The organism is Spirochaetota bacterium (assembly GCA_026415295.1).
Taxonomy (GTDB): domain Bacteria; phylum Spirochaetota; class JAAYUW01; order JAAYUW01; family JAOAHJ01; genus JAOAHJ01.
The window spans coordinates 1-57,671 of sequence record JAOAHJ010000002.1; the positions used below are offsets into that span (position 1 = coordinate 1).

The 57,671-nt window shown below is 22.4% G+C and carries 53 protein-coding genes and 1 tRNA gene (1 of these 54 running past the window's edge); 31 read left to right on the forward strand and 23 right to left on the reverse strand.

The annotated features are described in order from the left end of the window. A partial coding sequence (locus tag N3A58_00060; GenBank protein MCX8057793.1) for a cob(I)yrinic acid a,c-diamide adenosyltransferase occupies positions 1-422 on the reverse strand: 422 nt, incomplete at its 3' end. A gap of 235 nt (positions 423-657) precedes the next feature. Here N3A58_00060 and N3A58_00065 point away from each other — a divergent pair. The 4 genes from N3A58_00065 to N3A58_00080 all read left to right on the forward strand — a co-directional run bounded on the left by N3A58_00065 (position 658) and on the right by N3A58_00080 (position 5,401). Further along, positions 658-1,095 carry an NfeD family protein gene (locus N3A58_00065; GenBank protein ID MCX8057794.1) on the forward strand — a complete coding sequence of 146 codons (438 nt, stop codon included), beginning with the start codon at positions 658-660 and terminating at the stop codon, positions 1,093-1,095. 28 nt (positions 1,096-1,123) lie between these two features. Continuing rightward, positions 1,124-2,122: an SPFH/Band 7/PHB domain protein gene (locus N3A58_00070; protein MCX8057795.1), complete on the forward strand. Its 999-nt coding sequence runs from the start codon at positions 1,124-1,126 to the stop codon at positions 2,120-2,122. 81 nt (positions 2,123-2,203) lie between these two features. After that, positions 2,204-3,520 (forward strand): glucose-6-phosphate isomerase, encoded by a 1,317-nt coding sequence (locus N3A58_00075; protein ID MCX8057796.1) that lies wholly within the window; start codon positions 2,204-2,206, stop codon positions 3,518-3,520. 207 nt (positions 3,521-3,727) lie between these two features. Next, positions 3,728-5,401 (forward strand): 5'-nucleotidase C-terminal domain-containing protein, encoded by a 1,674-nt coding sequence (locus N3A58_00080; GenBank protein ID MCX8057797.1) that lies wholly within the window; start codon positions 3,728-3,730, stop codon positions 5,399-5,401. A 232-nt stretch (positions 5,402-5,633) separates the two neighbouring features. On the opposite strand, the gene map is transcribed toward N3A58_00080, so the two are convergent. From map to N3A58_00095, 3 genes are all read right to left on the reverse strand, one after another. Beyond that, on the reverse strand, positions 5,634-6,380 hold the full coding sequence (gene map / locus N3A58_00085; GenBank protein MCX8057798.1) for a type I methionyl aminopeptidase: 747 nt from the start codon (positions 6,378-6,380) through the stop codon (positions 5,634-5,636). A gap of 9 nt (positions 6,381-6,389) precedes the next feature. Further along, complete coding sequence (locus N3A58_00090) at positions 6,390-6,848, reverse strand: polymer-forming cytoskeletal protein (protein MCX8057799.1); 459 nt, start codon at positions 6,846-6,848, stop codon at positions 6,390-6,392. Between the two features lie 95 nt (positions 6,849-6,943). After that, positions 6,944-9,055 carry a hypothetical protein gene (locus tag N3A58_00095; GenBank protein ID MCX8057800.1) on the reverse strand — a complete coding sequence of 704 codons (2,112 nt, stop codon included), beginning with the start codon at positions 9,053-9,055 and terminating at the stop codon, positions 6,944-6,946. 135 nt (positions 9,056-9,190) lie between these two features. Between N3A58_00095 and N3A58_00100 the strand changes: the two genes are divergently transcribed. Further along, on the forward strand, positions 9,191-9,679 hold the full coding sequence (locus tag N3A58_00100) for a hypothetical protein (GenBank protein ID MCX8057801.1): 489 nt from the start codon (positions 9,191-9,193) through the stop codon (positions 9,677-9,679). 32 nt (positions 9,680-9,711) lie between these two features. Here N3A58_00100 and N3A58_00105 read toward each other — a convergent pair whose 3' ends face one another. The 5 genes from N3A58_00105 to add form a co-directional block, all read right to left on the reverse strand. Then, positions 9,712-11,022, reverse strand: a complete 1,311-nt coding sequence (locus N3A58_00105; GenBank protein MCX8057802.1) for an ROK family protein — start codon at positions 11,020-11,022, stop codon at positions 9,712-9,714. 14 nt (positions 11,023-11,036) lie between these two features. Continuing rightward, the gene (locus N3A58_00110) at positions 11,037-11,810 is read right to left on the reverse strand and encodes a hypothetical protein (GenBank protein ID MCX8057803.1); all 774 of its coding nucleotides are present in this window, start codon (positions 11,808-11,810) and stop codon (positions 11,037-11,039) included. Between the two features lie 16 nt (positions 11,811-11,826). Next, positions 11,827-14,214 (reverse strand): DEAD/DEAH box helicase, encoded by a 2,388-nt coding sequence (locus N3A58_00115; GenBank protein MCX8057804.1) that lies wholly within the window; start codon positions 14,212-14,214, stop codon positions 11,827-11,829. Beyond that, positions 14,168-15,811 carry a FapA family protein gene (locus tag N3A58_00120; protein MCX8057805.1) on the reverse strand — a complete coding sequence of 548 codons (1,644 nt, stop codon included), beginning with the start codon at positions 15,809-15,811 and terminating at the stop codon, positions 14,168-14,170. The genes N3A58_00115 and N3A58_00120 overlap by 47 nt, the downstream gene beginning before the upstream one ends. A gap of 102 nt (positions 15,812-15,913) precedes the next feature. Continuing rightward, positions 15,914-17,008 carry an adenosine deaminase gene (gene add / locus N3A58_00125; protein MCX8057806.1) on the reverse strand — a complete coding sequence of 365 codons (1,095 nt, stop codon included), beginning with the start codon at positions 17,006-17,008 and terminating at the stop codon, positions 15,914-15,916. A gap of 150 nt (positions 17,009-17,158) precedes the next feature. Between add and serS the strand changes: the two genes are divergently transcribed. From serS to N3A58_00185, 12 genes are all read left to right on the forward strand, one after another. Beyond that, positions 17,159-18,433, forward strand: coding sequence for a serine--tRNA ligase (gene serS, locus N3A58_00130; GenBank protein MCX8057807.1), 1,275 nt, complete (start codon positions 17,159-17,161; stop codon positions 18,431-18,433). A 28-nt stretch (positions 18,434-18,461) separates the two neighbouring features. After that, positions 18,462-19,034 (forward strand): helix-hairpin-helix domain-containing protein, encoded by a 573-nt coding sequence (locus N3A58_00135; protein ID MCX8057808.1) that lies wholly within the window; start codon positions 18,462-18,464, stop codon positions 19,032-19,034. A 19-nt stretch (positions 19,035-19,053) separates the two neighbouring features. Further along, the gene (locus N3A58_00140) at positions 19,054-19,998 is read left to right on the forward strand and encodes a hypothetical protein (GenBank protein MCX8057809.1); all 945 of its coding nucleotides are present in this window, start codon (positions 19,054-19,056) and stop codon (positions 19,996-19,998) included. A gap of 127 nt (positions 19,999-20,125) precedes the next feature. Then, entirely contained in the window at positions 20,126-20,878 is a 753-nt protein-coding gene (locus N3A58_00145; protein ID MCX8057810.1) for a transporter substrate-binding domain-containing protein, read from the forward strand. A 156-nt stretch (positions 20,879-21,034) separates the two neighbouring features. Continuing rightward, positions 21,035-21,742 carry an amino acid ABC transporter permease gene (locus N3A58_00150; GenBank protein ID MCX8057811.1) on the forward strand — a complete coding sequence of 236 codons (708 nt, stop codon included), beginning with the start codon at positions 21,035-21,037 and terminating at the stop codon, positions 21,740-21,742. Positions 21,743-21,820: 78 nt separating this feature from the next. Beyond that, positions 21,821-22,564, forward strand: coding sequence for an amino acid ABC transporter ATP-binding protein (locus N3A58_00155; GenBank protein MCX8057812.1), 744 nt, complete (start codon positions 21,821-21,823; stop codon positions 22,562-22,564). Further along, a complete protein-coding gene (locus N3A58_00160) occupies positions 22,561-23,235 on the forward strand; it encodes an amino acid ABC transporter permease (GenBank protein ID MCX8057813.1) in 675 nt (224 codons plus the stop codon). Before N3A58_00155 ends, N3A58_00160 begins: the two co-directional genes overlap by 4 nt. Before the next feature lie 73 nt (positions 23,236-23,308). Beyond that, complete coding sequence (locus tag N3A58_00165) at positions 23,309-23,800, forward strand: thioredoxin fold domain-containing protein (protein MCX8057814.1); 492 nt, start codon at positions 23,309-23,311, stop codon at positions 23,798-23,800. Between the two features lie 135 nt (positions 23,801-23,935). Continuing rightward, entirely contained in the window at positions 23,936-24,658 is a 723-nt protein-coding gene (locus tag N3A58_00170) for a cytochrome c biogenesis protein CcdA (GenBank protein ID MCX8057815.1), read from the forward strand. A 231-nt stretch (positions 24,659-24,889) separates the two neighbouring features. After that, positions 24,890-24,971, forward strand: a tRNA-Leu gene (locus N3A58_00175). A 64-nt stretch (positions 24,972-25,035) separates the two neighbouring features. Next, positions 25,036-26,181: an AI-2E family transporter gene (locus tag N3A58_00180; GenBank protein ID MCX8057816.1), complete on the forward strand. Its 1,146-nt coding sequence runs from the start codon at positions 25,036-25,038 to the stop codon at positions 26,179-26,181. A 337-nt stretch (positions 26,182-26,518) separates the two neighbouring features. After that, positions 26,519-26,953, forward strand: a complete 435-nt coding sequence (locus tag N3A58_00185; GenBank protein MCX8057817.1) for an Hsp20/alpha crystallin family protein — start codon at positions 26,519-26,521, stop codon at positions 26,951-26,953. Between the two features lie 53 nt (positions 26,954-27,006). Here N3A58_00185 and pepT read toward each other — a convergent pair whose 3' ends face one another. Next, positions 27,007-28,248, reverse strand: a complete 1,242-nt coding sequence (pepT, locus tag N3A58_00190; protein ID MCX8057818.1) for a peptidase T — start codon at positions 28,246-28,248, stop codon at positions 27,007-27,009. A 147-nt stretch (positions 28,249-28,395) separates the two neighbouring features. Here pepT and dtd point away from each other — a divergent pair, with 147 nt between their 5' ends. From dtd to N3A58_00250, 12 genes are all read left to right on the forward strand, one after another. Continuing rightward, positions 28,396-28,851, forward strand: coding sequence for a D-aminoacyl-tRNA deacylase (gene dtd / locus N3A58_00195; protein MCX8057819.1), 456 nt, complete (start codon positions 28,396-28,398; stop codon positions 28,849-28,851). A gap of 42 nt (positions 28,852-28,893) precedes the next feature. Beyond that, complete coding sequence (def, locus tag N3A58_00200; GenBank protein ID MCX8057820.1) at positions 28,894-29,418, forward strand: peptide deformylase; 525 nt, start codon at positions 28,894-28,896, stop codon at positions 29,416-29,418. Positions 29,419-29,446: 28 nt separating this feature from the next. Then, entirely contained in the window at positions 29,447-30,418 is a 972-nt protein-coding gene (locus N3A58_00205; protein MCX8057821.1) for a methionyl-tRNA formyltransferase, read from the forward strand. 181 nt (positions 30,419-30,599) lie between these two features. Further along, positions 30,600-31,448 carry a PASTA domain-containing protein gene (locus N3A58_00210; protein ID MCX8057822.1) on the forward strand — a complete coding sequence of 283 codons (849 nt, stop codon included), beginning with the start codon at positions 30,600-30,602 and terminating at the stop codon, positions 31,446-31,448. Continuing rightward, positions 31,426-32,082, forward strand: coding sequence for a ribulose-phosphate 3-epimerase (gene rpe / locus N3A58_00215; GenBank protein MCX8057823.1), 657 nt, complete (start codon positions 31,426-31,428; stop codon positions 32,080-32,082). Before N3A58_00210 ends, rpe begins: the two co-directional genes overlap by 23 nt. A 36-nt stretch (positions 32,083-32,118) precedes the next feature. Next, the gene (locus N3A58_00220; protein MCX8057824.1) at positions 32,119-33,489 is read left to right on the forward strand and encodes an aminoacetone oxidase family FAD-binding enzyme; all 1,371 of its coding nucleotides are present in this window, start codon (positions 32,119-32,121) and stop codon (positions 33,487-33,489) included. A 97-nt stretch (positions 33,490-33,586) separates the two neighbouring features. Continuing rightward, the gene (locus tag N3A58_00225; protein ID MCX8057825.1) at positions 33,587-34,033 is read left to right on the forward strand and encodes a PTS sugar transporter subunit IIA; all 447 of its coding nucleotides are present in this window, start codon (positions 33,587-33,589) and stop codon (positions 34,031-34,033) included. A gap of 71 nt (positions 34,034-34,104) precedes the next feature. Further along, positions 34,105-34,416, forward strand: a complete 312-nt coding sequence (locus tag N3A58_00230) for a hypothetical protein (GenBank protein ID MCX8057826.1) — start codon at positions 34,105-34,107, stop codon at positions 34,414-34,416. 47 nt (positions 34,417-34,463) lie between these two features. Further along, a complete protein-coding gene (locus N3A58_00235; GenBank protein ID MCX8057827.1) occupies positions 34,464-35,501 on the forward strand; it encodes a CapA family protein in 1,038 nt (345 codons plus the stop codon). Continuing rightward, on the forward strand, positions 35,482-36,147 hold the full coding sequence (upp, locus tag N3A58_00240) for a uracil phosphoribosyltransferase (GenBank protein ID MCX8057828.1): 666 nt from the start codon (positions 35,482-35,484) through the stop codon (positions 36,145-36,147). The genes N3A58_00235 and upp overlap by 20 nt, the downstream gene beginning before the upstream one ends. A 68-nt stretch (positions 36,148-36,215) precedes the next feature. Further along, the gene (locus N3A58_00245; GenBank protein MCX8057829.1) at positions 36,216-37,790 is read left to right on the forward strand and encodes a M20/M25/M40 family metallo-hydrolase; all 1,575 of its coding nucleotides are present in this window, start codon (positions 36,216-36,218) and stop codon (positions 37,788-37,790) included. Between the two features lie 24 nt (positions 37,791-37,814). Continuing rightward, the gene (locus N3A58_00250; protein MCX8057830.1) at positions 37,815-38,576 is read left to right on the forward strand and encodes a hypothetical protein; all 762 of its coding nucleotides are present in this window, start codon (positions 37,815-37,817) and stop codon (positions 38,574-38,576) included. On the opposite strand, the gene N3A58_00255 is transcribed toward N3A58_00250, so the two are convergent. The 10 genes from N3A58_00255 to mraZ all read right to left on the reverse strand — a co-directional run bounded on the left by N3A58_00255 (position 38,559) and on the right by mraZ (position 49,868). Beyond that, on the reverse strand, positions 38,559-40,025 hold the full coding sequence (locus tag N3A58_00255) for a hypothetical protein (GenBank protein ID MCX8057831.1): 1,467 nt from the start codon (positions 40,023-40,025) through the stop codon (positions 38,559-38,561). The genes N3A58_00250 and N3A58_00255 overlap by 18 nt on opposite strands. 91 nt (positions 40,026-40,116) lie before the next feature. Further along, positions 40,117-41,271 carry a cell division protein FtsZ gene (gene ftsZ / locus N3A58_00260; GenBank protein MCX8057832.1) on the reverse strand — a complete coding sequence of 385 codons (1,155 nt, stop codon included), beginning with the start codon at positions 41,269-41,271 and terminating at the stop codon, positions 40,117-40,119. Between the two features lie 158 nt (positions 41,272-41,429). Beyond that, the gene (gene ftsA, locus N3A58_00265; GenBank protein MCX8057833.1) at positions 41,430-42,659 is read right to left on the reverse strand and encodes a cell division protein FtsA; all 1,230 of its coding nucleotides are present in this window, start codon (positions 42,657-42,659) and stop codon (positions 41,430-41,432) included. Continuing rightward, positions 42,656-43,450: a hypothetical protein gene (locus N3A58_00270; protein MCX8057834.1), complete on the reverse strand. Its 795-nt coding sequence runs from the start codon at positions 43,448-43,450 to the stop codon at positions 42,656-42,658. Before N3A58_00270 ends, ftsA begins: the two co-directional genes overlap by 4 nt. Continuing rightward, positions 43,440-44,564 (reverse strand): FtsW/RodA/SpoVE family cell cycle protein, encoded by a 1,125-nt coding sequence (locus N3A58_00275; protein MCX8057835.1) that lies wholly within the window; start codon positions 44,562-44,564, stop codon positions 43,440-43,442. Before N3A58_00275 ends, N3A58_00270 begins: the two co-directional genes overlap by 11 nt. 15 nt (positions 44,565-44,579) lie before the next feature. Next, entirely contained in the window at positions 44,580-46,151 is a 1,572-nt protein-coding gene (locus N3A58_00280) for a UDP-N-acetylmuramoyl-tripeptide--D-alanyl-D-alanine ligase (GenBank protein MCX8057836.1), read from the reverse strand. A 28-nt stretch (positions 46,152-46,179) separates the two neighbouring features. Beyond that, on the reverse strand, positions 46,180-48,057 hold the full coding sequence (gene murE / locus N3A58_00285; GenBank protein MCX8057837.1) for a UDP-N-acetylmuramyl-tripeptide synthetase: 1,878 nt from the start codon (positions 48,055-48,057) through the stop codon (positions 46,180-46,182). Between the two features lie 38 nt (positions 48,058-48,095). Further along, complete coding sequence (locus N3A58_00290) at positions 48,096-48,350, reverse strand: hypothetical protein (protein ID MCX8057838.1); 255 nt, start codon at positions 48,348-48,350, stop codon at positions 48,096-48,098. Then, entirely contained in the window at positions 48,337-49,260 is a 924-nt protein-coding gene (gene rsmH, locus N3A58_00295) for a 16S rRNA (cytosine(1402)-N(4))-methyltransferase RsmH (GenBank protein MCX8057839.1), read from the reverse strand. The genes N3A58_00290 and rsmH overlap by 14 nt, the downstream gene beginning before the upstream one ends. A 131-nt stretch (positions 49,261-49,391) precedes the next feature. Next, a complete protein-coding gene (gene mraZ / locus N3A58_00300) occupies positions 49,392-49,868 on the reverse strand; it encodes a division/cell wall cluster transcriptional repressor MraZ (GenBank protein MCX8057840.1) in 477 nt (158 codons plus the stop codon). Between the two features lie 251 nt (positions 49,869-50,119). Between mraZ and N3A58_00305 the strand changes: the two genes are divergently transcribed. Together N3A58_00305 and N3A58_00310 are read left to right on the forward strand one after the other, a co-directional pair. Then, on the forward strand, positions 50,120-51,022 hold the full coding sequence (locus tag N3A58_00305) for an undecaprenyl-diphosphate phosphatase (GenBank protein ID MCX8057841.1): 903 nt from the start codon (positions 50,120-50,122) through the stop codon (positions 51,020-51,022). Between the two features lie 820 nt (positions 51,023-51,842). Beyond that, positions 51,843-52,859, forward strand: coding sequence for an MBL fold metallo-hydrolase (locus tag N3A58_00310; protein ID MCX8057842.1), 1,017 nt, complete (start codon positions 51,843-51,845; stop codon positions 52,857-52,859). Positions 52,860-52,950: 91 nt separating this feature from the next. Here the strand turns inward: N3A58_00310 and N3A58_00315 are convergent, their stop codons facing one another. The 3 genes from N3A58_00315 to N3A58_00325 all read right to left on the reverse strand — a co-directional run. After that, positions 52,951-53,814 (reverse strand): methyltransferase domain-containing protein, encoded by an 864-nt coding sequence (locus tag N3A58_00315; GenBank protein ID MCX8057843.1) that lies wholly within the window; start codon positions 53,812-53,814, stop codon positions 52,951-52,953. Positions 53,815-53,889: 75 nt separating this feature from the next. After that, positions 53,890-55,836 (reverse strand): tetratricopeptide repeat protein, encoded by a 1,947-nt coding sequence (locus tag N3A58_00320; protein MCX8057844.1) that lies wholly within the window; start codon positions 55,834-55,836, stop codon positions 53,890-53,892. 42 nt (positions 55,837-55,878) lie between these two features. Then, positions 55,879-57,671, reverse strand: partial view of a hypothetical protein gene (locus tag N3A58_00325; GenBank protein ID MCX8057845.1) — the 3' portion only. 238 nt of this gene lie beyond the right edge of the window; 1,793 of the gene's 2,031 nt are visible here — the last part of the coding sequence; its start codon lies beyond the right edge, outside the window; the stop codon is at positions 55,879-55,881.

Below are 57,671 nucleotides of genomic sequence, written 5' to 3' on the forward strand. Positions count from 1 at the left end.
ACTTTTTCTTCTTTACTTAGTTTAACAATTAATCTTTCTGCTCTTCTAGCAATAGTTCTACAAATATCAAGCTTTGCAGATCCAACAGTACTACCTGGTATTACAAAGCCTTTTAGACCAATTTCATTTTCATATTTATGAACATAATTTGTTAATCTTAAAACATCATCATCTCTTATTGGTTTGATAAATTCCTTTGATAATGAAGCAAGTTCCCCTGCAACTTTAAAAAGATCATTTTGAATTTCTTCTAAGATATTTCTAATCTCTTCCAATGTAATATAATGTTTTGCATCCCCTATAAAAGAATTTAATTCATCAATTGTACCATATGATTCAACTCTAATACAATCTTTAGATACCCTTTCCCCAGACCATAAAGAAGTTTCTCCTTTATCTCCTTTTCCTGTTGAAATACTCATAAAAACTCCTATTTTTATAATTTTTAATAAAAAATATATTTGTTTAAAATATAAATAAAATTTTTTTAAAAAAAATAAACTTTTTATTTACTAAATTAACTCCTTTTTTAATTATTTTATTGAAAAATTATAATTGTTTGTTAAAATTAAATTAGATTAAAACTTTATTAATATAAATCTATCATCAAATAATTTCAATAAATTTTCACAATTAAAAAATTTAGGAGTTTGATCTATGGAATTATGGATAATATGGTTGATAATTGCTATAGCATTAATAATTTTTGAGATTTTTACCCCTGGTTTTCTAATTTCAATTTTTTCTATAGGATCCATTGCATCTATGATTTCAGCTTTTTTTATAAAAAATATTTATGTTCAAATTTTAATATTTGCTATTATGAATTTACTTGCCTTTATATTTTTAAGGCCTTTATTTTTAAAAATTGTTTATAAAGAAACAAATCAAAATAAAACAAATACTGATCTTCTTATTGGTAAAAAAGGTAAAGTAATAGAAAAAGTAGACAATATTTCAGGAACTGGGAGGATTAAAATTCAAGGAATAGATTGGAAAGCAATCTCAATAGAAGACAATATTACTTTTGAAATCGATGAAATAGCAGAAGTTGTTAAAGTAGAAGGAGCAAAAGTAATTATTAAAAAAGTATAGTCAAAAAATAACATATTAAGGAGGAAAAATGGGAGTTTTGTCAGGATTTGTAATATTTGTTATAATATTTTTGCTTTTTGTACTTATTATAATAGGTAAATCAATTAGAATTGTTCCTCAAGCTAAAACAATGGTTGTAGAAAGACTTGGAAAATTTCATAGAGTGCTTAATTCAGGATTAAATTTTATTTTTCCAATTATTGATAAACCAAGAGAAATAGAATGGAACTATGTAAAAAAATTACCAAATGGTCAAGTAACAGTAAAAAAGGAACTTATAACACTTATTGACTTAAGAGAAAATGTTTATGATTTTCCAAGACAAAATGTTATTACAAAAGACAATGTTGTTATAGAAATTGATGCAATTATCTATTATCAAATAACAGATCCAAAAAGTGCAGTTTATGAAATTGCTAATTTACCTGATGCAATTGAAAAGCTTGCTAAAACAACCTTAAGAAGCATTATAGGAGAAATGGACTTAGATCAAACTTTATCTTCAAGAGAAGAAATAAATAATAAATTAAGAAGAATACTTGATGAAGCAACTGACAAATGGGGAGTTAAAGTTAATAGAGTTGAAATACAGGATATTAACCCCCCTAAAGATATTAAAGATGCAATGGAAAAACAGATGAGAGCAGAAAGAGACAGAAGAGCTGCTATTTTAACAGCAGAAGGAGAAAAACAGGCAAGAATATTAGAATCTGAAGGTGTTAAGCAAGCATTTATTAATAAAGCAGAAGGTGAAAAACAAGCAAAAATTCTTTCAGCAGAAGGTGAAGCTCAAGCAAAAATAAGAATTGCTGAAGCTGAAGCTTTAGCTATTACAAAAGTTACAGAAGCTATTAAATCTACAAAAGCAGATCCAGCACAATATTTAATAGCCTTAAAATACATAGAAGCTTTAAAAGACATAAGCTCTGGCAAAGAAAATAAAGTTGTATTTTTACCTTTTGAAGCTACTTCTATTTTAAGCTCTATAGGTACAATTAAAGAACTTTTTGAAAGTTATAAAAAATAATTTTAAAAAATTATTTTATTAGAATTAATCATATAAAAATTAATCATAAAAAACTGATAATATTGTTAAGGGGTCAAAAAGATGTTTAAGTTAAATTTTAATTTTCATAAAAAATTTTTAAATAATGAAAGTTTAACAAACTCTCTTGAAAAAGCAAAAGAGTCTCTTGCTAAGCTATTAGAAAAAAATGGGCCTGGAAATGATTTTCTTGGATGGCTTGATTATGATAGATATATTGACCAGTTTCAAATAGAAGATATCAAAATTACTGCTGAAAAGCTTATTAAAATTTCTGATTATATAATTGTTTCTGGTATTGGTGGATCTTATCTTGGGGCAAAAGCAGTAATTGAGATGTTAAATGGAAATGGAAAGATTATTTTCACAGGTTTTGATCTATCACCTTATGATCTTGAAAGAACTTTAAATAAATTAGATAACAAAGATATTAGTCTAATTGTAATATCAAAGTCTGGTACTACCACTGAAACTTCAATATCCTTTAGAATTATTAAAGATATTATCATTAAAAAGTATGGAGAATCTTCAATTAAAGATAGAATCGTTTGTATAACTGATAAAAACAAAGGAGCTTTGGTTAAGTTTGTTGATAAATATGGATGCAAAAAATATATTATTCCCGATGATATTGGGGGAAGATTTTCAGTTTTTACTCCTGTTGGTTTACTTCCGATAGCATGTGCAGGCCATGATATAGAAATTATAAGAAAAACACTAAAAAATGTAATCCCTTCTTTAAAAAAAATTGACAAAGAAAACCCATCTATTCTTTATGCAACTTATAGAAATTTTCAATATAAATATAATAACAAAAAGGTGGAATATCTTATTGCTTATGATGATTGTTTTAGATATTTTATTGAATGGTGGAAGCAATTATTTGGTGAGTCAGAAGGTAAAGATGGAGTTGGAATAATGCCTTCTTCAGCTATTTTTACAACAGATCTTCACTCTATTGGTCAATATTTACAACAAGGAGAAAGACTTTTACAAGAAACTATTATTAAAGTTTCAAATTATCAAAAAGACTTTTTAATTCCTTATGACAAAGATGATTTTGATAACTTTAATACAATTTCTAATAAATCATTAAGTTGGATTCAGAATATAGCTTTTTACTCAACTACAATTGCTCACTATGATGGAAACGTACCGATAACCATAATTGAAATTGATAAAATATCTTTAGAACTCATTACAGAACTTATGATTTTTTTCATGTTCTCTTGTGGTATTTCAGGTTATATGCTTAATATTAATCCATTTGACCAACCTGGAGTTGAAGATTACAAAAGAAACATGAAAGCCTTAATGGGTAATAAAGATTTAATTAATCTTAAAGAAATGCTTGAAAATACAATTAATGAATTTTTTTAATATATTTTGCTTACAAAATTTAATTTTATTTTATTATTTCTAAAAGATAATTTTAATTATAAATCAATTCAAATACACTTAAAATTAGATTAACTTAATAATAACTATTTTTTAAATTTTATTTAATTTAAATTTATTTAAGTTAATTAAACAAAATCATTTTTATTCAAAAAAAATTTTATTAAAATAAAAAAATAGGAGGTTTAAATGATCATTAAAAAAACAAAAATTTTATTTATTTTATCTATCCTTTTGCTTATTTTTAATCTTTTTTCTTGTAGCACTGGAGTTTACACTCAAAAAAATCCTGAAAAAATTTATACCTTAGCTTTATTGCATACCAATGATACACATGGAAGAATACTCCCATTTAATTATAATAGAATAGATGACCAAGCTGGGATGCCTGCAAGAGCTACTTTTATAAATCAGATAAGAAAAGATTATGAAAATGTTCTAATACTTGATGCTGGTGATTTCAATACAGGAACCTTAGAATCAAACTATTTTAAAGCTGAACCTGATGTTCTTGGCATGAATTATATGGGCTATGATGCAGTTTGTCTTGGAAATCATGAATTTGATAATGACTTATCAATATTAAAAAAACAGATGGAACTTGCAAAATTTCCATTTTTATCAGCAAATGTATTTACAAAAGAAGGAAAATATTTAGGTAAACCCTATATAATAAAAGATTTCAAAGGTTTTAAAGTTGCAATATTTGGGCTTACAACAAATGAAACATTAAAAATAGGTAACCCTTCAATCATTAAAGATTTAATAATAAAAAATGAAGTAGAAGTTGCAAAGTCTTTAGTACCAGAATTAAAAAAACAAGCTGATATTGTTATTGCTCTCGTTCATATGGGAATTTACAATGATGATATAGAAGGTTATGGTTCAAAATGGTTAGCTAGAAATATACCAGGAATAGATGTTATTGTTGATGGTCACACTCATACTTATTTAAGAGAACCAATAAAGATAAATAATACATTTATTGTTCAAGCAGCAGATTGGGGAAGATATGTAGGTAGAGCTGTAATAAAAATTCAAAATATGAAAGTTATTGGCTTTGAATGGATCCCAGTTCCTATTAACATTAAAGGATCTTTTAAAAACCAAGATGGATCAACATTTATTTCTTATATAAACCATAAAGGTGAAGCTGATCAGAATGCTTTTTTCAAACAAGATGAAGGTCTATTAAAAATACTTATGCCATATAAAGATAAAGTTAAAGAAATACTTGCTGAAAAAATAGGAGTTTCTGAAGGTGAATTTCCAAATGATAATGTAAGAAAAATGGAAACAGAATTGGGAGACTTAGTAGCTGACTCAATGTTATGGTTTACAAAAAAATTCGGAGTTGATTTTGCTTTACAAAATGGAGGAGGTATAAGAAAGGCTTTACCTGCTGGCGAAATTTCTAAAGGTTTAATTTATGAAATATTACCTTTTGATAACACAATTGTTATTGTTGAGTTAAAAGGATCTGATGTAATTGAATTATTCAACTATATTGCAACTATTCCAAACGGTGCAGGTGCATTTCCACAAGTTTCTGATGGTGTCACTTTTACTATTAATTATCAAACAGGAAAATGTGAAAATATACTAATAAATGGTAAACCTATTGATCCAAACAAAATCTATAAAATAGCTACAAATTCATATTTAGCAACAGGAGGTGATGGTTATACTATATTTAAAAAAGCTATTTCTTTCTATGACACTTCTATGTTCCAAAGAGATGTTTTTATAGAATATATAAAATATCTTGGTGGAAAAATTAAACCTATTTTATATGGTAGAATTAAAATAATTCAAAAAACAGCTTATTTTATAAAATTTATATTATTTAAATTTGCTTCTTAATCAGATTTAATTATTTCTTTAATAATTTTAATCTATGAAAAATCAAGGGGGCTCAACAACTTTAGTTGAGCCCCCTTTTTTTATATTTGTTTTTAATAAAAGTATTGCTTTAATAATAAATAAATCCAAAAATTTAAAATCATTAAAAAATTTAAAAAAAGTAAATAATGATTTTTAAAAGTAGCCAAAAACTATAAATAATAAAATTAGAAAAAATAAATAAATATTAATTTTATAATGTTAAAATTTCTGATTTACCATTTACTATTGCAACAGTGTTTTCATAATGAGCAGTAGGAAGATTATTGGTAGAAACTACAGACCAACCATCAGATTTAGTATATACTCTATTTGAATTAATTAAAATCATTGGTTCTATAGCAAGAACCATTCCATCTTGAATTTTAGGCCCTGTGCCTTTTTTACCGTAGTTCGGTATAGGTGGATCTTCATGAAGATTTCTTCCTATTCCATGCCCCACATATTCTCTAACAACAAAAAAATTATGTTTTACTACATACTCTTCAATAGCTGCAGATATATCATGAATTCTATAACCTACTGATGCAAATTGCAAAGCATAAAAAAAAGAAGCCTCAGTTACTTTAATTAGATTTAAATATTCTTCTTTAACTTTTCCAACAGGAAAAGTTCTTGCAGCATCAGTATGAAATCCTTTATAAAAAACCCCTACATCAATAGAGACAATGTCTCCCTCTTTTAAAATTATTTTTTTTGATGGAATTCCATGAATTAAAACCTCATTAACAGATATACAACTAGCATTTGGGAAATTATTATACCCTTTAAATGATGGTATAGCCTTACTTTTTATAATTAATTCTTCAATTATTTTATCAATTTCATATGTAGAAATTCCAGGTTCAATATAATCTTTTATATATGTAAAAATGGATGAGAGAATTCTTCCACCTTCTCTCATCCTATTAATTTCTTCAATGCTTTTAAAAATAATCATAAAAATTAACTATTTATTTTGAGGAGCCCCTTGTTGTTGATGAGGTACATTTGATTGTTTTCCAAAGTCAGGTATTTTAGGTGATTTTTGATAAGAATCAAGTATTAGTTTTTCAAAATCAGATTTCTGACCAGCGTGAATTCTAATTTCACCTTTTACCATAACCCCTTCTTCAACATAAACTTTTGGTGCAGAAATATTACCTAAAACTTTTCCTGTTGCTAATAATTTAACTTCTTCTTCAGCTTCAATATTTCCAATAACAACCCCTGCGATAGTAACTCTTTTAGCAAAAATATCTGTTTTAACTCTACCCGATTCTCCAACTATTAACTCATCTTCTGTTTTAACTTCTCCTTCAAATTTACCATCAATTTTTAATGAACCAGCAATGTAAAATTTTCCCTCAAAAACTGACCTTTCCCCAATTAAAGAATTTAATACTGTTTCTGTTTTAGGTCCTGTCATTGCCATAAAAACTCCTTAAATATATTAATTTAATATTATTTTTATATGTACTAAATTTACATATATATTATATTTGTTTTTTTGGAAATTAAAACTTATTTTTTATTTATTAAATTTAAATTATTTTTTATAGTTAAATTTTCTTTATCATAAAGCAAAGCTTCCTGATAAAAATTCATAGCAGTATCAATCTTATTTAAATAATAATAAATATTACCTAAATAAGTACATGAATATGACTTTATTTTATTGCCAACATTATTTTCAAGCAAATATAAAAAATAATTAGCAGATTCTTCATATCTTTCAAATTTATAAAGAGCAACACCATAAAAAAAATATATCATTGGATCTTGAAAATTAATCTCTTTAAATTTATCATAAAATTTTAAAATTTCATCAAACTTTTCTAATTTAAGTAAAATAAACATATAAAATATTGCTGATTCTCCATCAAAAGCTCTAATTTTTTTAATAACATTATAAGATTCTTCTCTTTTATTGCTTAAATAGTTTAAAAATGCCTTATAAAAATAATACTTGTCTCTTTCTTTCTCTTCTAATTTAACATCTTCTAAATTTGAAATGGTTTTTAGTGCACTATTTATATCATTTTTCTCAAACAACTCAATTAAGCTATAAAAATAATAAAAATAGAATATATCTTTTTTTCTATCAAAATAATTTTGAAGAAAATTATATGCATAAACAAAATTGTTTTTTTTAATATTATAAAACATAATTAATTCTACTAAATCAATATTTTGCTTAATTAAATTAATATTTTCTATTATAAATGAGTTAAATTTATCATATTGATCTAAATAAATAAGAATCTCTAAATACTTTCTTGAAAAAATAATAAAATTATCATTATTTAATTTTCTTTTTAGTATTTTATCTGCAATTTTAAGCAATTTCTCTTTTAAATCATTCTTTGATAAAAAATAACTCGAGTAGTATTTAAAAAAAGAATCTAAATAAATAAATTCAATATAAAATAGAAAATTATTATACAACTCTAAATTATAATTTCTATCAAAATATTCCTCCATTTTATAATGTTCAAATGAAACTATAACTTTTTCAAACATATTATTTAAATAAAGTATAATAGAAAATGGAGCATATATAAAAGGATCAAAAAGTAGTTCTTTTTTTATTTCTAAATCATTAATTATAATAGTATTTGGATTATTCTTATAATAATCGATATTCTCCTCAAAAATATTAATTAAATAATTATAATAATATGTTTGTAAATCAAGTCCAAAATTATAAGATTTATTTAAATATTCTTTTGACTCCTTATTTTTTTCAAGATAATAATAAATATTTGAAATTAAAAAATTTATCTTCCTTTCATTTTGAGGTAAAATTTTCCTATTTACCAAACTTAATAAAACATCTAAAGATTCAATAAACTTACCATTCATATATAAAAAATATGCAAGATTAATGTCGAAATAAACTCTTATATCATATTCTATATTGAAATTAATAAGTGATTCTGTTTTTATTTTATAATTATCTAAATTTAATTTAGAAGTTAAAACATCATAATTTTTATGTATTTTAAGTGCCTTTATTAAATTTTCACCATCAATATAATTTTTTTGAATATTTAAAATATTTAAATAAAGTATAAAAGCTTCTAAATTATAAATATTTGAAAAATTAAAATAAAAATTTTCAATATTTAATTTCTTATTTTTTACTTTCTTAATTCTTAATGACTTTTCTATAGTTTCTTTTGCCCTGTTTAACTCTCCTTTTTTAATATAAATTAAAGAGTAGATTAAATCTATTTCTGCACTATTAAAAAGTTTTTTATATTGTTCAAGATACTTCTCTATATTAAGAAAATCATTTAAAATATAACAAACATGAAAATAAAAAAGTAACAAATCCTTTTGAAAATCTTTTTGCAATTTATAGCTAAATAAAATATTTTCAATACTGTCTTTAATAAGATAATATTTGCCAGAAATATAATAAAGTTTTAAATCATTTTTTATTTTTAAAGTATCAATTTTATTATTTTGTAATTTTAATGGGCTTGATATAAAAATATTATAACAAGTAATAATTATTATAATAAAAATTATTATCGAGATAAAAATTATAAAAAAAACCTTCAAAAAATATTTATTATTATTTGATTCATTGCTAGATATTTTAAAATATTTTGGTTTATACTTAACCATACACATTTTTTAAATTAAACAAATATATTTTTTTATCAAGATTTTAATAATCAAGAAAATAATTTAATTTTAAAAGATATCATAAATTTGATTTTTTTTTATATTAGTATAAATTTTTTTAAAAAATAAACTTATATGACAGATAAATACGATATAGATAAATTAAATTTATCGCCTCTAGGTGCTGAACTATTTGATGCTGTTATAAATATAATCGAATCTTTATTAAAGACTTATGGTAAATTAAGAACCCAAGTTTTTTACCCTAAAAAAAAAGATAATGGAGAAATAGAAATCTTATCAATAGAACTTTCAAAAATAATAGATCAGATTATTGATGAATTTGGTCTTAAAGCACCATTTGATAACAAAGAATCTCAATATTTTTCATTTTTTAGAGAAACAGCACTAAATATATTAAAAATTAAAATAGAAAATGAATCTCCTACTACATATATATTTGTATCTCAAAATGATGATGTCATAACTGCAATAATTAGAGACCCTTCTTATTTTGGAATCACTAAAGTAATAATGAACTTTGAATCAAATAATTTAATCCTATCTAAAATTGAACACCTTCCTTCAAATAGTTATACAAATCCTATGTTTATTGGATTATAAGTCTTTTCATAAAAACTATATTAATAATAACTTTAATAAAATTTCTTTTCTTTTTCTATAAAATTTAAGTAGGATCCAAAAATTCCAGCAATCTTTCCTTCCTTAATTATAGCTAAATTTAAATCTTTTAAGAAAATTTCAAATGTATAATATTTTAATTTTTCATAAACAAGTTTAATAATATTTGGAAAATTAACAATTAAAGCACCTGAATATACAATTGAAGATGGATTAAAAATGTTTATAATATTTCCTGTAAGAATTGCTAAAGAATTTATCCATTCATCAACAGTTTTCACTTCCGTATCACTAAGAGTTCCAGAAAAATAATTATTTAATATTTCTTCACCATTGCTAAATTTACCTTCAAAACTTTTAATTAAACTTCTAGCTGAAGAGAAAGTTTCAGCACATCCTTTTTTCCCACAACCACAAATTAAATCTGACTTTTTATCTATAATCGTATGACCAATTTCTCCCGCATAACCATTGAAACCTTCAAAAATTTTATCATTTATTATTAAAGCTCCACCAATACCTGAACCTATAGCTATTATAATATCACAACTATCTCTATTTTTATTATCTTTACTATATTTAAAATATTTTTTATGAAAATTTAATTTAAAATTTTCATTCTTAACTCTTTTATCCTCTATAAAAATAATTTCATCGTTATAATTCTTTTGTTTTTTTAAGTAAATATAATAATACCCTTGAGCATTTAAATCATTTATAATATGTATTTTTAAGTCTAAAAAAGTATTAAAACTTAAACCACTTATATTTGGTAAATTTGGATTTACACTTTCTATCAATTTATCAATATTATTACAAAAACCAGGTGATGATATAGCAAGAAACTTTATATTTTTTTCTTTTAAATTTTTCAATAAATAAAAATTACTAAGAATGAAAAAACTATTACTATTAATAAATATTTTTTCTATTAAGTTTTTTAAATAATTCTCAAAAGAAATAATATTTATATTTAAGATTTTATTAAAATATTCTATATATTTTTTCTTTTTAGTCATTTCTACAAAAAAAGGATTAAAATACTCATCTATGTATTTTTTATAAAAAATTCTTTTATCATGCATACCTGATTCAAAACTTTCTGAGCTTACTATAAAAAAGTTTTTATTATAAAGAAAAATAAGAAATTCAACTAGCAAGCAAATTTCATAAACACTAATTTCTGAAAATATTCTTAATTGCCCCCACAGTAGTATTTTATAATTTACTATAAAGCCATATTTTATATTAGTACCTCCAATATCAAGTGACAAAACAATATCTTTTATCACATTAAATTTTTTTTTATTAATATTACTAGTCATTAACTTTCTCCACTTTATGGTCTATACTTTTTGCCTTTATGATCAGGGGGTGAAAAATATCTGTCCAAAAAAAAATTATAAGATGGGTTTCTAAAACTTGCAAAAATATTGTCTTTTATTTCTGGAATATCTTTTTCTATTGAATTTATCAAATTCATAATATATTTTCTCCTCTTATTATCTCCTATTGTGCAATGTTGTTTAAATACAGGTAATCTATAATAATCTTTATATTCTGTAATTTCTCTTTCATCAATATACGCAAGAGGCCTTATAATTACAAATTTTTCATCTAAGATAGGTAATTTAACTAGTTGTGAAGCACAAGTCCTATGATAAAAAATATTCATAAGTGATGTTGCTACTATATCATCTTTAGTATGTCCCAATGCAATTTTTTTAATCTTTAATTTATAGGCTTCTTCGAATATCCATTTTCTTCTAATTTGTGAACATAAATAACAAGGATTTTTTTTCTCTTTTAAAACAATATCAATTAAATTACTATCTTTATGAAAAAAAGGTATTTTATACTCTTTACAATAATCCTCAACAATTTGATATTGATCACTTTTTTTTATAGATAAATGAAATACATTTAATTCATATTTAATCGGCAATATTCTATAAATTAAATTTTTTCTCAATAAATCAAGCAATGTAACAGAATCTTTCCCTCCTGAAACAGCAATTAATATTCTGTCCCCATCAGCTATTAAATCATAATCAAGACAAGCTCGACCCATTTTTCTTAAGATTTTTAAATCTAATTTTTTTAAATTTTCCATATATTATATACAATTTTTAACAAATAATATTTTCTAAAAATTTCTTTATTATTTTTTTATTAATTTTTTTATAACCATTAAACTCATCAATAATACCTATACACGAAATACATCCTTTTTCACAGGAACAATTATCTATTCTATCTATAAAATTTTTAAATACTTCAGGTAAAAGGTTAAACATCTCTTTACTTAAATTAACACCTCCGTAAATTTTATCAAAAATAAAAAATCCAGGAATATTATAAAATGGAGATTTTAAAAAATCAGAATAACCTAAGTCTTTTTTATCGCAAGAAAGAATTAAAGCAAAAATATGCAAAGATTGATATGCCAAACTATTTATAATTTCACTTATAAATTCATTCAAATAAAGATCATTATTTAAATAAAAAATAAACAATTCAATGTTTTTATCTAGTTCATTTTCTTTTTCTTTAATAAATTCCTTTTTCATTTTATCCAATATACTTCTAATATCATCAAAACCTATAAATATAGACTCTGTTGGGAATTGATAAGATGGAAGACTAATATCTCCATATCCAACATTCTCAGAAGTGAAAAACTTAATCTTTTTATATTTAAAAACTGTTGTAGTAACCATTACATTTAAATATGTAATTAATAAATTTGAATTATTTAATTTTAACAATTTTTCCTTTATTTGTTTTAATATTTCTATATCAGTTTTTGTTAAAGCATCAGTATAATAATCTGCACTAACTTCTTTTATAAAAGCTTTAGAATTTCTAATATCAAGTTCTACAACTTCATAAATTTGGGATCTGTGAAGATATATTGCTTTTGGAAATAAAAGAGAGAAAGCAGAAATTCTATCCATTTCACCTATTACTATATTTTTATTATTAGTAGTATCAATTATAACATAGTTTTCTGGATCAGAATTTCTTAATGAAACATTTTCCGCTGGGAATGAATTATCAGTATAATAAAAAGTTATCTTTTCTTTTTTGGCAACATTCTCTTTAGTCATTTCATTTAAAATTGAAGATGGATCAAAAGAATAAAATTTTTCATCTTCATTAAAAGGTAACTCAAATAAAGCACATTTTAAGTGTGAGTAATAAACATATTTATTGTAAGGATTAATCATTGGTTTTTCAGGATTCATCTTAAAGAAAATCTCAGGATTATCCATAAAATACTGATCTATAGGGGAATTTGATGCAATAAAAAAAACATAAGAATTTCCTTTTCTACCTGCTCTTCCAGCTTGCTGGAAAAATGAGGCTATAGAATCTGGAAAACCAGATATAATGCAAACATCAAAAGATCCAATATCAATTCCCAATTCAAGAGCATTTGTTGAAGAAACATATCTTATCTTTTTTTCTTTTAACTTTTTTTCTATTTCTTTTCTCTCTTTTGGTAAATAACCCCCTCTATATGAAGAAATCTCATTTTCTAAATCTTTATTTAATTTTTTTAAATATGATGAAGCCAATTCAACATATAATCTAGAAGGAAAAAAGTTAATAATTTGAAATTCTGTATTTTTTAATAATTTTGAAGAAATCTTAACGGTTTCAGATAATATTCCTCTTCTAATATTTAGTCCTTTTATCAGAGGTGGATTATAAAAAATAAACTTTTTACTTATTATTGGTGCTCCATTTTCATCTATATGAAAAACTTCTTCATTTATAACCTTTTCTGCATGTTCTTTTGCATTAGATATAGTTGCAGATAATAAAATAAATTGAATGTTAATATTGCCATAAAATTTGGCTATTCTTTTTAATCTTTCAATAAGAAGGGCAAAATGCGATCCAAAAATACCTTTATATACATGCAACTCGTCGATAACTATAAATTTTAAATTTTGAAAAAATTTAGACCACTTTGTATGATTAGGTAATATACCGTTATGTAACATATCTGGATTTGTAAGAATAATGTCTCCATTAATTCTTACTGCCGATCTTATTGAAGAGGGAGTATCTCCATCATATTGATAAACATATATATTGAAAAATTCTGATACTTTTTTTAAGAAATCATTAATTTTATCCAATTTTTCAACTTGATCAGATGTTAAAGCTTTAGTCGGAAAAATGTAAATAGCTTTTGGAGATAAAACTTTATTTTTTATAATATAATCCAAAATATACAAATTGTAGCATAATGATTTACCTGAAGCTGTTGGAGTTGTAATTAGTATATTTTTGTTCTCTTTTAATTTATTATATGATAAATACTGATGTCTATATAGTTTTTTAATTCCTTCATTTTGAAAAAATTCTTTTAATTTTTGATCTATTTCATCAGGATATTCTTCATAAATACCATCTCTTTCTTTAATTTCATATATCAATCTAATATTTTGTTTTATTTCATTTAAAATCTTCTCTATTGTGTTCTCTTTTTCTTTCTTTAACATATTTAGTCTCTAATTCTTTGCTTTCAAGTTTACTTATTTTTTCACTTATCTTATAAAATTTTTCACAATATTCAAGAATTTGTTTCCTTATAGTCTCAAGAAAATTAGCCAATTTTAATTTTAAATCAACATCAAGTACAAATATCTTCTTTTCTATTATTTCATCTGCACAAAATTTACCTTTATAAAAATAAATTACATTATCATAATACATTTTATCAAAAAGAAATATTTTAGATTTTAAATTGTAAAGATTGTTAACTAATTTATTTCTGTAATCATTTATTATATTCATTTTTAAATAAAATTCATTTTCATTATATTTACTTTTATTTTTTAAAAGTTCATCTTCTTTTTTCTTTACATCTTTTAATAAATCCTCTATTACATATGAATAACCCATTATAATTTCATTTTTTCCACCACTTTCTTTTCCACAAGAATTAACAAATAATTTTTGATAAAAAGTAATCTTGGATGATAGTATTTCTCCTTCTTTCTTTGTAACAATTATATTTTTATTAGATAAAACAGAACTCATTATAATTTCTCTTTCTACTATAATATTACCCTTAACTTTTATATAACAGTTTTCAATGTATTGACAAAAAAGATCACCTTCAATATTATAGATTGAATCTATTCTACCAACAATTCCTTTTCTTAAATATAAATTTCCATTAATAGTTAATGATTTAGGACTATATATCCCTCCAAGAACATAAAAATCTCCATTTATTTCAACTTCAATATTTTCTAATATATTTCCATCAACAATTACCGAAGAATTTGAATGTATATTTCCTGATGCTATGGAAATATCTCCTTTAATTTTAACGAAATCTATTACATTTATCTTATTTTCTTTAATTGATAAAATACCATCACAATCAGCAATTACAAAGCCTTCAGCCCTACTAACATTTTTACCTAAAAGATAGAGAGGCTTGTTATCATATTTTGCAGGAATTAATTTCCCAAATAAATCATTTCCATCCTCAGGTTGCAATTCTTGTTCAATTTTTGCAATAGTATCACCTTTTTTAACAGGAACTAAAAATTTTCTTTCAAAATAATCAATATTTCCATATTCATCTATAAGTCCTGGAATAACTTTATCATCAATAAGTAAATAAATTTTTTCACAATGACCATCTTTTGGATACTTTCCCTTATGAATTGTATAAAAACCTGGTTTCCTATATTCTTTTAATATATCTGGATTAAAATTAAAGATATTTAAACTTAGTAGTTCACTCTTTAGTTGATCATAATCAACATCATTAACATTATATGGTAATAATAGGTAAAGTTTCATATTATCATTTGAGATAATATATAGGGGATATATCTTTATTTCATTTGAAAAACAGATATATCCTTGAAATGGTGCATATAATTTCTTCTTATCTTGATTGAAATAAAAAGAACCTGTAAAATTAACTGTTTCCTTTTCATCTTCTAATTCAATAATTAGTTGATCTTTTTTAACAAAATTTTTTACTATTTCTAATACTTCATCTTTAACAATTTTTCCATTTTTAATATTATCAATATAAATATTAACAGGTAAATTTTTATTAAAATAAAATTTCATTTTTAATAAAAAAAATTATATTATTTAACAAAATTATAGAATAAATTAAAAATATTTTCAATATAAAATACAAAAATAAAAAAAACAATGTTTAAATTTATTTTATTTCGTTTTAATATAGTTTTTAATAAATTTGTTAACCTCTAGGATATATTGATTTTTTAACACAGATTTTTCTTTTTCATTTAAAAAAGAAGCTTCTATAGTATTAAGATTTAAATTTATTAAATCTTCTAAAGTAAAGTCGAAATTTTCTATTACTTTTATATATTCATCTGTTAATATAGAATTTTGAATTATTGGATCATCTGAATTTAAAGTTACTGGAATTCCTTTTCTAAATAATTCTCCAAATGGATGGGTTTTATCATTTTCCCAAGAACCAGTAAGCTTATTTGAAATTATACATTGCTCTAAATATATTCTATTATCTTTCAAAAATATTTGTAACTCCTTATCTTCTATAGTTGCAACTCCGTGTCCTATTCTTGAAGCATAAAGATAAAATATAGCATCCCATATTTGTTTAGAATCAGTAACTTCTCCTGCATGAACTGTTATCTTATATAAATTATCATTAAAAACTATATTAAAAAATTTTGTAAAAAGTTTGGGAGGATAATTTAGTTCATCGCCAGCAAGATCTATTCCTACAACATATTCCGGAGCTACATCTTTTAATTTATCATATAATTCTATCATTTCATCTTGGTTTTGTTTATTTCTATTAAATGTCAATAAATATTTTATATTGATACCTTCTTCCTTTGCTGCTTTATTACCAATGTTTATTATTAATTTAGTAATCTCCTTTCTATCAAAATTATTTTCAATAGAATAATGTTCAGGTGAGAATCTTAATTCAATATAAAAAATATTTTCCTCTTTAAGTGACTTTATTGCATTATAAGTCAAAATCTCAATATCTTTATATGTTTTGTAATAATTATTTCTAAATTTAGAAAGAAATAATAAAAAATCAGGTTTTGAGTCAGAAGGAAATTGTACCTCCTTTTTAAAATCTTCAAAATTATCAGGCAATCCTATCTTATTTTTTTTTGAAATTTCGTAAAGAGTTTCTAAAGGCATAGTACCTTCTAAATGCCTATGAAGTTCAACTTTAGGAAATTTTTTAATAGTATCTTTATTTAATAATATTTCCTTACCTACATTTAACTCTATTTTAGAATTATCCATAAAAAACCTTAAATTTGTATTTAAAGCAAAAATTAAATATATTAAAATTTTTTAAATAATCGGATTAAAAACAGAAAAATATTATTATTTTTTAATGAATTATTGACTATATTAATTAATTTTTTATATTAAATAAAAAAGGATTATTTTATGCTTGATATTAAATTTATAGAAAAAAATCCTGAAATAGTTAAAGATGGAATAATTAAAAAAGGCTTTAATTTTGATCTTGATTCTTTTTTAGAACTAAATAATAATAGGAAAAATATATTAACTAAAATTGAAAATTTAAAAGCAAAAAAAAATAAAATATCAAAAGATATACCATTAATTAAAGATAAAAAAGAAAAAGATGAATTGCTTAATACATTAAAAAATCTTAAAGAAGAAGAAAAAAATTTAGAGGAAGAATATAAAAAAATAGAAAGTGATTTTAATATTAAGTTACTTGAAATACCAAATCCTCCAGATCCTGAAGTACCGGTGGGGAAAAATGAAACTGAAAATGTAGAATATTATAGATGGGGAACTATACCATCTTTTACATTTACTCCAAAAGACCATATAGAACTTGGCTTAGATCTAGATCTAATTGATTTTGAAAGGGCATCTAAAATATCAGGAACAAGAACATACTTCTTAAAAAATGAAGCTGTACTTTTACAAAATGCTTTAATAAGATTCACAATCGATCATTTAATTTCTAAAGGATTTAATATTATCTATTCTCCCTTCTTTGTAAAAGAAAGAGCTATGGTTGGCACCAGTTATTTTCCTTTTGGTAAAGAACAAGCGTATTTTATAGAAAAGGATGATTTATATTTGATAGGAACATCTGAAGTAACTCTAATGTCTTACTATTTAGATGAAATAATTCCTGAAGAAAAATTACCAATAATGTTTGCTGGTCTATCGACTTGTTTCAGAAGACAAGCAGGAACTTATGGAAAAGATACAAAAGGATTATATAGGATACATCAATTTGAAAAAGTAGAACAAGTAATTATATGCAAAAATAATAAAGAAGAATCTGATAAATTTCATCAATTTTTATTAAAAAATTCATGCGAAATTTTAGAAAAATTAAATCTACCATATAGATTAGTTAAAGTATGCACAGGAGATTTAGGAGCTGGACAAATTAAAAAAGATGATATAGAAGTTTGGATGCCCTCTAGAAATTCATATGGTGAAACTCATTCATGTAGTTCATTCTTGGATTATCAGACTAGAAGATCAAATATAAGAGTAAAAACAAATGATGGTAAACTATATTTTCCATTTTCATTAAACAATACTGCTATAGCATCTCCAAGAATACTTATTCCATTGATTGAAATTTACCAGCAAGAAGATGGTTCAATAAAAGTTCCAGATATACTTATACCATATATGAATGGCATTGAGAAAATTAAAAAAAAATAAACTATAAAATTTATATAAAAACTTAATAATGAATACAAAATATCTTGTTATTATTATTTTGCTTGTTCTTACATTATCATTTTTTTTCATTAAAATAAAAATTGAAGAAAAATTGGAAGAAAAAGTAATAAATGAAATTCTAACTTTAGAATTTAGCCCATCTCAGAAAAACAAAAAATTAAATTTAAATGAATTAAATAACGAAGAATTATTAAATATTTATATTGAAGAAGATTTAATCCCATTAAGTGAAAAAAACTTTTTCTATGATTATATTTCAAATATAAAAAAAATAGATTCAAATAATTTAAATTTTTCACAAAAAAATTTCAATAATCAAAACAATACCAATATTAAAAATAAAAACTTAATAAACAATAAAACACTTTCCAAAGTGAATTTTCCTATAGATATTAATAAAGCAACCTATGAAGAATTAATTCAAATCCCTGGAATAGGTCCAACTCTTGCAAAAAGAATCATCGAATGGAGAGAACAAAATGGAAATTTTAATTCAATTGAAGATTTAATAAAAGTTAAAGGTATTGGAGAAAAAATATTTGAAAAGATTAAATCATATTTTATAATTAATAATAAATAATTGTAAAAAAAGGTTTTATATGAAAATTTTTGATATTTTAAAAAAAACTTTTAAGAAAGAAAAGGAGAAACCTAATAAAAAAAACATTCAAACCACAGATAATAAAATAGTTTATAATTATAATGATAATTTAGAAGAAACTATAGAAGATAAAAATAGCATTAAAATTGATGAAACAGAAATATTTACAATTATTGATAAATCAAAAATAGATAATTTTAATGATCAAATAAAAGAATTGAAAGATTTTGATAAAAAACTAAAAATAGGCCATGAAGAAGAAAGTATCTCAAATTTAGAAAATGATTATGAATCTTATATAGAAAAAATTTCTCAAAATATTATTGAAGATAAAGAAAAATCAATATTAAATAAACCTGAAATTAATAAGCTAGTCTCAGATAAAAAAATTAATAATGAAGATGTAGTTGTAATGACTTTAGATGATCTCACAGATTATTATAAAAAAAGGTCAAAAGAAAAATATTTAATAGTTGAAAACAATTACGAAAACAATGTTGGAGAATATGAAGAAACTGAAAGAAATAAATACTTAAATCAATTTTCAGAAAATATTGCAAAAAACATTTTCAAAGATGAAGATCAAAATATTATAGAAAATGATTCAATTGATATTATAGAAGAAAATGAAAATATAGAAGATTTAGAGAATGAAACAAGTTATTTAGAAGAAAATGAAGAAATTAATCCAGAATATTTAAATAATATTGAAAATTTAGATGGAGAATTTAGTAACGATAAAATTTTTAATGATGAATATAAAGAAGATTCAAATAAAGAAAAAAACTTACCAGAAAATTTAAAAGAACTAAAAAATATATTTGAATATTTAAATGAGCTTCTTGAAAAATTACCGAAAGAAAAAGTAAAGAAATTTGTAAATTCAAATTATTTTAAATTATATAAAAAATTAATGTACGAACTGAATACAAAAAAATCGTAATAATTAATTAAAATTTTCAACATATATTTTTCCATATTTTTATATTATTTTACATTATAAAAAAAATAATTTGACAAATTTTAACTTTTTTTTATCTTTATAAAAACTTTTAAATTGGGAGAAATATATGAAATTTTTAAAAAAATTTGTATTAATTTTAATCCTCTTTTTGCTAGTTTTATGTTTATTTAATTGTAAAGCAAAAAAAGAAGTTGTATTTAATGTAGGTACAAACGCAGAATATCCTCCATTTGAGTTCAAAGAGGGAGAAGAATTCAAGGGAATAGATATGGAACTAATAAAACTTGTAGCTAATGAGCTTGGCATGAAAATAAATATTATTGATATGGACTTTGATGCACTTATTCCTTCACTGCAAGCAAAGAAGATTGATGCAGCAATAGCTGCAATTACTATAACCTCTGAAAGAGCTCAAGTTGTTGATTTTACTATTCCTTACTATATTGCAAATCAAGCAATAATAGCAAAAAAGGAATCTTCAATATCTATTTCTTCACCTGAAGATTTAGCTAAATATAAAATTGGTGTTCAAAATGGTACAACTGGTCAAATTTATATCGATGAAAATTTTGTTTCAAAGGGAAAAATGCCACCTGCTAATCTTGTTAAATATCCAACAAATATTGAAGCAATCACTGATATGTTAAATGGAAATGTAGATTTAGTAATAATAGATGATACTGCTGCTTTAGGTTATTCAAAATTAAAACCAATAAAAATAATCTTTACTATTGATACTGGTGAAAATTATGGTATAGCATTACCAAAAGGATCAAAATTACTTGAAAAAATAAATAATGTTCTTAAGAAAATTCTCAATTCAGACTCTTGGAATAACATCTTATTAAAATACTTATAAAAAAAGTATTTTTTAAATTTATTTAAAAATAGGGGAATCTATCTTTAATAAGAAAGTAAAGATATTCCCCTATTTTTTTTATTTTTTTTAAAAAAATATTGAAAATTGAATTTTTTATTTAATAATTTTAGTTAGAAAAACAATAGGATATTTATTATGGGTCTATTATTTTTTTTAGAAAAATTGAAAGAATCCTTTTTATTTATTATTAAAGTTTTTCCAATATTAATGAACGGTTCATTAGTTGCAATTGAAATAACAATATTTTCTATATTTATAGGAATGGTTATTGGTATAATTGTTGCCTTTTTACACATTTATGGTTCAAAACTAATTAAAAAAATAATCTATTTTTATGAATGGGTTATGAGAGGAACTCCTATACTTGTAATACTATTCTTTCTATATTTTGGTTTGCCAAAAATTCCTTTAATTGGAATCAATTTAAATCCTTTCGTAGCCGTTGTAATCGGTCTTGGATTATGTTCATCTGGATATCAAGCACAAATTTACAGAGGCGCTATTTTATCAATAGGTTCTCAACAAATGGAAGCTGGTCTTTCACTTGGTATGACAAAGTTTGAAACCTTTTTTAATATTATACTTCCACAAGCTGTTAGATTATCATTACCAGGGTTTACAAATGAGTTTACAATTGTTTTAAAAGACTCTCCTCTGGCTTATGCTGTTGGAATATCTGAAATTTTAAAAAATGGAAGAGATATTATTGTTCAAACTGCAAGACCTTTTGAAGTTTATTTTGCTGCTGCGATTTTATATTTTGTTTTGTTTCAATTGTTTTATAACTTATTTAAATATATTTCTAAAAAGTTTGAAGTACCAGGATTTTTAATATCACAATGACATAAAAATATTTAACGACTTATCAATTTTAGTTTTATTTAAAAAATTTATTAAAAATTTCAAGGAGAAAAAATGGCTATATTAGAAGTTAAAGACATCAAAAAAAGATTTGGGCATAATGTTATTTTAGATGGTGTTTCATTTAGTGTAGAAAAAGGGGAGGTTAAAGTTATTATTGGTCCTTCTGGTACTGGAAAATCTACTCTTCTTAGATGCATAAACATGCTAAACCCTCCAGATTCAGGTGAAATTTATATTGAGGGTGTAAATATAACATCACATAAAGTTGATCTACATAAAATAAGAAGAAAAATAGGAATGGTATTTCAACATTTTGCTCTTTTTAAACATTTAAAAGCTATTGATAATGTTGCATTAGGATTAATAAAAGTTCTTAAAATGCCAAAAAAAGAAGCTTATGAAAAAGCAATGTTTGAGTTAGCTAGAGTTGGTCTTGCTGATCATAAAGATAAATATCCAGCAGAACTTTCTGGTGGACAACAACAAAGAGTTGGTATAGCGAGAGCCCTTGCAATGGATCCAATATTAATGCTTTTTGATGAACCAACATCAGCATTAGATCCTGAACTTATTGGTGAAGTTTTACAGGTAATGCAAAAGCTCGCTATGGAAGGAATGACAATGATTTGTGTAACCCATGAAATGGGATTTGCAAAAAATGTTGCCAATGAAATAATCTTTATGGAAAAAGGGAAAATTGTTGAATCTGGTTCTCCGAAAGAAATGTTTACTAATCCAAAAAATGAAAGAACAAAATCTTTTTTAAATAAAATTTCTGAGTTGTATGGAGAAGAAAAATGAATTTTTTTGAAAAATTATTTATTAGGATGCCAGATTTCATCAAAGGAATATCTCTAACTATTGAATTAACATTATTTTGTGCTATCTTTGGTTTCCTCCTTGCTATTCCTCTTGTTATTGGAGTTATTTATGGCAATAAATTTTTTAAGAATTTATCAAAGGCTTATATTACTATTGTTAGAGGAACTCCAATGATAGTTCAAATGTTTTTTATATATTATGGCTTACCTGGAATTGGAATAAAATTGAAACCTTTTCATGCAGCACTTATTGGATTCGTTCTTAATTCAGCAGCTTATCAGTCAGAATATTTGAAAGGTGGCTTTTTAGCTATTACAACAGAACAACTTGAAGCAGCATATTCAATAGGACTTAATAAATGGGAAGCCATAAGATACATAATTTTTCCTCAGGCAGTAAGATTTTCTATACCAGCACTTACAAATGAAATTATTTACCTTATAAAATATACTTCCGTTGCTTATTTAATAGCTGTTCCTGAACTATTTGCTCAAGCAAAATTTTTTGCTTCTGATACATATTATTATATAGAAACATTTGTTTTAATCGGAGTTTTATATCTTCTAATGATTTTTGTTATAACAAAACTTGCAGATTGGATTGAGAAAAAATTATATATCCCTGGTTTTGATATTTCACATTTAAAATAATTTAAATATTTTCTAAAATTGACTTTTTTTCAAAAATTTATTATATTCATAAAAAATGATGAGATAAATAATTATGGAGAAAATTAAAAGTTATTTTGTTATTTTTATTTTTTTTCTTTTTATTTTTTCAATGATTTTATTCCCAAATTCAGAAATAAATTGGATATCATATGATGATGCATTAAATTTATCAAAAAAAACAAACAAATTTATTTTTCTCTATTTTTGGACAGAATCTTGTCCCTATTGCAATAAAATGAAAAATATTACTCTGTCAAATAAAGAAGTTATTAATTATTTAAATGAAAATTTTCATTCTGTTTCTATTAATGCTAATTCCAACTCAATTGCATCTGGAATACTAAATAAAACAGGAAACTCTTTAGCTAGTCAATATATGATTCAGGGTGTGCCTACATCAATTTTTCTTAAACCTAACGGTGAAGTTTTATATAATATTCCTGGATATATTGAATATCCTAATTTTTTGCTTATTCTTAAATACATTAACACAAGGTCTTATGAAAAAATGAATTTTAATGATTTTAAAAAATCTAATCAATAAAGAATTTAAAAATTTTTTATTATATTAGAATTAACCCAAGTTAATTAATATTATAAATTAATTATAACTAAAATATTTTAATTCTTAAAGAAAAATTTATTTTTTTAATATAATCATTTTAATAAAATTTTATTAATGAATGGAATCGGTAATATAGTTGATGTAAATTTTGCTTTAGCTTTTATTTCTGGTATATTAGCTTTTTTTTCCCCTTGTACATATCCTCTACTACCATCATTTATTGCAATGATTTCAAATAGTTCCTTTGAAAATATTCATCAAAATAATAAGATAGAATTAAAAAAAAACATAAATTTAAAAATTTTATTTAGTAATTTAATTTTACCAATAATTTCTTTTGGAATTGGATTTACATTAATTTTTACCTTACTTGGAGCTTCTTCAACTATAATAGGAAAAATTTTAATAAAATATAAAAAGATTTATTCTATAATAACCTCTATTATTATAATTATCCTTGGACTATTTTTATCTGGAATTATAAAAATAAAACAACTAAATTTTGAAAAAAGGATTTATATTAAAAAGGAAAGTAGAGGCCTTTTTTTTCCTTTTATATTTGGAGTAACTTTTGCTTTTGGATGGTCTCCATGCATAGGACCTATATTAGCTTCAATACTTATAATTGCTTCTTCTCTTAACTCTTTAACAAAAGGGGTCCTTCTCCTTCTAACTTTCTCTTTCTCTTTTTTATTAATGTTTTTAATTGCAGGAATAATTTTTTATTTTTCTATCAATTCAATAAAAAAATTAAATAAATTTATTCCTGCTATTAAAATAATATCGTCTATAATTATTATTATTTACGGGATACTCTTTTTTATTAAAAATTTTTAAAATTTTTTTATTAAATTTTAATGTACACTACAAAAATCTTAAGAATATTTTTTTTATTTTATTTAATTTAAATAATTTTCTAAAAATATTTGAATTAAAATTAATTTAATTATTTAATAATAAATTATTCAATAAATTAGTCTTGACAATAAAGAAATTTTTATTAGATTTTTATTACAACAAAATATAGAATTATTTTTAAAATAAATTATAAGAAATAAAAATTTCTATGCAGCAGTGGTGGAATGGCAGACACACTAGCTTGAGGGGCTAGCGGGTAACTCCCGTGCGGGTTCAACTCCCGCCTGCTGCATTTTTTTATTTTAAATAATTTTACATATTTGATTTTTATTAAATAGAAATTTAATTAATTAAAAATGGAAAAACAGAAATCTGGATTTTTATCCATTGAAAACATACTTTTTTTCATACTTTTTATACTTATATTTATTTTTATAATAATTTTATTAAGACCATTTTTTTTTATTATTATTTGGAGCACTGTTTTATCTATATTAATAAGTCCTATTTTTAATTATATATTATCAATAATTAAAAATTTATTAAATAAATTAATAATAAAAAATCGAAAATTTGAAAAATTTAATTCTAAAATCTATTTTATAGTAAAATGTATACTTGGTTTTATATTTTGTGCTGCTGTTTTTTTATTAATAGTTATTCCATCTTTCTATTTTTTCTCAAGTTTTAGTAAGCAACTTCTAAACATTGGAAAAGATTTACTAAATTTTATCAATAAAAATCCAAAACTATTTTCAATAGAATATTATGAAAATTTTGTTGATTTTTTATATGAAATTAGTAATGGACTTATTAATTTAAAAACTTTAAATTTAAAATATGAATTGACTAACCTTATTCAAAAATTTTCAATAACTGTCTTTGAAAATACAACAAAGATATTTAATAGTTTAATAAAAATTATAGTTAATATATTTTTTATAATTTTTACTTTATACTTTTTTTTAATAGATGGCGAATATTTAAAAAATATTTTCATATCTTCTATTCCAATTAAAAAAGATTATATAGAAATTTTTGTTAAAAAGTTTAAGGAAGTATCAAAAGCAATAGTTAATGGTTATATATTGGTTTCTTTATTACAAGCTTCAATTGCAACTTTAATATTTTACATATTCAAAATAAATAATTACCTTATATGGGGTTTTTTAGTATTTTTATCTACTTTTATACCAATTTTTGGAAATGCAGGGGTTTGGATCCCTTTAAGCCTTTCAAAAATTTTTATATCAGGACAGGCAAAAGATGGTATTTTGCTTGCTATTTCATGTTTAATTTTTGTAACCATTCTAGATTATATACTAAGGCCTATTCTTTTAAGAATAACATTAAACCTTCATCCTTTTCTTATTTTTTTAGCAATGTTAGGTGGAATTTACACTTTTGGTTTATCTGGAATAATTCTTGGACCTTTTATATATATACTCTTTTTTACAGTTCTTGATATTTTTTTAGAATTAAAACATACAAATCAAAATTAATAATTATACTAAATTTAAACACCAATTCTATATATACACATGTATCATATATATACGCATAAATTTATATAAAAATTAAATTTTTAAAATTATAAAAAATTTGTTTACTAAAGATAAGATTTTATTATACTGCTGTGTTTTTATTATACACATTATTTATTTAAAAAATAATAAAAATAATTAATTCTTTATATTTAATCTACAGGTTTCTAATAATTATCAGTTTTATAAACCTTAATTAAAATTTGAAATTTATTTTTAATTAAACTATAAATATAAAATTTATGGCATATTATTTGCTAATGTTAAAATGAATAAAAATTAAAGGAGGTAGACTATGGCAAAAAGAGATTTAATTTTTTGGTCACCTTTTAAAGAACTTGAAGATTTAAAAAATGAAATTGATAAATTCTTCAATTGGGATTACGATTCTCCAATAAAATTAAATGCCCCTGCAATTGATATTGAACAGGATGAAAACAATTTTTACATAAAAGCTGATATTCCAGGACTTACAAAAGATGATATTGAAATCGAATTAAAAGATGGAATGCTAACTCTTAGGGGAGAAAAAAAAGTAGAAAAAGAGGAAAAGAAAAAGGAATGTTTTAGAAAAGAAAGATGGGAAGGTAAGTTTGAAAGAACAATAAGTCTCCCAGATTATATCGATACTGAAAAAGCTGAAGCTACCTATAATAATGGGGTTTTAGAAATAACATTACCAAAGAAGGAAGAGAAAAAACCTAAAAAATTAACATTAAAAATAAAATAGTACTATGAATAACATCTTATAATAAAAGGGCTACCTTTAAAAAGGTAGCCTTTTTATTTTTCAGACCATAATTTACAAATATTTATAAAAGTTAATACAGCATACTCCATTGATTCAACAGAAATCCATTCTTTTATAGAATGATATAATATTCCCCCAGTAAATATATTTGGAGTTGGCATACCTTCAAAGGTTAACCTAGCTCCATCAGTACCGCCTCTTATACCCCTCTTTATTGGTTTTAATCCTGCCATTTTTATAGCTTTTATTGCAATATCAACAACTTCTGGATACTTTGATAAAATTTCTTTCATATTTCTATATTGTTTTTTTATCTCTATATCGATAATTAAACCTTTGTATTTATTTTCAAATATTTTCTTCATTTTCTCTAACTTCTTTATTCTTTTTTTGTTTTTTCTTTCATTAAAATCTCTAATAATCAATGAACATGAAGAAAAAGACTCATCTCCTTTAATATGAGTTAAATGATAAAATCCATTTTTTTTATCAGTTTTTTCAGGTGTTTCTCTTTCTGGAATTTTGCTTAAATATTTTGTTAAAAGCCTTAAAGCATTAATCATTTTACCTTTTGCCTCTCCTGGATGAACATTTAAGCCCTTAAAAGAAATTTTGATACTATATGCATCAAAACATTCATCTTCAATACTACCCTCTTCTCCTCCATCAAAGGTATACCCAAAATCTCCAAGCTTAGTTTTATCAATTTTTAAAGTCCCTTCTCCAATCTCTTCATCTGGTGTAAAAATTATTCTTATCTCAGGATGTTTTATATCTGGATTTTCTTTAAGTATTTTTAACCCTGTTAATATTTCTGCTATTCCAGCTTTATCATCTGCTCCGAGTAAAGTTTTACCTGAAGCTGTAATTATAGTTCTATTTTTATATTTTTTTAAAATCTTAGAATCTTTTGAAGTTATTTTAATGCTTGAATCATTTAATATAATATCTTCACCATCATAATTTTCAATTATTTTAGGAACAACATTTTCTCCTGAAACAGCAGGTGAAGTATCCATATGAGCAAGAAAAGCTATTTTAAATTTAGAATTACAATTTGACCTTAATTTTGCATAAACATAACAATATTCACTAACTTCAACATCTTCAAGCCCTAAGGACTCTAATTTTTCCTTTAATAAATAAGCAAGTTCAAATTGATTTTTAGTTGATGGATTAGTTTTTGTATTTTCAGAAGATTCAGTATTTATTTTAACAAATTCAATAAAATTATTAACTAAATACTCCCTATATTTTGAATTTAAAATCCCCATTTTTACCCTCATATCATTATAATTTAAATTGTAAAACTACTTTAAATTTTTATAATTTATGTATTTATTAGGAAAAATTTTAATAAATATAACAAAAAATAAATTTTTAACAAAAATATTATTATAGTATTATAAAAAGGTAAAATTATGATTATTGTTATACAAAGGGTAAATTTTGCTAAATGTATAATAAAAGATAAAGTCTATTCTGAAATTAAAAAAGGACTCCTAGCATTGGTTTCAATAGAAAAAGATGATAATTTAAATGATTATGAGTTTTGTATCAAAAAATTACTAAATTTAAGAGTGTTTGAAAATGATGAAAACAAATTTGATAAATCAATACAAGATATAAATGGCGAAATCATGGTAATTTCACAATTTACACTTGCTGGAAACATTAATAAAGGAAATAGACCTTCTTTCGATAATGCAATGCCACCACAAGCTGCCAAAATTGAATTTGAGAAATTTTTAGCACTACTAAATAACCATTTTACCTCTTTTAAAACAGGAATTTTTGGAGAATATATGCAGATTCAAATTGAAAACAATGGTCCAGTAACATTTATTATTGATTCAAAAAAAAGATTATATAATTAAATTTATTTAATTTTTAAAAATTTTAGTTTATGGGGGAATTAATTGGATTTAAAACTCATATATTACAACAATCCTTTATTAAAACAAAAAATAGAACAAGTAAAAAAAATTGATGAAGAAATTATTAAAATATGTAAATCTATGCAGGAAGCTAATTATTTATATAATGGAATAGCAATTGCTGCAAATCAACTTGGTTTAAATTTAGCAATAATAGCTTTAACTCCAATTGAACCTTTTAATAAAGATATATGTCTTATCAATCCAAAAATAATAGAATATTCTAAAGAAGAAACCATATTTGAAGAAGGTTGCTTATCTTTTCCTGATCTTTATTTAAAAATAAAAAGACCCGAGTACATAATTGTAGAATATGAACTTTTTTCAGGGAAAAAATATCAAATTAAAGCATCCGGACTTCTTGCAAGAGTATTACAACATGAAATAGATCATTTAAATGGAATATTTTTTTTTGAGAGATTACCATTAGAAGAACAAAAAAAGTTAGAACCAATTCTTAAAAATATTAATGAAAAATATAATAATAATAAAAGTTCACCATATTAATAATTTTTTATATCTTAAGGATATTTAAATGAAAAAATATAAAATAGGTTTCTTTTCAACATCAGAATTTGGCGAAGAAGTATTTAACTACTTATTAAAAAACCATAACATAGAATTTGTATTGACAACAAAACCAAAACCTAAAGGTAGAGGTTATAAAATCGAAAATTTACCATTTGTAAATAAAGCAATAGAAAATAAAATAAAAGTTATATATATTGAAAAAAGAAAAGAAATTAAAGAAAGTTTAGAAGAATATTTTCAAAAAGATAAAAAAATAGATTTTGGAATAGTTGTTGATTTTGCTTTTATTTTAGACGAAGAAATTTTTAAGATTTCAAAAAATTACTTTATAAATATACATCCATCAATACTTCCACATTATAGAGGACCATCTCCAATACAATATACTCTTCTAAATAATGAAAAGATAACAGGAGTTACATTACAAAAGATGACAAAAGATTGTGATGCAGGAGATATTCTATATATAATAAAAACAGAAATTTTACCTTTTGAAAATTTTAACCTATTATATAACAGATTAAAACATATATCTGTTGAAGCATTATCTTACTTCTTTTATAATATATCATTTATTAAAGCTGTTCCTCAAAATCATAATGAAGCCACATATACTAAAAAAATAACTAAAGAAGATTCAAAGATAAATTTTGAAATGGATGCAAAAATAATTTCTGGTAAAATAAATGCTTTTTCTAAATGGCCTAAAGTTAAAGTAAGATTAAAGGAAGAAGAAATAATATTTTTAAATTCTTCTTATGAAGAAAAAGATTATGATGGAGTACCAGGACAAATAATTAAAATAGAAAATTTAAATTTAGAAAAGAATCAAAATTTGAAAGTATTATTTATAAAATGTAAAAAAAATACATTATTAATTTCTCATTTACAACGTGCAGGTAAAAAACCCTTAACAATTTCTGAATTTTTATTAGGTTCTAAGATCTTAACACCTGGAGAAATTTTCAACTCTTAAACTTTGGAAATAAAAAATTTTTTTTCTAGCCAGATTTAAATTATTAGTTTTTATTAACCAAAATGATATTTAATAAAAATTAAATTGAGAATTCTTAGATTTTTTTTAAAATTTAAGAAATTCATATAAAATGATTTAAATTTTTTATTTTAATGTTATTTTTAACTTGAGGAATAAATCTATGAAATTTATAAAATTCAATAAAGAAAAAATAATAAATAAGATTAATCATATTCTATTAAAGATAAAGTATTTTATAAAAGAATCATTATTGAAATTAAATGATTTTTTCAATAATTTAAACTGGAAACTATTTTGGTTTACAACAGTTATAATAATAATAATTTCTTTAATATTAGCAAATATTGCATATCTTTTATGGGTTAAAAAATTTGATTTTGTTAAAGTACCATCTTTAGAAAAAAAATTTTTAGTTGAAGCTATTTTAGAATTACAAAAATATGATTTATATCCCAAAATTGAATCTATTTATTCAGTAGAATCATATGGTTATGTTATTTCTCAAGATCCTCAACCAGGAAAAATTATAAGAAATAAAAGATTTGTAAGATTGCTTGTTTCTGTTGGTCCTTATGTTAAAACTCTTGAAGATTTCACAGGTAAAAGTATATTTTATGCTGAAAAAAAGTTAAATGAAATTTCTAGTATTACAAAAAAAAACATAGTTATAAAAGAAATTAATTATCAATTTTCAGATACTGTTGAAAAAGGATTTATAGTTTCACAACAACCTGCTCCAGGAACTGATTTAATTCTTGTAAATGAAGTCATTTTGACTGTTTCCAAAGGTCCTGTAAATAATGATATTGCTATACCATCATTTATTGGCTTAACAATTGATCAAGCTACATTAAAAGCTAAAGAAAATGGTATATTTCTAAAAATAGAATATATCCAAACTGAAAATCCTGAAGAATTTGATGTTGTAATACAACAAAGTATTTCTCCTGGAGAAATAATTAAACCAAACACTGAATTGACAATATATGTTGGAAAAAGAAAAGAGTAAAGAGATAGATTTTTCTAAAATTTGTCCCTCTATTTTTGCAGCAAATTTTCTAAATTTAAAAGAATCCCTAAATTATGCAAAGTATAAAGGTGTTAAATTGATACATCTTGATATAATGGATGGTCATTTTGTTCCAAATATCTCATTCGGTCCTAAAATTTGTGAAGATATTTTATCTTATAATTATTTTAATTTTGATGCCCATCTAATGATAGAAAACCCAGAAAAATTTATTCCAAAATTTATGAACCCATCAATATCATATATAACAATTCATTATGAAATAAAAAAAAATATTGTTGAGCTTATAAATCAGATAAAATTAAGTAAAGTAAAAGCGGGAATTTCTATAAAACCTAAAACTTCATTTGAAGAATTGATAAATTTTTTAAAAGAAAGTGATCTTCTTCATAAAATAGATCTAATTTTAATAATGAGTGTAGAGCCAGGATTTTCAGGTCAAAAATTTATAGATGAAGTTATGCCAAAGATAAAAAAAGCTTATGATTTTAAAATTAAAAATAATCTCAACTATATTATTCAAGTTGATGGTGGAATTAATTTTAATAATTGTTACCAAATTTTAGATAATGGTGCAGATCTTTTAGTAATGGGAGCAAATTTTTTTAAATAATTTTTCTCAAAATCATTTAATTTAACAAAAAACAAAATGGAAAATGATATTAATAAAATATTTAAAATAAATGATTTTTATGAAATTGTTATTTTAGGTGCTGGTCCTGCTTCTCTTTTCTTATCATTTCTACTTGCAAAAAATCTCCTTAATAAAGGCGAATATAAAAATTTAAACATTCTAATTATTGAAAAAGAAAAAATAATTGGTAAAAAACTTTTAATTTCTGGAAAAGGGGCATGTAATTTTACCAACATATCTAATGAAGAAACATTTATAAAAAACTATCCAAGAGGAAAATATTTTTTTAAAAAAATATTTTATAAATTTACCAACTTTGATTTTATTAAATTAATTGAAGAAAATGGAATAAAAACAAGTGTTGAAAAAAATGGAAAATGTTTTCCTTTATCTAAAAATTCAAATGAAATATTAAATTTATTTCTAAGTCAAATAAAAAAATCAAATAAATTTACTTTTTTAACAGAATCAAAACCAATTTTTATAGAATATATAAACAATTTAAAAAAAAATTTTAAAATTGAAATAGAGAGTAAAAATTCAAAAAAAATAATTACTGTTTTTTCAAATTTTTTAATTTTAGCTACAGGTGGCATCTTAGAAAATGAACCTCCAAAAATTAAAAATATAGATATAGAAATATCTAAAATAGCACCTGCTTTATACGGTTTTGAAACTGAAGATAATGACAATATAATTAAAAAATGTCAAGGAATAAGTTTAAAAAATGTTAGCATAAGAATAATAGGCACAAATTTTAAAACTACTGGAGATATTTTGTTTACACATAAAGGAATATCTGGCCCTGCTATTCTTCATCTTTCATCTATAGCCGCATACTATATTAAAGACAATAAATTTAAATTTAAACTTTCAATTAATTTAATAAACACTTTAATGAAAAATGAGAAAGATATAAATTCATTAATAAAATTATATAAAGAAAAATTATCACCTATTAAAGATAAACTTTTTAAAAACTGTTATATTCTATTTAATTTACCTTCAAAGTTATTTGAAAATATCTTAATTTTATTTTGCAAAAAAGAAAAATTTAAAATAGAGGACCCCAAAAAAATAAAAGCAAAATATTTTTTAAATGATCTTGTTTTAAAAAAATTTTTACTATTTATTTGCGATTTTAGAATATCTATAATTAACAAATCTAACATTCAGTCTGAATTTGTGACTGCGGGAGGTATAGAGCTAAAACAGATCTATTCTAATGGAATGTATTTTAAAAATTACCCTCAACTTTTTGCTATAGGTGAAATTCTCAATATAGATGGTTTAACAGGTGGCTACAATCTGCAAAATTGCTGGACTACTGCTTATGTGGCATTCAAAGAGATAGAACAAAGAATTATAAATCAAAATCTTAGTTAAAAAACCTATTATTTTATAATTATTTAAAATATTGAAATTTTAAATTAAATAGTTACTTTTAATAAAAATAAATTTAAAAAAATTAAAGGAAATATTAATGATAAAATTATCAAACTATATAAGTAAAGAAAATATCTTTTTCATAGATAAAAATTCAAAATTAGAGATATTTGATGAAATATTTGAAAAAGTAAAAAATAATAAATATATAAAAAACATTGAAATATTTAAAAATTTAATCTTAGAAAGAGAAAAAATTGTTAGTACTGGTATAGGAATGGGCTTTGCTGTTCCTCATATTAAAAATAATATAGTAGAAGAATTTTTTATATCTATTTTCATCCTTGAAAAACCTGTAGATTGGAACTCTATTGACAATAAACCTGTTAAAGTAATTTTTCTTATTGCTGGCCCAGAAAATCACAATCTTTATTTACAAATTTTATCAAAACTTATATTGATTATAAGAAATTTTAAAGAAAGAAAAGCTTTACTAAATTCTAAAAATTTAGATGAAATTTATTCATTTTTTTATAGATTTTAATATCACTACAAAAACAAAATACCTTTTATAGAAAATTAATATTTTTATATTAAAAATATAAAGGAATATTTATGCTTATTTATTATATTTTCTTAAAAGACTTAAATTATAAAGAAGATATAGCTTTAGCATTAACTTCATCTAGTTTAAACTCTACTTTATTTATAGAATCTATAAATATTAATAAACTACTCCAATTAAAACTACCCTTATTCTCTGGTTTATTTAACACAAATATAGATAATGATTCAGGTTTATTTATAGGATTTACTGAAAACAAAGAGAATCTAAATAATTTTCTAAAATTATTACAAGAAAGCGGCGTAATTAACAGTGAAAACTCAATATTTAATATTTTTTATTTTGAAGTTAATTCATTTTAATTTTATTTTTTTTAATAATTTAAAAATTTAATTTAAGGAGTTTAAAATTGAAAATTCATTACTATCAAAATTATTTAAAATTATTTTTATTATTATTTTTAATAACAATTTTAAACTTAAATTTAAATTCACAGGAAACCATTTCTCTATCTTTTGTAGGTGATATTATGATGGGAACTACCTATCCTTCAGATATTCTTCCTCCAAATGATGGAAAAGATTTATTTAATGATGCAAAACCATTTTTTGATACAGATTTTATTTTAGGAAATTGTGAAGGAACATTTACTGAGCAAAAAACATCGACAAAAGATGTCTCAAAACCTAATAATTACGCTTTTAGAATGCCTTTAAGATATATAAATTATTTAAAAGAAGCTAATTTTCATATACTTAGCATTGCAAACAACCACTCTTTTGATTTTGGAAATAAAGGTTATATAGATACAATTGAAAATTTAAAAAAAGCTGGATTCATTGTAATAGGAGAAAAAGGAAATATTGAAATTATTGAAAAAAAAGGATTAAAATTTGGTTTTATAGGTTTTTCATGGTTTTCTCACCATAATAATATACTTGATCTTAATAATACTAAAAATTTTATAAAGGAATGTAAAAATAAAGTTGATTTATTAGTTGTCTATTTTCATGGTGGATCTGAAGGAGAATCCGCACAAAGAGTTAAAAATGAAATGGAATATTTTTTAGGGAGTCCAAGAGGAAATGTTTATCAATTTGCAAGAATAGCTATAGACAATGGTGCTGACATAGTTGTAGGTCATGGACCTCATGTTTTAAGAGGAATGGAATTTTATAAAGGAAAATTAATTGCTTATTCCCTTGGAAATTTTTGCACTTACGGTATGTTTTCAATGAAATATCCTCGAAATATTTCATGTATCTTAAAAGTATATTATGACAAAAATAAAAACTTTTTAAAAGGTCAAATTATTCCATTCATTTTACTAAATAAAGGGATACCATACTATGATAAAAATAAAGAAGCAATAAAAATAATAAATAATCTTTCCAAAATTGATTTTGGAGAAAATGGAGTTAAAATAAATGAAAATGGAGAATTTTAATTTTTTATTAAAAGATGAAAAATTTGATAATCTATATATTGTAAATCACCCCTTAATGAAACATTTACTTACACATTTAAGGGATAAAAACACCAAACCTGCTTTATTTAGAACAATCACAAAAAAGATAACAACCCTGTTATCAATTTTTGCATCATATGAGCTATCATTACAAAAAAGCATAAGAGAAACACCATTAGAATCTTTTGAAGGCTATATAATTAATGAGCAAATAGTAGCAATTCCTATTTTAAGAGCTGGCCTTGGAATGATAGATCCAATATGTGACTTATTCCCTGAAGTCTCTGTTGGTTATGTAGGAATACAAAGAGACCATGAAACAGCAATACCTCATGAATATTATTATAAACTCCCTGACATTAAAAATAAAGTAGTTTTTTTACTTGATCCAATGCTTGCTACTGGTGGATCAGCTTCATATGCAATAAATTTAATAAAATCTGAAAAACCAAAAAAAATTATTATGCTTGCTATAGTTTCTGCTCCTGAAGGAGTATCTTTAATAAATAAAAATCACCCTGAAGTCCAGATATTTACTGCAAGTCTTGATAGAGAATTAAATTTTAAAAAATATATTTTACCAGGTCTTGGTGATATGGGTGATAGATTATATGGAACAATTTGAGATATTATCTTTTTAGTTAATTTTTAAGCAGGAATAAAAAATAAATATTTTTATAAATGGAGAATTATATGAATAATGAACAATTAAATGAGGTACTTAATATTTTTTCTCAAATTTCTAAAATCCCAAGATGTTCTAAAAATGAAGAAAGAATAGCAAAATACCTTATCAACTTTGCTTTAGAAAATAATCTTGAATACAAGATAGATAATCATAATAATGTTTTAATAAAAATTCCACCAACTAATGGTTATGAAAATCTTCCCGGAATAATCATTCAAACACATATGGATATGGTTTGTGAAAAGGACAATGATATAGTACATGATTTTAATAAAGACCCTATAGAATTAATTTTTGAAGGTGATTTTTTAAAAGCAAAAGGGACTACTTTAGGGGCTGATGATGGTATTGGAATGTCTATAGCATTATCTTATGCTAAAATGAAAAATTTACCACACCCTCCTTTAGAACTTTTATTTACTGTAGATGAAGAGACTGGTTTAACTGGAGCTAAAATGTTATCAGAAGATTTTCTATCATACAATTATATGCTTAATATTGATACCGACAGTGACAAAACTTTTATAATTGGTTGTGCTGGAGGGAAAGATGTTAAAGTTAAAATTAAAACATATTTTTCAAAATTAACTAATAATAATTTAGAAAATTCAATTAGAAAATTTATTTCTAATTATAACTTTAAAAATAGTGAAACTCAACTTCAAAATAACAAAAATTTAAATTTTTCTATTTTTGAATTAAATATAGATGGTTTAATTGGTGGGCACTCAGGTCTTGATATTAATAAAAAAAGAGGAAATGCTATAATAATTTTGATTAGATTATTAAATTATTTATTAGAAAGTAATATTCTATTATGCTTAGTATCTATATTTGGTGGACAAGCCCACAATGCTATTCCTAGAAGTTCTAAAGCAACAATAGTTATTCCTGAAATTTATGAAAAAGAATTTCTTGAAAAAATAAAAATATTCTCAGAACTTTTAATTTCTGAGATAAAATTTGATGAACCAAATATAAAAATCCTATTTGAAAAGATAAATGACAGGATAGATAAAAATAAAGTTGAAGAACTATTTTTTATAGATTTTCAAGAAACAAAAAAAATTATTAATTTATTAAATTTAATTCCTCATGGGGTTTTTACTATGTCATCTCAAATACCAAATCTTGTTGAATCTTCAAATAATTTTGCAAAAATAAATACAAACTTCAATGAATCTTCCTTTGATTTACTTTTAAGTTATAGATCATCAAATGATTCTGTAATGGCTTGGGCTATTTCCAAGATAAAATCACTATCAGAAATATTGAATTTTAATATTGAAATCGGAAATGGTTATCCATCCTGGACACCTGATATAGATTCAAAATTTCTTTATTTCTGTAAAGAATCATATAAAGAGTGTTTTTCTGAATACCCAAAAGTAGATGTTATACATGCGGGACTTGAATGTGGAATATTAAAATCAAAATATAAAAATTTAGAGGTTATTTCTTGTGGTGTAGAGCTGCATTCCCCACATTCACCTCAAGAAAAAGTATCAATAAGTTCTATAGAGAGAACTTTAAAATTTATAAATAAATTATTTAGTAATTGGAAAAATTTTTTTAATTAAAAAAAATTTTTTCTGGAGAAATTTTTGAAAAAAAAAGATAAAAATCTATTTATTTTATTTTTAATTATTATACTTTTTGTTTTTAGCAATATCATAAATTTCAAAAATATTTATTTTTCTAACTTTTATATTGTTTTAGGGGAAACAAAAGATTGGTTCTATGAAATTTTTTCAATGCAAACACAAGATGAATCTGAAAAAAAAATAGATATCAAAATAAAAAATGGTTTTTTCCCTTCTGGAATAGACTTTGATGGTTTAAACCTTACTATTTTATTTACAAAACTTTTTCCATATAAGATTAAAGAAATTTTAGAATGGAAAATTGAATCCACAGAACCAAACAAAAAGAATATTATAGAACTTCTAAAAAAAAATATAGAAAATGGATTTTTTCCTATAAATATTTCATACTCTGATTTTTTATTTATGGTTTTATTTATTAAATTTAAAGACCAACCTGCAATAAATTCATTTAATATTGGTATATACCCATATGATATTAATAAAAAAGAAGAATCATTTAAGATTATCTCTAAAAATATTAACGACTATATAAAAAGAGGATATATAATAAACGGTTTTTCCTCTGATAAACAAAATTTTTATTTGCTTTTTACTAAAACTCATTCTGATTTAAAAATAAAAAATTGGGCTATAGATTGGGTATTAATGCAAAACTACTCTTTTAACAATTACATGCTAGATATAAAAACAAAAAATAGAAAAATTATTGACATTAAACCTGATGATGAATTTTTAATACTTTTATGGATTGAAGAGTAAAATATCTTTAATATTTTTCTTACTTATATTTTCATTGTTTTTTATTTTTTCACAAACAAAAAACATTTTCTCCTTAATAATATTACTTATGCTATAAAATTTTTTAACATTAGATACATTGTACTGTAAAAAAGCTTCATCATAATCAAGAAAATCATAAGTTATACCATTTTTAATAAATATTGCTTTTAAACCATCAACTAAAATTTGATAATCTTTTTTTAATATAAGATCTCTCTTAAGTAAATTAAAAGTTTTCATTATATATGGATTGATTGAAAACTTTATAAATGATCCCTTTAATATTTTTTTTATCTGGAAAATAAATTGTTCAAATTTTTTAATCTCATCCTCAAATATTCCAATAATAAAATAAAACTTGAATCTATTAAATCCAAATTTTTTTGCAAAACTCAATATTTCAAAAATAAAATTATCTGTTATTTTTTTGCCTAATATAAATCTATCTTCTTCAAATGGAGTTTCTGGAGCTAAAGTAATAGTGTTTATTTTAAAATCTTTATAGTACATTAATATTTCTAAATTTTGATTTTCTTCTTCTAATCTTAAAGATGAAAAATGAAAATTAACATTTGGAAATTTTATTCTCAATTTTTTTAAAAAATCTATTTCTATTGGATAAGCAGATAAAATACCAATATCATTTTTATATTTACAAGCTTTAGATATTAAATTAAATAAAACTTGTTCATTAAATATTCTATGATTTTTAGAACTTAACCAATAGTTACAAAATCTACATTTAAATTTACAACCTCTTGAATATTCAATAAAGAAATAAAAATTCTTATTATTTAAATCAAGATAATAAGTATAAGATGGATTAAAAAAATCTTTACTTATAATTCTTCTATTAAAAATATAAGAATAATAACAGAAAAATTTTTTATATAAAGGCTCTATAATTAGTTCATTAGGCTTTAAACATCTATTTCTTAACTCTATCAAATCCTTAATTTCATCAATTTCTCCAATAAAAACAAAATCAGCAATCAACCCAAAAATGAATGGATTTAATAAAACAGAAGCTCCACCAATAAATATTTCTAATTTATTATCTTTTTCATTATTTCTCAATTCATTCAAAATAGTAATTTTTTCTAAATAAAAAGCAAAAAGAATATTAATTAAATCATACTCATAGGATATTGAAATAAAAATAATTTTGAAATCTTTTAAACTTTTATCTGTATCTGGTGAAAAAATTTTATCATTATCAAAAAAAAATCTTGATACTGTAAAATTCCATTGATTTAATTTTTCATATACCTTCTGAAAACCAAGATTAGTAGAACCAATATAGTAATTATTTGGGAAAAAAAGAGCTACATTCTCACCTTTTTTTTCTCTATTTAATAAAAATATTTCTTTAATATTTTTTGAGTTTACACTGTTTACTTTTAATTTTTTACTATAATATTTTTTCACAATAATCTTATTTTATTTCTTATCTAATAAAGTTGACTAATTAAATTTATTACATTTATTTAAGTTATTTTCCTTTAATCTTTTATTTTATCTAATTATTTTTAATTGCTTTATTTTTAATAAAAGAAGGAATATCATCTTCTCCAATATTAACACCTTTTAAAAATTCAACATGATTATAAGGGAAAATATTGGTATTTGAATTAACAACTTTCTTTACATTATCCTTTAATATTTCTTGAGATATAATTTCTTCCTTTTGAGTTGAAAAGCCTGTAGCTATAATTGTAATTCTAATTTTCTCCTTTTCTTTAAATTTTTCATTTCTAATAACCCCTGGAATAATAATAGCATCTGGATCCATTCTTTGAGCAACCATATTCATTGCTTCATTATATTCAGTCATTTGAAAATCATCTCCACATTCAATATTAACTATTGCAGATTTGGCTCCATCAAGAGTAGCATTTTCTATTAAATTGTTTGTTATAGCATTTGTAACCGCTTCAACTACCCTGTTCTCACCAGTACCTTCACCTATTCCCATAAGTGCATAACCAGAATCTTTCATAACTGTTTTAACATCTTGAAAATCTACATTTATATAACCATGTTTGGTTAAAAGATCGGATAAACCTTGTACAGAATGTCTTAAAATATCATCAGCTAAAGCAAATGCATTAAAAAATGTTATTGAAGCCCTAGTTAATTCGCTAATTCTATCATTAGGAATAACGATCAATGTATCTACAAAACTTCTTAATTTTCTTATTCCTTCTTCTGCTTTCTCAATTTTTTTCTTTCCCTCATGTTTAAAAGGTTTTGTAACAACAGCAACAGTTAAGCAACCTATCTCTTTTGCTATTTTAGCAACTACTGGTGCAGCTCCAGTTCCTGTACCTCCACCCATTCCAGCAGTTATAAAAACAAGATCTGCACCTTTTAATGCTTCTCTAATTTTATTTTGATCTTCCTCAGCAGCCTTCTCACCAAGTTCAGGATTTGCACCAGCACCTAACCCTTTTGTTACTTTAGTTCCAATTTGTATCTTTATTTGAGCTTTTGAATTACTTAGAGCTTGTTTGTCTGTATTAATTGCTATAAAAGTAACATCTTCAAGATTTTCTTTAATCATATGATTTACAGCATTTTGACCAGCTCCACCGACCCCTACTACCTTTATAACAGGGATTGGATAATTTAGATCCTCTGGAATATCTACATTAATGTTAAAATTCTCAACCATAAATCCCCCTCCCCTTAATATATGAAATATAGGATATTTAAAATATAAATAAAAAAGTTAATTAAAATTAAATTAAAAATTAGCTAATTTAAAAATTAATTTAAAAAATTTAAAATAAATATCAAATAATTATTTCTAATTATTTTTAATAATATAAACTAAGATTTAAAAAAATCCATAAATTTTTTTAAAGATTTTAATATTCCACCATTTTCTTCTTTTTTATAATCTTCTTTATCAAACTTTACTAATTTTAACAATCCATAAGCTACAGAATATTGAGGGTCATATACTCTATTGTCTACTGTTTTAAAACCAACTGGCTTTCCTAGTCTTACTGGATAATTTAAAAATTTATTACAAAAACTTTCCAAACCTTTAATTTTTGATCCTCCTCCAGTAATAACAATGCCTGCAGTTATATAATCTTTTAAGTTATTATTAATAATTTGATCTACTACCAAAGAAAATATATCTTTTAATCTTTCCTCAATTATTTGAGAAAGGTATTTCCTTTTTTCAAGTCGTGCTGGACTTGCACCAATCTGTGGGAGTTCAAACTTTTCAGTTTCATCAATATCATCAGAATTAGCATATCCTGCAAAAATTTTTATTTTTTCAGCTTCCTTTATAGGAACTTTTAGTAATATTGCAATATCTTTAGTAATATTAAATGAACCCATTGGAATAACAGAAGTATGATATACAGATCCATTATAAAAACAAATAATATCTGTAGTTTCTGCTCCAATATCTACAAGTAATACCCCCAATTCTTTTTCATCTTCCATTAAACAAGCTTCAGCTGAAGCTATAGATGATATAACAAGATCATTTATATTATAATTAGCTCTTGCTATTGCACTTTTTAAATTTTTAATTAAGGCTGATGAACCAGTAACAAGGTGGCATGAACCTTCAAGTCTAACCCCACTCATTCCTAAAGGATTTTTTATAGCGTCCTGGTTATCAACGATGTACTCCTGTTCAAGTACATGTATTATTTCTCTACCTTTTGGAACAACAATAGTCCTTGCTGCTTCAATAACCCTTACAATATCATCTTCTGAAACTTCATTATTTTTCCCAGTAATTGCAACAACACCTTTAGAATTTATACCAAAAAGATGATCTCCACCAATATTAACAATAAGTGAATCAACTTCAATACCTGACATTATTTCAGCTTCTTCAGTTGATTTTTTTATAGATTTAGTAGTTGCTTCAATATTAACAATAACCCCCTTTTTAATACCTTTAGATTCATCCTCACCTATTCCAACGATTGATATTGAATCTTCTTGATCATCATATTTACCTATAAGTGTACAAATTTTACTTGAACCAATATCACAAGCAGCTATAATTTTTGGTTTACCCATCATCATTCCTTTTCAACAATTCTCCCAATGTTACTTATCGATAAATCTAAATACTTTATTTTATCATTATCTCCAATAATTTTACTTATTAAAATTAAATTTTCAATCTTTTCTTTATTAAAATAAGTTCCAAATTTAGTATAAAAATTTATATTATTTAAATAAATATATATTTCTCCATTTTTAAATATCTTAATTTGAGATATTATCTTTCTATAATACTTATCTTCAGAAACAAATAAAAACCATTCAGGCAAGTTAATTTTTTTGCCAATTTCTGGTATAACATTTTCTATTGTAACAATTGGATAATTTAATAAATCAATTGATAAACATTTTTCTAAAATATATCCATCAGATGATAAATAATAAAAAACTCCATTATTTTCATCGTAAAAAATAAAACTTTTTTCTTTTTCAAATATTTCTATCAATATATTATTTAGAAAAAAAAACTTTATTTTAACATCTTTCACATAATATAAACTTTTTATGCTTTCTTTCAACTTTCTAGAAAAAAAATTTATAATAATTAAACTATCTAAATTATTTTCTTTAATAAAATCCTCAGATGATTTAACAGTTAAACCTTTAACCAATATTTTTTCTGGATATAAAATTTTTTTTCCTGTTACTTCTTCATAAATAATAATAAAATAAAATAGAATAAAAAAAATTATTATTGTAATTAAAAAAAATACTTTTAAAAATTTTAATAGACTTAATTTTTTTTCTTTATTTGACTTTTCTTTTGAATTAATTCTTTTGTAAATATTATCTTTAATTTCATATTTCATAATTATCTTTTTCTTTTATTTCTATTAGTTCCTCATTTGAAAAATAATTTACTTTTAATAATATCCATATCATTATTATAAAAATTAAATTTGAACTACCACCATATGAAACGAAAGGCAAAGTAAGTCCTGTTGGCGGTAAAAGACCTATTGAAACAAAAATATTTAAAATTGCCTGAATGACTATTAAGGCTATAATAAAAAAGGAAATCAAAAAACAAAAATTATCTTTCTGTCTTTTTACAATTCTAATTCCAGATAAAAAAATTAAAATATAAATTATAATAATAGAAATACCACCTATTAATCCTAATTCTTCATTTATTGCAGCAAAAATAAAATCAGAATAAGAAAGAGGAAGAACGTTTCCTGAAAAGATAGTTGTACCAACCCCTTTACCAGAAAAACCCCCACTTACGATAGCAGTAAAAGATTTTATTACCTGATAGCCAATATCATCAGAATATCTAAAAGGATCAAAAAAAGCAAGTAATCTATAACTCCTATAACCACTATATATTGATAAAATTACAAATAAACAAGTTCCAAAAGTAAGCAAATAAAATATATATAAAAAAGGAACTCCTATTATAAAATAAGAAACTATTAAAAACATAGAGAAAAGTATAGCTGTTGATAAATCTTTTTGTAAAATTATTAAAACAACATAAATTAAAGTTAAAATCAGTGGAAATAAAAATTCTTTATCATAGTTAAAAACTCTAGATTTTTTCTCACTCATTATAACTGAAAACACCAATATAATTGTAAGCTTTGCTAATTCTGATGGTTGAAAAGAAAAAAAACCTATTCTTATCCATCTATATGAATTATTTACAGAAAAGCTATTTTTAAAAATTATTGGAATAAGAAGTAAAATAAAATTTAAAACATAAATTAATATATAATTTTTTTTTATTAAACTAAAAAATCCTTTATAAAAAAAAATAATTACCCCTAAAATATTAGCAATAAAAATAATAACAACATGTTTTAATAGAAAAACTTTAGAAAGAGTTCGAGAATAAACCATTAATGAACCTATTGAAACTAAAACAAAAATAAGTATTAAAACTGAATAGTCATATTCATTTTTTTTTATATTTTGTATCATAAAAAATTAAATATATTAATTAAAATATATTTCAGTAATAAATTTTTTTAAATTAATACCATGCGAACCTTTAATAAAAAATAATTTTTTCATTCTTTCACTATTTATTAAATTTAAAAAGTCCTTATTATCATTAATAAAAATATTAAAAAAATTAATAAAATCATCAACTTTATTAAAAAAAGCAAAATAGCTACCAATTATCTTGTTATTTTTTATAATAATTTTTTTGTTTTTTTCTAAATTAAACTTTTTTATAAAAGATAAACTATTGAAAACTTTTTCATTTTTTATAAATATCTTAAAAAACATTTCCCCCACATAAAAAATTAAGGAATTTTTTCTAAATAAAATATCTAATAAAAATTTTTTATGAAATTTTTCAGATTTTTCTCCAAGTTCAAGCATATCACCTAATACAATTATTTTATAAAAATTCTTATAATTACTGAAAATCCAATTTAGAAATATCTTAAGAGAATCTGGATTAGAATTATAACAATCTTCTATAAAAACTAAGTTATTAAAATATTCATTTTTAATAACCTTTATATTTGCTCTACCTTCTGGTAACTCTATATTATTAATATTTTCAATTAACAACATTTCATCATCTATAAAAGTTTTAGCAATTTCATAGCAATAATAAAAATTTTTAATATTATGTTCTCCAATAAAAGGTAAACGTACAATATTATTATTTATTTTAACAAAAGATGAAAAAGAATCTTCGAATTTTTCTTTAATTATATTTATTTCCTCTAGTTTTTTTATTATTTTAAATTTTGATCTATTAATTTTTTCTATTTTTATCTTTCTAAAATTAAAAGATTTATCTTTAAATATTTTTTTTAAAAATTTGTCATCCATATTAATAAAAAATATATTATCTTTTTCAAAATTTTTTGTTATTGAAACTTTTTCTACAAAAATATTTTTTTTATTTTTAAAAAATTCAAGATGAGTATTACCTATACATGTAATAAAAGCATAATCAATTCTAATAATATCTACAATTTCTTGAATTTCACCAGGATGATTTGTTCCTATCTCAAGAATAAGGAAATCGTAAATAGAATCTTCATTTTTAGAAACATCATTAGTAATATTTAATTCATTTACAAAATAAAATAAAGTATTAGCTATGCCTATTATATTATTATAGTTTTTTTCATTCATTAAAACTTTATATTTGCTTGATAACAATTTATAAAGAAAATACTTGCAAGTAGTTTTTCCATAAGAACCAGTTATTCCAAATATTTTAATATTTTTTTTAAAATCATAATATGCAAGTCTTAAATAATCTCTATTAGGATTTTTTGAAACTATTATATTTTTAAAACTTTTTAGAATTTTTTCTCTGTTTTTTTGAAAAAAATTATCATTTATTAAAATCCCTGAAACTCTATTATTGATTTCAAAAATAAATTCTGAGCCATCAAACTTTTCACCCTTTAAACCTATAAAGAAATCTCCATCCTTAATCTTCCTTGTATCAGTGGATACTGATTTTATAATAAAATCTTGATCTCCATAAAATTCTAATCCAAGATTTAAACAGACATTGTAAAGTTTTGTAACCATTAAAATCCTCTAAATAAATTGTTTTACTCTATTCTAATAATTTAATAAATTTACAAACTTCTTCTTGATCTGAAAAGTGGTATTTTATACCCTTAATTTCCTGGTAGTCTTCATGCCCTTTTCCAGCAATTAAGCCAGCAGAATATTCTAAAAATCCTAGTAAATATGAGCATATAAAAATAGCCTTTCTTCTATCTTCCTCAATAATTACAACTTTTTCATTATTTTTTAATCTTTTTATTATAAATTCAACCTTTTCTTTGTCAAATTTATAAAATATGTTATCTAATTCAGCATCAAATTCATTCAAAATATCATTTCCTTTAATTTTAAAAGATTTTATATCATCAATACCATCTATTATTTCATTTATTATTTCAGAAGGATTCTCGTTTCTTGGATTATCAGATGTAATTATTACTAAATTAGAATTTTCATAAGCTATCTTTCCCATTTCTGGCCTCTTAGATTTATCTCTATCACCCCCACAACCAAAAACTGTTAAAATATAATTATAATTTTCATCTTTTAAAACATTAATTGAAGTATATAGAGAGTTAGAAGTGTGAGCATAATCAACATATATATCGTTAGATTTAAAATTTATCTTTTCAAGTCTTCCTTTGATGTAAAAATTAAAAAATTTATTATTAATATTTTTTATTTTTCTATATTTTAGAAAATATAAAGCGATTGAGGTAATAATATTGTAACCATTAAATTTTCCAATTAAGCTTGTTTTTATAGTAATAAAAAATTTATTGAAAAATTTAATTTTATATTCAGTAACACCTCTTAATGAAGATATTTTTTCTATATTAAAATCAGCATCTTTACTATAGCCATATGTATAAAGCTTAATACTATTATATTTTTTAACATAATCTCTTACTAGATAAAAATTTCTATCATCAATATTCGCAAGAACAAATTTATTTTTTTTATTTGAAATACTTAAAATATCAATTATCTTTAGTTTTGCATTATAATAATTCTCAAGAGTTTTATGAAAATCAAGATGATCTGAAGTCATATTGGTAAAAACAAGGCCATCAAAATAAATAGAATGAAACCTAAATAGTTCAGAGCCTATTGAAGTAACTTCCATAAAAATATTCTTAGATTGATTCAAATTTGAAATTATTTCAAATAAATCCCAAATCTCTGGACTAGTAGGAGTTGAGAAAATAAAATTTATATCTTTTTCACATTCATTAACTCCTAATGTACCAATTGATGAACTATTTTTATTATAAAAATTAAAAAGTTGTCTTGTTATATTAACTGTTGATGTTTTTCCATCAGTTCCAGTAACCCCTATTATAAATTTTTTTTCATCTATAAAGTAATTAATAAATTTTACTAAAAAATTATATAAAAGTTTAGTATTATTGCAATTTATAAATATTTTATTAATATCAATTAACTTATTCTCTTTTGATGATTCATTTGACTTTAATAATTCAGAAATATTATTACAATCAATAGAAAAATATTCTTTAATAAAAGCTATAAACGACTTATATCTTTTGTTTTTATATAATATTTCTTCATTAAAATCTAGAATTAAAATATCAGATAAACTAAAAATCTTCTCAAATTCATCATAAGGATTAAATCTATTTCCTTTTATAAAAACAAATATTTTGTTAATTTTGATTTTATTTTTTTTAAAAAATTCTTCTTTTTCAATAAAATTGTCATTATTTGAACTATATAATTTCCTTGTGTCGTGAAAAATATAATCTCTATTTATAAATATATTTTGATTTTTTATATTATGTGCTGAAAAATAGAAATTTTTATCAATAACTTTTATTTTTTCAATATTTTTATTTAAATAACAAACAAATTTATTAAAAAGTAAATTTTTATTTTTTTTTATTTTAAAACTAAAATTTGTCAATTTCCCACTCCCTAGAACAAAATAAATATTTAAAAAAACTAATTCCTTTTTTCCAAAATTAAAATATCATCTTTTTCTACTTCTATCAGATTTTCATCCCTTAAATTTTCATTAATTCTTATTTTTGATAGCATTTTTTCTTTTATCATCTTGAGATTTTCATTTTCTTCTTTTAACCTATTTATTTTTGAATCAATTTCAAAAATCTCTTTTTTCAAATTTATTATTTTATATGAAATAAAAAAACTAAACAAAAATAATATTACCAATAATAAAAAATTAATGATTTTCATAGTTAATCCCTTGTAACATCTTTATTTTTTCATAAATCCTCAATTTTGCAGATCTTGAAGATGGATTAAGCTTTATTTCCTCAGAATCAGCTAATATCGGTTTCTTAAAAACTTTAACAAAATATCCTTCCTTTTCAAGATCTAGAAATTTCTTCTTAACAATCCTATCCTCAAGAGAATGATAGCTTAATATAAATATTCTACCTTTTAATATCGTCCTATCAGGAATAAAAGATAAAACTTTTTCTAAGTTTTCAAGTTCATTATTTACATATATTCTTAATGCTTGAAAAACTCTAGTCGCTGGGTTTATTTTATAATTTCTCTTAAAACCTACAGCTTTTTTAACTATATTTTCTAACTGGGAAGTTTTCATTATTTTAATTTTTTTTCTTTCTTCAACAATAAAATGAGCGATCTTTCTTGAGTATCTTTCTTCTCCATATTTATAAAAAATATCAGAAAGTTCTTTTTCAGTAAATTTATTTATAATTTCATATGCTGGGATTTTAGCATATTTTGATAATCTCATATCAAGAATTTGATCTTCTAAAAAAGTAATACCTTTTTTTGATTCTTTAATATGATACATTGATATTCCAAGATCAAATATAGAGAAAGAAACAAAATTTAAATCCAATTTATTTAAAATTTCAGGTATTTTTACAAAGTTATCATTAAACAAAAAAACTCTGTCTTCATATATCTTCATATTTTTTTGTGCTATTGAAAAAACTTCCTCATCTTGTTCTATACCTATTATTTTAATATTCGGGAACTTTTCAAGTAGAATTTTACTATAACCTCCCTCTCCAAAGCAAGCATCAAGGATATAAATTTCACCTTTTATAGCATCTATATTTATGTTTTCAATTATTTTATTAATTAATACAGGCTTATGCCAATCCATTCTAAAACCTTAAATAAAAAATATTTAAAAATATAAATATAATTAATTTAAAAATTATTAATATTGAAAGAAAATTAAAAAATTAAATAAAATAAATTTATTTTTTTTTTGGGAAATAATAAACCAAAAAATTAAAAATCAAAATCTCTAATGTTCTTTGACAGGGATTCTATCTGGTCCCCAGAATATTTAAACAACCCCTCCCAATTTTCCAGAGACCAGATTTCAATTTTCTGAATTGCACCAAGTAAAACTACATCTTTGACGATTCCAGCATAATTTAAAAGAGGTTTTGGAATAGTAAATCTTCCCTGTTTATCAAGCTCAATATTTTTTGCAGGAAAAATAAAAAACCTCATAAAAAGCCTATCTTCCTTATTTTTATAAAGAAGATTTTCACTAAATTTTTTAATGACCTCTTCCCAATTTCCCTCTGGATATAAAAGTAAACATTTTTCAAAACCTCTAGTTATTACCCATCTTTCTTTGCCGGAATCAATATTTGAAGAATCCCCCTCCCCATCTTGATTTCTAAAAGTGGATGGTAATATGATTCTTGACTTTTCATCAAGTGAACAAAAATATTCTCCATAAAATTTTTTTTCCACAAATATCCACTTTAATCCACTTTTCTCCACAAATTATTATATTTTAAATCTAATTTGTCAAGTAAAATTTTAAAAAATTTTCATTAATTTTTTTAAAATTTAATAATTTAAAAATAAATACTATTTATATCATCAAACTTAAAAGACAATTAAATAAATAATTTATTTTTTTCTTTAAATATTTTTTTTTTAAACTATTTATTAAAAAAAATAAATAATTTAATTAGATATTTTATTAAAAAGGAAAAAAAATGGAGATTTTAAAATCGATATTTTTCTCTTTAGTTCAATCACTGACCGAATTTTTACCTGTATCATCTTCAGGGCACCTTTTGTTTTTTAAAAATATTTTAAATTTTGAAGAATATGGAATTTTTTATGATATTGTTTTGCACGCAGGTTCTCTTGTAGCTATTATATTTTTCTTTTACAAAGAAATAAAAGAATTAATATTAAATACTATAATAGAGTTGAAAGATTCTATAAAAAAAGATAAAAATGAAAAATTAGACATTAAAAACAAAAAATATAATATCCAAAAATTTTATATAAAGATAAATGAAACTTTTAATAAAAAAAATACAAAAATTCTTACTTTTTCAATTATTTCAACTTTTGTTACCTTTACCTTTTACATTATATTTAAAAAAATCTTTGATTATTTAATAGAAAATCCAAAAATTTTACCTTTTACTTTTTTAATAACAGCAATTTTAATATTTTTATCTTATTTATTTTCTAAAAATTATAAAAATGAAAGCTTTTTAAACATAAACAATAAGACATACTTTTTCCCTTTAATTATTGGATTCGTACAAGGTATAGCAATACTTCCCGGAGTTTCGAGATCTGGATCTACAATTTCAATGGCTTTAATTTTAAAAACAAACAAAAATGAGGCCTTCTTTTATTCTTTTTTATTATCCATTTATGCTATTGGGGGGAGTTTTTTATTTTCATTATTAGAATTAAAAGGATTTGAGCTTATAGTAAAATCCCCTTCAATATATATATATGGCTTTTTTTTCAGTTTTATTTTTAGTTTTTTAACACTAAAATTATTAAAATTTCTAATCAATAAAAATATATATTTCTATTTTTCTATTTATGTTTTAATCCTTTCATTTTTTAGTTTTTTAAGATTTTATTTTTAATTAAATTTTCATAAATAAAATCTAATCTTTTACCACTATTATTTTTAATATTAATTTCATTTTTAACTTTTTTTATTATTTCTGAATGTAATTTATTAATCTCATTATGAAAAACATCACTTTGATTTTCTTCTTCTTTTTCAAAAGTTATTCTAAACTTTGGATTATATTTTAAATTATTTCTTACTACATTAAGGTCCCCTTAAATATATTTAAAAGTAAATTAAGATCATTATCTATATTAATTATATTTAAGTTAAAATTTGATTCAAAATCTTTGAGCTTTTTTGCTTAGGTACCTATTTTTAATCTTAGCAGTATCTTTTAGTATAAATATCTTAAAATATTTTAATATTTTATTTTTATTGAACTCTTCAAATTTTAGACAATTACATATATTATCAAATGCTTTTTTGAATTAGTCTTATAGAAAGATTAAGATCTTTTTTTAATGATCCTTAAGATTCTAAATCTATTAATATATTTTTCTAAGGGATTATCAAATATATTATAAATTAAATCTTTTCTTACTTTTTTTAAATTTAATGAAAAAAATTTAATTAATTTAATAAAAAAATAATTGATAATAGTTTAAATTAACAAAATTATTAGAGTCTAAATCTTCTATAGAAATATTGATTAAAAATCTTTTTTTCTTAAATTCTATTTATCCACCTTATTTTTTATTTTCTTTATTTATAATAATCCATATATAAGACAAATTTTGTCATACAAATAATTTTTTTTTAAAATTTTCTCTTTAAATTTTTTATTATTAATTTAAGTTTCTCTAAATAAAAAGAGTTTCACTTAATATTTGATGGAAGTTAAAAATAATGAAAATTTAAAAATTAATATTTTAAATTCTGGATCAAATGGAAATTCAATTATAATTGAAAATTGCTCATACAATATTATTATTGATATTGGAATCTCAAAAAGAAATTTTTTAAATATATCAAAAAAACTAAAAATAAATTTAAATAAAAGAAATTTTTTATTTATTACACATTTTCATGATGATCATGTAAAAGGACTTCCTTATTTAATAGAAGATATAAAACCTATAATATTCATTTCTGATAAAAACAATTTTTTAATTAATATAGAAAATTTTATTAAAACTAACAAAAGCAACAAATGTGCAGAAAAATTATTACAATTTACAAAAAAAAATTACATATTTGTTTTTGAATTTAATAAAAAAAATTTATTAAAAAATATTAACAATTTTTATTTTATTCCAATTCAAACATATCATGATGACAATAAATCTTCATGTTTCTTTTTTAATATTGAAGGAGTAAATATTTTTTACCTTACTGATACTGGTAAAATAGACAGTCAAATGCACAATCTTGGTTTTATTTCAGATTTAATATTTTTAGAATCAAACTATGATGAAAATATGCTAATTAATGGAACATACCCTATAAACCTTAAGAAAAGAATAATTTCAGATTTTGGTCACCTTTCTAATAAACAATCTATTGAATTTATTAAATATTTACTAAACATGAATTTTATTAATTTAAATAAAAATAATATTAATAACAACAAAAATAATAATAATTCAATAAATATTAAAAATATAGATACAATAAAAGAATTCAATTACAAAACTTTTTTATTGTGTCACATAAGTGAAAATAATAATAATATTGAGAGTATAAAAAAAGAAATTTTGGAAAATCTTGATATTTATGAAAATATAAACAATTTAAATTATAAAAACAACAAATTTGAAATTAATATTATAGAAAGAAATAAATATTATTCTTTTTATTATAAAAAAAATGAAAAAAAAATAACAGATTTTTTAGTTTTTAATGACTAAATTATTATTTTTTTTGATTAAAAAAAATTAATATTATTAGTTAATATTTTTTCAATAAAACCTCTATTTTTTAAAAATAAATTTTTTTTAATCAATTATCAATTTTTTCAGCAACTATACACATAACATCGCCAAAATTAAATTTTTTTGCTAAAACATCTACCAACTTTTTTATTTTTTTATATTTAAATCCAACAGGTATAAATCCCCATGATTCTTGAAAATATGGATTAAAGCCAGTTTTTTTTAACATATTAATAATTGTTTTTTTTGTAAATAATACTAAATGATCTGGAATTGCAGATCTCCAACTTTTTTTGTATATATAAAATGCAGGAGAATCTAATCTTGGAGTAGTAATAATTATTGAACCTCCAGGTTTTAATATTCTTTTTACTTCAAACAAAAAAGACATAGGATCTTTTAAATGTTCTATTAAATGTGAAAAATGTATTATATCATAATAATTAGATGGTAGCTTAGCATTTTCAAGAGTATCATTGATAACATTTACTTCAAAATTCGTTTTAGCAAATTCAGCTGATTCTTTACATAACTCAATGCCTAGTTCTTCCATACCAAGATCTTTAAAATATCTTAAAAGTAAACCAGTAGCACTTCCAATATCTAAAACCTTTTTTCCTTTTAATGGAGCAAATCTATTTTCAAAATCAATATCTTTAAGAGTCAATCTTTGTAAATGATGAAAATTCTGATGATTTTTAATCTCATATTCAAAATATTTTTCATCATATCTATTTTTTAAGTGTTCAAATTCTGGTTGCAATTCTTGAAAAACAAGGTTGCAATTCTGGCATTTTACATAATAAAATTTATCAAGATTTAAAAAAAGTTTCTTTCTTTCAGATCCACAAAAAGGACAATTTTTAATCTCCATTCTTTCATTTTCTCTTATATTATTCCTCATATAAATATCTTCATTAAGCTTTTCCATCTTTATCCTCTTTCATAATATAATAAATAATGCATATAAAAAAATATACTTTCAAAAATTAATATAAATAATTAATTACTGTTTTTTAATAACAACAAAGTATCCATTTAAAATTTTCGAATATATTCCAGTTTTCTCAAATTTAATTCTTGAAGCTTTCTGAGATACTTCTATTATTTCTCCATTCGCTTGAATATTATTATTATCATATAAAAAAGAAAATTCTTTATCTTTTAATTTCAACTCTTTGTTGTTTAATATTATTACTTTATCTCCTTTCTTTATCCCATTTTCATATCCAACATTAATAATAGCCTCATTCCCTTCAACTTTTATAATCTCTGCTCTTAAAGGTATAAGTTCATTTATTAAAGTATAAAAATAATATATATTATCAAGCAAAGCAAACTCACTCTTATAATAAATTCTCTTTGAAAACATTGTTTGAAGGTTTGAAGTATTAATTATCTTAAAATTAATGTCAACATCCTCTATTAAATTATATACTTCAAAAATCATACCAAGTTCAATTTTATTTTGAAGTGCATATTTTGATAATGATTCTAAAGAATTAAATTTACCATTTACAAAAATAATATTAAAATTCTTTGCATATAATTTTATAATATCATAAATGTATTTCTGTAAATATGTAAGTTGAAATTCATCATACTTAATGTCATCTTTAATATACAAAAATATTCCTAAATTTATTTTTGTTTTAGTAAATACTTCACTATCAGGACTTAAATTATATTTGGATTCAATCATATTTTTAATATATTTTTGGAGAATTTCTTTATTTTTTTGAAAGGTTTGAATTCCAAAAGCTTCTAATAAAATATACTGTTCAAGTTGCTCAAATATTAAGTTTTTTGTTTTTAAAATATTTAAATAAAAATTTCTATAATCTAGATTTGAAGGCTCAAGTAATGTAGCAACTTTAATAAAAAATTCTCCCTGATTTACGTAACCACTTCTATAAAAATATTGTCCCCATTTAAAAACATCTTTTGAAATCTCTTTCCTTAAATTTATGTTTAGTTCTCTGTTATCAATAAGTATCTCCCTTAAAACATTAGAAAGTAACTCATCACCTTTATAAACATTAAGACTCTGTTGAATTACATCAATTGCTTTATCAAACAATTTATTATTGATATAAAGATCTATTAAAGGCCATATATAATCAAGATTTTGTGGATCTTTTTTTATAAGATATTCAAATATTTCTATACTTCTTTGTAAATTTCCATTAAATTTAGCAAGTTTCCCCTCATATTCCATAGCAATTTCATTTTCTGGATTAATTTTATATAAAGTTTGAAGATAGAAATAAGCATTCTGGTAGTCTGCTTTCTCCCAAAAAAAATTTATAAGTTCTTCATATATCTCTTCTTCATAAGGGGCAAGATTAATAGCTTTTTGCAAAAAATTTACAGCAAAATTTTTTGAGCCAGTATTGTAATAAAATTTATAAAGTAATAAATAAGTTTTCCAATCATTTGGGTAATCTTTTAATATATTATTATATATATTCAAAGCTTGAGGAAGATATCCCTGTTTATAGTATATATCTGCTTCAAGATAATAAACATCAAGAAAAGTAGGTTTTAATTTTTTAATTTTGTTAATATAACTAAAAGCTTTTTCAAAATTACCTGTATTTGAATATGTTAAGGCAATATAATAAAGCAATAGATGATCAGTAGATACAAGTTTTTCAGCTTTGAGAAAATATTCTAGACTTAAATTAAAATTTTTTAAATTATAATAAGACAAACCTAGATAAAAAATAGCATCATAATAGTTTGGGTTTTCAGAAATTGAATTTAAGAAAAACTCAATAGCTTTCATATAATTTTTTTCATTATATGCTAGTAAACCTTTATTAAAAGATTCCAAAGGCGAAGCAATTAAAAAATTATATATAAAAAAAAAGAACAATAATAGCATAACAATTTTTCCTCTGTATTTATATCTAAAAATAGTATTCTTATGAAGAATATATAATTTTTCCATATAAATATTCCTTAAAATAAATTTATAAAGAAAAATTCAAAATTAAGGATTTATGATTTTCATATAATATCCAAGCCAATTTTTCCCCACTCTACCATTATAATTTACTTCAACCATAACTTTTCTAAAAAAATCTTCTTTATAAATAAAAGGAGATTTGTAATAAACAATATAACATGGAGATTGATAATTTATAAATTTTAATAACACCTTTTGAGCATTGAAAAGATCATCACCTTCATAAAAAGCCCCCCCTGTTTTAGAAGCAAGCTCTTTTAAAAATGTCTTTCCATTTCCATCTCCAATATAAAAAACATATACAGGGATATAATTTATCTTTGCATAATTTATTATATCATTCTGAGAATAGTAAAGAAAAGAATCATTCTTATAATTACCATCAGTTATGTAAATAATACCACCTTTTAAATATTTTTGAAAAAAAGAAGTAATAGAAGAATATAAATTTCTATCACTATTTTTATAATCAGAATAATTCTCCTCTTTTTTCACCTGATCAAATATTTTTAATTTATCATTACTAAAATTTACAATTTGATTTGTTAAATTTGAAAGAAAAAAATTATATTTTATCATATTTTCATCAGAGTTAAATATTTGAGTTAATATAGAAACAATTTTATCTATTTTATTCTTCATTGTTGGAAAACTATCAATAACTATTGAAAGACTTTTAAAATCATCCCTAAGATAAGAAAATTCAGTTGACAGTCTTGTTATCTTACTGTCATACTCCCAAAATGAAAAATTATTATCAGTAAGACCATAGATTGTATTTCCAAATTGATCCTTAACAGAAACATAAGCAACAACAAGAGGCCAACTTCTAATATCTATTCTTTCAAGCTTCACATCCAAGTTAAGATACAAAGCATTTCTTGGAACAAAGTAAACTATTTCTGCTCTGTATGGATCTGTTACTATTAAATTTTGATTCTTATCTATCAAAATGTAATAGGGATCAAAAAATTCATAATTACCTATTTCAACCTTATCAATTGTTTTCAATTCAAAATTATAAATGTATATTTCCTTGTTGTCTAATATATATAGATATTTATCAAAAAAAAGAGTTAATCCCTTTGGCGATTTAAGTACATTTTCTCCTATTGAATATATATAATTTCCCCATAAATCAAAAACATCTACTCTTTTATTATAATTATTACTTATATACAATACTTTTCTAGTAGAATCAAACACAATATCAATAGGTTTAAAAAATTTACCATACTCTTCACCATACTCTCCAAAATAAAATAAAAAATTTCCATCTTTATCAAATTTAACTACTCTATTGTTACCTTGATCAATACAATAAATTTGTCCTTCATTGTCTATTGCAATACCTGCTGGTCCATTCAATATACTTTTTTTATTATTGTCCAAACCTATTTTTTTTAGTATTGTCCCATTTTTTGTCAATTTATAAATTACATTATTTTTATAGTCAGAGACATACATTGTATTATCATTTTCATTAAATACAACATCATAAGGGTAACCTAAAAACTTTCCAAAAATATTTATTGACCTTTTAACTTCCCCATTTACAAGTTCCATAACAGAATAAGCTCTATGAGATGCAAAATATACATTATTTCTTGGATCTACATCAAGACCAAGAGGCCAAATAAAAAAGCTATCTTTTAATTTTTTGCCATTTATCTTTGAAAAAAAAGTAAATTGATCTATTTTTATATCTTTTGTTAATTTACCTTCTTGAAACATTATATTATTTACCATATTTTCAAGCTGTTGATCCTCAAATCCAAGCTCTTTTAAATTTTGCCATTCTACTAAAGCATTTTGAA

Excerpts from the sequence above, each read along its gene's own strand:
- N3A58_00065 (MCX8057794.1), top strand. The coding sequence starts at position 658 with ATGGAATTATGGATAATATGGTTGATAATTGCTATAGCATTAATAATT.
- N3A58_00070 (MCX8057795.1), top strand. The coding sequence starts at position 1,124 with ATGGGAGTTTTGTCAGGATTTGTAATATTTGTTATAATATTTTTGCTT.
- N3A58_00075 (MCX8057796.1), top strand. The coding sequence starts at position 2,204 with ATGTTTAAGTTAAATTTTAATTTTCATAAAAAATTTTTAAATAATGAA.
- N3A58_00080 (MCX8057797.1), top strand. The coding sequence starts at position 3,728 with ATGATCATTAAAAAAACAAAAATTTTATTTATTTTATCTATCCTTTTG.
- map (MCX8057798.1), bottom strand. The coding sequence starts at position 6,380 with ATGATTATTTTTAAAAGCATTGAAGAAATTAATAGGATGAGAGAAGGT.
- N3A58_00090 (MCX8057799.1), bottom strand. The coding sequence starts at position 6,848 with ATGACAGGACCTAAAACAGAAACAGTATTAAATTCTTTAATTGGGGAA.
- N3A58_00095 (MCX8057800.1), bottom strand. The coding sequence starts at position 9,055 with ATGGTTAAGTATAAACCAAAATATTTTAAAATATCTAGCAATGAATCA.
- N3A58_00100 (MCX8057801.1), top strand. The coding sequence starts at position 9,191 with ATGACAGATAAATACGATATAGATAAATTAAATTTATCGCCTCTAGGT.
- N3A58_00105 (MCX8057802.1), bottom strand. The coding sequence starts at position 11,022 with ATGACTAGTAATATTAATAAAAAAAAATTTAATGTGATAAAAGATATT.
- N3A58_00110 (MCX8057803.1), bottom strand. The coding sequence starts at position 11,810 with ATGGAAAATTTAAAAAAATTAGATTTAAAAATCTTAAGAAAAATGGGT.
- N3A58_00115 (MCX8057804.1), bottom strand. The coding sequence starts at position 14,214 with ATGTTAAAGAAAGAAAAAGAGAACACAATAGAGAAGATTTTAAATGAA.
- N3A58_00120 (MCX8057805.1), bottom strand. The coding sequence starts at position 15,811 with ATGAAATTTTATTTTAATAAAAATTTACCTGTTAATATTTATATTGAT.
- add (MCX8057806.1), bottom strand. The coding sequence starts at position 17,008 with ATGGATAATTCTAAAATAGAGTTAAATGTAGGTAAGGAAATATTATTA.
- serS (MCX8057807.1), top strand. The coding sequence starts at position 17,159 with ATGCTTGATATTAAATTTATAGAAAAAAATCCTGAAATAGTTAAAGAT.
- N3A58_00135 (MCX8057808.1), top strand. The coding sequence starts at position 18,462 with ATGAATACAAAATATCTTGTTATTATTATTTTGCTTGTTCTTACATTA.
- N3A58_00140 (MCX8057809.1), top strand. The coding sequence starts at position 19,054 with ATGAAAATTTTTGATATTTTAAAAAAAACTTTTAAGAAAGAAAAGGAG.
- N3A58_00145 (MCX8057810.1), top strand. The coding sequence starts at position 20,126 with ATGAAATTTTTAAAAAAATTTGTATTAATTTTAATCCTCTTTTTGCTA.
- N3A58_00150 (MCX8057811.1), top strand. The coding sequence starts at position 21,035 with ATGGGTCTATTATTTTTTTTAGAAAAATTGAAAGAATCCTTTTTATTT.
- N3A58_00160 (MCX8057813.1), top strand. The coding sequence starts at position 22,561 with ATGAATTTTTTTGAAAAATTATTTATTAGGATGCCAGATTTCATCAAA.
- N3A58_00165 (MCX8057814.1), top strand. The coding sequence starts at position 23,309 with ATGGAGAAAATTAAAAGTTATTTTGTTATTTTTATTTTTTTTCTTTTT.
- N3A58_00170 (MCX8057815.1), top strand. The coding sequence starts at position 23,936 with ATGAATGGAATCGGTAATATAGTTGATGTAAATTTTGCTTTAGCTTTT.
- N3A58_00180 (MCX8057816.1), top strand. The coding sequence starts at position 25,036 with ATGGAAAAACAGAAATCTGGATTTTTATCCATTGAAAACATACTTTTT.
- N3A58_00185 (MCX8057817.1), top strand. The coding sequence starts at position 26,519 with ATGGCAAAAAGAGATTTAATTTTTTGGTCACCTTTTAAAGAACTTGAA.
- pepT (MCX8057818.1), bottom strand. The coding sequence starts at position 28,248 with ATGGGGATTTTAAATTCAAAATATAGGGAGTATTTAGTTAATAATTTT.
- dtd (MCX8057819.1), top strand. The coding sequence starts at position 28,396 with ATGATTATTGTTATACAAAGGGTAAATTTTGCTAAATGTATAATAAAA.
- N3A58_00205 (MCX8057821.1), top strand. The coding sequence starts at position 29,447 with ATGAAAAAATATAAAATAGGTTTCTTTTCAACATCAGAATTTGGCGAA.
- N3A58_00210 (MCX8057822.1), top strand. The coding sequence starts at position 30,600 with ATGAAATTTATAAAATTCAATAAAGAAAAAATAATAAATAAGATTAAT.
- rpe (MCX8057823.1), top strand. The coding sequence starts at position 31,426 with ATGTTGGAAAAAGAAAAGAGTAAAGAGATAGATTTTTCTAAAATTTGT.
- N3A58_00220 (MCX8057824.1), top strand. The coding sequence starts at position 32,119 with ATGGAAAATGATATTAATAAAATATTTAAAATAAATGATTTTTATGAA.
- N3A58_00225 (MCX8057825.1), top strand. The coding sequence starts at position 33,587 with ATGATAAAATTATCAAACTATATAAGTAAAGAAAATATCTTTTTCATA.
- N3A58_00230 (MCX8057826.1), top strand. The coding sequence starts at position 34,105 with ATGCTTATTTATTATATTTTCTTAAAAGACTTAAATTATAAAGAAGAT.
- upp (MCX8057828.1), top strand. The coding sequence starts at position 35,482 with ATGAAAATGGAGAATTTTAATTTTTTATTAAAAGATGAAAAATTTGAT.
- N3A58_00245 (MCX8057829.1), top strand. The coding sequence starts at position 36,216 with ATGAATAATGAACAATTAAATGAGGTACTTAATATTTTTTCTCAAATT.
- ftsZ (MCX8057832.1), bottom strand. The coding sequence starts at position 41,271 with ATGGTTGAGAATTTTAACATTAATGTAGATATTCCAGAGGATCTAAAT.
- ftsA (MCX8057833.1), bottom strand. The coding sequence starts at position 42,659 with ATGATGATGGGTAAACCAAAAATTATAGCTGCTTGTGATATTGGTTCA.
- N3A58_00270 (MCX8057834.1), bottom strand. The coding sequence starts at position 43,450 with ATGAAATATGAAATTAAAGATAATATTTACAAAAGAATTAATTCAAAA.
- N3A58_00275 (MCX8057835.1), bottom strand. The coding sequence starts at position 44,564 with ATGATACAAAATATAAAAAAAAATGAATATGACTATTCAGTTTTAATA.
- N3A58_00280 (MCX8057836.1), bottom strand. The coding sequence starts at position 46,151 with ATGGTTACAAAACTTTACAATGTCTGTTTAAATCTTGGATTAGAATTT.
- N3A58_00290 (MCX8057838.1), bottom strand. The coding sequence starts at position 48,350 with ATGAAAATCATTAATTTTTTATTATTGGTAATATTATTTTTGTTTAGT.
- rsmH (MCX8057839.1), bottom strand. The coding sequence starts at position 49,260 with ATGGATTGGCATAAGCCTGTATTAATTAATAAAATAATTGAAAACATA.
- N3A58_00305 (MCX8057841.1), top strand. The coding sequence starts at position 50,120 with ATGGAGATTTTAAAATCGATATTTTTCTCTTTAGTTCAATCACTGACC.
- N3A58_00310 (MCX8057842.1), top strand. The coding sequence starts at position 51,843 with ATGGAAGTTAAAAATAATGAAAATTTAAAAATTAATATTTTAAATTCT.
- N3A58_00315 (MCX8057843.1), bottom strand. The coding sequence starts at position 53,814 with ATGGAAAAGCTTAATGAAGATATTTATATGAGGAATAATATAAGAGAA.
- N3A58_00320 (MCX8057844.1), bottom strand. The coding sequence starts at position 55,836 with ATGGAAAAATTATATATTCTTCATAAGAATACTATTTTTAGATATAAA.